A 42914-nucleotide genomic window follows, 5' to 3' on the forward strand; every position below is an offset into this window, starting at 1 on the left:
ATCCACTCCTCCGGTGCCTCCACCGCCACCATCTCCCCCTCCCCGCCCAGCGCCTGCATCAGCCGGCCTCGCTCCGCCACCAGCTTCAGCGCGTCCTCCACTCCCATGACGCCGGCCACCACCGCCGCCACGTACTCCCCCACGCTGTGCCCCAGCACCGCGTCCGCCTCCACTCCCCAACTCCTCCACATCCTCCACAGCGCGTACTCCACCGCGAAGAGCGCCGGCTGCGTGTACCTCGTCTCGTCCAGCTCGCTGCCCTGGCCGAACATCACCTCCAGCAGCGGCTTCTCCAGCACTCCCTCCAGCACCTTCGCGCACTCTTCCAGTGCTTCCTTGAAGGCCGGCTGCGTCCGGTACAGCTCCTCTCCCATCCCCACGTACTGGCTTCCCTGGCCCGTGAAGAGGAAGGCCACCTTCCTCTTCTCCTTCCCCACCGCCTGCCCCTTCACCACTCCGGCCACGGCTTCGCCCGCCACGGTGCGCTCCAGCTTCGTCTTCAGCTCCTCCGCTGAAGCGCCTACCACCGCGAGCCGCTGCTCCAGGTGCGTCCTCCCCACCGACGCCGTGAAGCACACGTCTCCCACCGCAGCCCCACCCAGCGCTCCCGCGTACTGCTTCGCCTGCTCCTCCAGCGCGCTCGCGCTTCGCGCCGAAAGCACCAGCACGTGCTTCGGGCGCTCCTGGAATGCGGGCATCTCGCGCGGCGCGGGGGCCTCCTCGAGGACCACGTGAGCGTTGGTGCCGCTGAAGCCGAACGAGCTGACACCGGCCAGACGACGTCCCTGCTTGGGCTCCCACTGCGTCAGCTTCGTCGGTACCTCCACCGCCATCCGGTCCCAGCCGATGTGCGGGTTCGGCGTCTTGAAGTGCAGGTGCGGCGGCAACTGCTTGTTCTTCAGCGACAGCACCACCTTCATCACCGCCGCCACTCCCGCCGCCGACTCCAGGTGCCCCAGGTTCGTCTTCGCCGAGCCCAGCCACAGCGACTCTCCGCTCCGCCCCTCACCCAGCGCTCCCCACATCGCGTCCACTTCAATCGGGTCTCCCAGCGACGTCCCCGTCCCGTGCGCCTCCAGGTAGCTGACCTCCGTCGCCTTCACCCCTCCGTTCTCCAGCGCCTGGCGTATCACCGCCTGCTGCGCCATCCCGTTCGGCACCGTCAGCCCGCTGCTCGGACCGTCGTGGTTCACCGCCGTCCCGCGAATCACCGCCAGCACTTCGTTCCCGTCCGCAATCGCATCCGACAACCGCTTCAGCACCAGCACGCCGCAGCCCTCGCCGCGCGCGAACCCGTCGGCCGAGGCGTCGAACGTCTTGCACCGACCCTCCGGCGAGAGCATGTGCGCCTTGCAGATGGACAGCGTGGCCTCGGGCGTGAGGATGAGATTCACGCCGCCCGACAGCGCGAGCGTGGACTCACCATTGCGCAGGCTCTGGCAGGCCAGGTGCAGTGCCACCAGCGACGACGAGCACGCCGTGTCCACCGCCATGCTCGGACCGTGCAGCCCGAGCGCGAACGACAGGCGACCGGCGACCACGTTCAGCGAGGTGCCCGAGGCGAAGTACGCATCCACCGCCGCCGCGTCCTGATTGAGGATGACGCGCGAGTAGTCCGACGCGGTGACGCCCACGAAGACGCCCGTGTTCGTCTCTCGCAGTGAATCCGCGTTGATGCCCGAGCGCTCCAGCGCCTCCCAGCCGACCTCCAGCAGCAGGCGCTGCTGCGGGTCCATGCTCTCGGCCTCGCGCGGGGAGATGCCGAAGAACTGCGGCTCGAAGCCCGCCACGTCGCGCAGGAAGCCGCCCTTGCGCATGTACATCTTCCCCGGCGCCTCCGGGTCCGAGTCGAACAGCGCCTCCACATCCCAGCGGTCCGCCGGCACCTCCACCGTAGCATCCACGCCGTCGCGCAACAGGCGCCAGTACGCCTCGGGCGTGTTCGCGTCCCCCGGGAAGCGGCAAGCCATGCCGATGATGGCGATGGGCTCGTCCGTGCGAGCGACGGCCTTGGGGGCCTCCGCGCGAGGCTTCTTCTCCTCCACGAGGCTCAGCAGGTGCTCGGTGAGCGCCTGCACATTGGGATGATTGAAGGCCAGCGTCGCCGGCAACGACTGCCCCACCACGCGCTGGAGCCGCTCCTTCAGCTCCACCGCCATCAGCGAGTCCATCCCCAGGTCCGCGAAGCCGCGTCCCGCGGGAATCGGCCGCTTCGGGTCCAGCCCGAGCACCCCCGCGACCTGCTGGCGCACCGCCGCCTCCAGCTCGTCCCGCCCCAGCACGGGCGCGGCGCTCGCCGTCGGCGCAGCCGAGGTCTCCACGGCCTTCGTCCCCATCGCCACAAGGAACGGCCGAGGACCACGGGCTTCATAGATGGGCTTGAAGCGCTCCCACCGCACGCGCGCCACCGTGGCCTGCGTGACGTCCGCGCCGAGCAGCCGCTCGAACCACGCGACCCCCTCCTGGGTCTCCAGGGAGTCCACGCCCATGTTCGCGAGCCACCGCTGCGCATCCGGCGACGCCATACCCCGGCCCGCCCACGGGCCCCAGTTGATGCTCGTCGCGACAAGCCCCTGTGCGCGCCGGTGCTGCGCGAGCGCATCCAGGAACGCGTTGCCCGCCGCGTAGTGTCCGGAGCCCACCGAGCCCCAGACCGCCGAGATGGACGAGAAGAGGACGAAGAAGTCCAGCGAGTCCCCTTGCGTCAGCGCATGCAGGTGCCACGCGCCCTCGACCTTCGGCGCCAGCACGGCGTCGAGCGCGGAGGCATCCAGCTCCCGCAGTCGCGCGTGCGTGGAGACACCCGCCGCGTGGACCACGCCCTTGAGCGCGGGCATCGTCGCGCGCACGTTCTCCAGCAACGCCACCATCTGCTCACGACGGGAGACGTCCGCGCGCGCGAGCACCACCGTCGCTCCCGCGGCCTCCATCTCCTTCACCGCCGCGATGCGCACGGCCACGTCACCACCGCGCGCCTCCAGGGCCTCCCACTCGGAGCGCTCGGGGAAGGCGCTGCGCGCCGTGAGCACCAGGTGCCGCGCACCCTGCTTCACCATCCAGCACGCCACCTGCAGTCCGAGCTCTCCCTGGCCGCCCGTGACGAGGTACGTCGCCGCCGAGGCCAGCGTCGTGGCCTTCGCCGTGGGGAGCGGCTTCGACTCCAGCCGGGGGACGAACCGACGCCCGTTCCGGAGCGCGACCTGCTCCTCGCCCTCACCCGCGCCGTGCATGAGGGCATCCGCCAGCGGCTCGCCCTCCGCCTTCTCCACGTCCACCAGCCCGCCCCAGCGCTCCGGATGCTCCAGCGCCGCCACGCGGCCCAGGCCCCACAAGAGCGCCTGCGACGGGTCGACCGCCGAGGACTCCACCGCGCAGGCCCCGCGCGTCACCACCCACAGTCGGCCGGTCAGCTCCGACGAGGACTCGAGCGCTCGCAGCGCGGAGACCACGCTGATGCAGCGCTCCCGGGAGCTGGTCCGCAGCGCTCCGGGCGACTCCACGCCCGACGCATCCAGACCCCACAGGTGCACCACGCCCGCGCGCGGCAGGTTCGCCGGGAAGGCCTCCCTCCACAGCTTCGCCAGCGCCACGCCGTCCGCCGGGTCCACGGCCAGGGCCCCCGGAGCGGAGGCGGCCCCCGCGTAGACCTTCACGTGCGGAACGCCCTGCTGCTCGAAGCGCGCGGCCAGCGCCTCACCCACGCCGCCCTGGTCGCACAGCAGCATCCAGGCACCCGGGACGCCCTGCCCGCTCGCCGTCGACTCCTCCCAACGCACCTGGAAGAGCGAGCCCGCGTCCAGCTCCGTCACCGCGCCGTGCACCGTGGCGCTTTCCGAGCGCCCCGCCGCGAGACGAGGAGACTCCGACGGCCAGTGACGCTGACGGCGCCACGGGTAGGTGGGCAGGGCCACCTTCTGTCGCGAGGGCTCCGCGTCCACCGCGCGCCAGTTCACATCCTGGCCCCGGAGGAACAGCCGCCCCAGGGCGCCAAGCAACTGCTCCGCGTCGGGACGCCCCTTGCGCAGCGAGGCAATCCACGCCGGCTGCTCTCCCAGGCACGCGCGGCCCAGGCCCAGCAGCGTGGCCGTGGGTCCCACCTCGACGAACACGTCGATGCCCAGCTCGCGCAGCGACTCCATGCCCTCCTGGAAGCGCACGGCCTCACGCGCATGACGACGCCAGTACCCTGGCGCGCCCAGCTCGCCAGCGCCCACGGGCCGGCCCGTCACGTTCGACACGAGGGGAATCGTCCCCGGCAGCACCTTGACGCGAGCCGCCTGGGACTCCAGCGCCTCCAGCATCGGGTCCATCAGCGGCGAGTGGAACGCGTGCGAGACGACGAGCGCCTTGGTGCGCACGCCCTTCGCCTGGAGTTCCTGGTCCAGCCGCGCAATCACCTCTCCCGCACCGGACAACACCACCTGGCCAGGAGCGTTGAGGCAGGCCAGCGACACCTGGCTCCGGTGCGGCTCCAGCAGCGGCTGCACCTGGGCCTCGGTGGCGAAGACGCTGAGCATCGCGCCTCCCGAGGGCAGCGCCTGCATCAGCCGGCCGCGCTCCGCGATGAGCGCGAGGCCATCCTCCAGGGACAGGTGGCCCGCGACGACGGCGGCGGCGAACTCGCCCACGCTGTGGCCCATCACCGCGTGCGGCACCACGCCCCAACTCTTCCACACCTGCGCCAGCGCGTACTCCAGCGCGAACAGCGCCGGCTGGCTGTACTCCGTCTGGTCGATGGGCGACGTCGCGCCCTCCGCCGGGAAGAGCACCGACAGCAGCTCCATGCGGGGCTTCAGCAGCGCGGCGCACCGGTCCAGCGCCTCACGGAACACGGGCGAGGTCGCGTACAGCTCACGGCCCATGCCCACGTACTGGCTGCCCTGCCCCGTGAACAGGAAGGCCACCCGCGGGGCCTGGGGCGCGGCCTCCGCCGAGGCCACGGCGTCCGAGACGTCCCCCTTCGCGAAGCCCTGCAGCGCCTCCGCCAGCGCCTGCGTCGAGCCGCCCACCACCGCCAGACGGTGAGCAAAGCGCGCTCGCGTGGTGTTCGCGGTGAAGCACACGTCCGCCGCGTCCAGCTCCGGGTGCGCGGACAGGTGGCTCGCGTACTGACGGACCTGCTCGGCGAGCGCGTCCTCCGACTTCGCCGTCAGGAGCAGCAGGTTCGAGGGGGGCCGGCTCGGCGCCGCCGAAGGCACCGCGCGCACGGGCGCCTCCTCCAGCACGACGTGCGCGTTGGTCCCGCTCATGCCGAACGAGCTGACGCCCGCGAGCCTCGGCTTCTGCGAGCGGGCCCACGGCAGCGCGCTCTCCGCCGGGATGACGAAGGCCGTACCGTCCATGCGGATGCGCGGGTTGAGCCGGGTGAAGTTCAGGTGCTTGGGGATGCGCTCGTTGCGCATCGACAGCACCACCTTCATCAGGCCCGCGATGCCCGCCGCGGACTCCAGGTGGCCCAGGTTCGTCTTCACGGACGCCAGCGCGCACTGGCTCCCATCCGCCCTCGGCGCGCCCACCACGTCGGCCAGGGCCTCCACCTCGATGGGGTCACCCAGCGATGTGCCCGTGCCGTGCGCCTCGATGTAGCCGATGGCCGAGGGCTCCACGCGCGCGTTCGCCAGCGCCTGGCGCAGGAGCGCCTGCTGCGCGAGCACGTTCGGCGCCGTCAGCCCCGTCGAGCGGCCGTCCTGATTGATGGCCGAGCCCCGCACCACGGCGAGGATGGTATCCCCGTCCGCCTGCGCGTCCGACAGGCGCTTGAGCACGATGACGCCGCAGCCCTCACCGCGCACGAAGCCGTTGGCCCACGCATCGAAGGTGCTGCACCGCCCGTTCGGAGACAGCGACTGCGTGCGGGCAATCATCTCCGTGCTCAGCGAGTCCAGGATGAGGTTGACGCCGCCCGCGAGCGCCAGGTTGCACTCGCCCAGCCGCAGGCTCTGACAGGCCAGGTGCACCGCGACGAGCGACGACGAGCACGCCGTGTCCACCGCGAGGCTCGGCCCCTGGAGGCCCAGCACGTAGGAGATGCGACCGGGCGGGAAGCAGTGGCCGTTGCCCGTGATGTAGTACGCGTCGAGCTGGTCCGCGCCCATGGGCAGCACGCGCTCGTAGTCGTTGCCGGTGATGCCCACGAAGACGCCCGTGGACGAGCCCAGGAGCTTCTCCGGGTTCTGCCCCGCGTCCTCCAGCGCCTCCCAGCTCACCTCCAGCAGCAGCCGCTGCTGCGGGTCCAGGCTCGCCGCCTCGCGCGGGGAGATGCCGAAGAAGTCCGCGTCGAAGCCGTCCACCTCGTCCAGGTACCCGCCCCAGCGCGGCGTGCCCGTGTCGGCGCCCGTGCGGCGCGACGCCGGCTCACGGCGCACGGCGTCCCGGCCCTCGTCGAGCAGCTTCCAGTAGGCCTCGGGCGAGTCCGCCCCACCCGGGAAGCGGCACCCCATGCCGACGATGGCGATGGGCTCGGTGCGCGCCTTCTCGAGCGTGTCGAGCTTCGCCTGCACCTTCTGCATCGCGAGCACGGCGCGAGCCATGCGCTGCTTCAGTTCGTTCTCCTTGGTCGCGTCACTCACGATTCGTTCTCCAGCGCGGTCAGCGCATCGTCGAAGAGGTCCAGCAGGTGCTCATCCGAGAGGGCCGCGAGCTCCGCGGCGGACTCGTCGGCTGGACGCTCCTGGTTCGCCTTCGACGGCGAAGGGGTTGAGGGCTCGCGCACCGGCGCGAGCTCGAGTCTTTCGAGCAGGTGGACGCTCAGCGCGCCGAGCGTGGAGTGCGTCCACAGGAGCGTCGCGGAGAGCTTGAGCCCCAGGGATGCCTCGACACGGTTGCGAAGCTCCAGGCTCATCAGCGAGTCCAGGCCCAGCGCCCGGAACGGGTCCGCCCGGCCCACGCGCGAGGGCTCCAGCCGCAGCACCTGGGCAATCCGCTCGCGCAGGTGTGATTCCAGCATCTCCAGGCGCGCGCCCGGCTCCGCCTGCTTCAGCGTGCCCAGGAAGTCCGAGCCGGGACGGGCCACCTCGCCGCGTCCCTCCGCGCTCAGCTCGGACCAGACGCGCAGCGGCGCCACGGAGGGGAAGAACTCCAGCCACTGGCGCACGTCCAGGCGCACCGCGGCGGCCTGCGTGGCGCCCTCGTCGAGCAGCCGCTGGAGCAGCTCCTCTCCTTCACGCGCGACGAAGCTCGCCATGCCCTGGTACGCCAGGCGCTCGCCACGGTTGGACTGCGCGGCGGCCAGGCCCACGTCGGAGAACGGCCCCCAGTTGACGCTCGTCGCGGGCAGCCCCACCGCGCGCCGGTGGTGCGCCAGCGAGTCCATCGCCGCGTTCGCCGCCGCGTAGTTGCCCTGGCCCGGCAGGCCCAGCAGCGACGCCACGGACGAATAGAGGACGAAGAAGTCCAGGACCTCGCCTCGCGTCAGCTCGTGCAGGTTCCACGCGCCGCGCACCTTTGGCGCCATCACCGTGCGCAGGTGCGACGGCGTCAGTCGCGCCAGGGTGGCGTCCTCCAGCACGCCCGCGCAGTGCAGCACGCCGCGCAGGGGCGGCAGCGCTCCGTCACGCGTCCTGGCCAGCGCGGCGCGCAGTTGCTCCGCGTCCGCGACGTCGGCCTGGGCCACGACGACTCGCGCGCCCTGCGTCTCCAGCTCCGTCAGCGTCTTGCGCGCGGTCTCCGACGGAGACGAGCGACCCATCAGGAGCAGGTTCCGCGCGCCGTGCTCCACCAGCCACTTCGCCGCGGAGAGGCCCAGTCCACCCAGACCACCCGTCACCAGATACGTGCCGTCCGCTCGCACGCGGAAGCCCGAGCGCGCGGGGGCCACCTTCAGCGAGGGGTCCTCCATGCCGATGACGAGCTTGCCGGTGTGCCGACCCTGCGCCATCTCACGGAAGGCGTCCGCCACCCGCGAGACGGGGAAGCGCTGGTACGGCAGCGGTCGCAGCGCGCCCGACTCCACCTGCTCCATCACCTCCTGGAGCAGCCGCGCGAACAACACGGGCTTGCGCTCCTGGAGTCCCGCCAGGTCGATGGCCGTGTACGAGATGCTCTTGCGGAACGGCGTGAGCTCCAGCGCGCGGCCGTCGTAGATGTCGCGCTTGCCGACCTCCAGGAAGCGCCCCTCCGGACCGAGCAGCTCCAGGCCGCGCGGAATCGCGTCACCGGAGAGCGAGTTGAGCACCACGTCCACGCCCTCGCCGTTCGTCAGGCGCTTCACCTCGTCGGCGAAGGCCAGCGTGCGCGAGTCCATGACATGGGCGATGCCGAGGGTGCGCAGGAACTCGCGCTTCTCGGGCGTGCCCGCGGTGGCGAAGATTTCAGCGCCCCGGGCCTGGGCCACCTGCACCGCCGCGAGTCCCAGTCCGCCCGCCGCGGAGTGGATGAGGACTCGCTCCCCCTTCTGGAGCCGCCCCAGGTGCTCCAGCGCGTACCACGCCGTCATGAAGACGAGCGGCACGGTGGACACGTCCTCGGCGCTCATGCCCTCGGGGCACGGGCGCACGAAGCGCGCGTCCGCGATGACGTGCGAGCCCAGGCTGCCTCCGGCCACCGCCACCACGCGCTGTCCGACAGAGAGCCCCGTGACGCCCTCACCCACGGACACCACGCGGCCCGCGCACTCACCGCCCAGCGAGACGGGCCCGGGAGGCAGGCCCGGGTAGATGCCCATCGCCTTCATCACGTCGATGAAGTTGAGGGCCGCCGCCTCCACCTGGACCTCCACCTCGCCACGCCCCGGAAGACGTCGCTCGGCCACCCGCGCCACCAACCGGTCCAGCACACCGGGCGTGGGAATCTCCACCCGGAAGGCGCGCCCCTCGACGGGGAGCCTCGGCTCGGTGGACTCGCGCGACGCATCCACCGGGAGACGCCGCGCCAGTCGCGCCGCGTGCCGTCCCTGGGTGCGCAGCGCGACCTGCTCGTCCTTCGCGCCCGCGAGCAGCTCCGCCGCCAGCAGCGAGGCCGCCGCGTCCGGGGACAGCGCCTCGACATCGACACAGGTGCACCGCAGCTCCGGGTGCTCGTGCGACACCACGCGGCCCAGGCCCCACAGCGAGCCCTGCACCGCGTTCACCCGGGGCTCTCCGCCCACGGCCTGCGCGCCCTTCGTCACCAGCCACAGCCGGGGCGCGGTCCGCCACCCCGCGCGGGTCAACTCCTGCACCAGGTGCAGCGCGCCGCCGCACAGCCGCTCGGCCTCGTCGCTCGCGCGGGCTCCGGACACCTCCACCTCGGAGGCCTCGAGCGCCCACAGGTACACCACGCCTCCGCACGACTCGCCCTCGGAGAAGGCCTCGGTCAGCAGTCGTTGGAAGTGCTCGCGCGAACCGGGGGCCACCGCGAAGTGCCGGGCGCCGAGCTTGCGGAACTCCGCCCCCACCTCGACCTTCACGCACGTGCCGCCCCGCGCTTCGAGCTGGCTCACGAGCGCGGCGCCATGCCCCTGGCCATCCATCAGCACGAGCCAAGGCGCCTCCGCGGACGGCGACGTCGCGGGCGCGTCCACGCGGTGCCACGCCATCTCGAACAGCGCCCGGTCCTGGGCCACCAGACGCGCGTCCCGCTGTCCCGCCAGGGGCGCCAGCACCATGCCGCGCACCTCGGCGACCGGCAGGCCCTCCGCATCGAGGAGCCACACGTCTCCCTGCCGAGTCGTCTCCCCTGCCGCGGGCTCCGACAGGCGAGCGTGTGCCCAACGCACCGGCGTGCCCGCGCGACTCACCGCGAAGCGGCGCACGCGCACCGGGACGTGGGTGCCACCGCCCGACGGGAACGCCTCCAGGAGCACCTGCAGGCTCGCGTCGAGCATCGCCGGGTGCAGCCCTCGCACGGCGCCCAGCGCCTCGGGCACCTCCAGCCGCCCCAGCGCCTCACCGTCGCGACGCCACACCTCGCGCAGCCCCTGGAACGTCGGGCCGTAGCTCAGGCCGCGCTCCTCCATCTCGCCGTAGTGCGCGGAGCCCTCGCGGACCTGCGTGCACCGACGTCTCACCTCGTCCAACGACACAGCGGACGGCGTGGGCTCCGTGGCCAGCGGTCTCACGGTGCCGGACGCGTGCACCGTCCACACCTCCGCGCTCTCGCCCGACACGGGCACGAAGCTGGAGACCTTGAACGACGCGCCCTGCGCCGACTCCGACGTCAGCACGAGCTGCGTCGGCCGCGAGCCCTCCTCGGGCAGCGCCAGCGCCTCGTCGATGCGCACGTCCTCCAGGGCCCACGTCCCCTCGCCCAGCCCCTCGCGCGCCGCGGCCAGCGCCCAGTCCAGATAGGCCGCCGCCGGGAGCACCACCGTGCCCTGCACGCGGTGGTCCTTCAGGTACGGCAGCTTCTCCACCGCCACATCCACGTCCCAGAACCGCGCCCCCGGCCGGAGCGAGGAGCGGCGCGACACCCCGAGCACCGCGTGTCCCTGTCCCGCGCTCCGCGAAGCCCCCGCCGCGCCCGGCTGGAACCAGTACCGGTCCCGCTGCCACGGGTACGTGGGCAGCGACACCTGACGGCCCTCCGCGGGTGTCACCGCGCGCCAGGAGACCTCGCGCCCCTCGGTGTAGAGGCGGCCGAGCGACTCCAGCATCACCACCCGCTCGGGCTGCTCGCGCCGCAAGGACGGCAGCACCGTGCCCGGCTTGCCCAGATGCGCGAGCGTCTGCTCGATGGAGGGCAGCAGCACCGGGTGCGCGCTCACCTCGACGAACAGCCCGTGGCCCGTGGCCACCAGGGACTCCACCACCTGCGACAGCAGCACCGGCTCTCTCAGGTTGCGCACCCAGTACGCGGGCGTCAGCTCCGTCCCCTCCGCCACGCGCCCGAGCACCGTCGAGTGCAGCGCCACCTCGCTCGCGCGAGGGGAGAGCCCGTCGAGCAGCTCCAACAGCTCCGCGCGCAGCGGCTCCATCTGCGGGCTGTGCGAGGCCACGTTGACCTTCACCGGCCGGCAGAAGACCTGACGCTGCGTCAGCGTCTCCAACACCTGCTGGAGCGCCTGGGGGTCTCCGGAGAGCACCGTGGAGCGAGGGCTGTTGCTCGCGGCCACCGAGAGCCGGTCCTCCACGCCACGCAGCACCTCGCGCGCCTCGTCGAGCGACAGCTCCGTCACCGCCATGGCGCCCTGGCCGCTGGTGCGAAGGAGCAGCCGGCTGCGGCGGCAGATGATGCGCGCCGCGTCCTCCAGCGTCAGGGCGCCAGCCACGTGCGCCGCGGCCACCTCGCCCATGCTGTGCCCCACCACCGCGTCCGGGGTGATGCCCCACGAGCGCCACAGCCGCGCGAGCCCCACCTGCATGGAGAAGAGCGCGGGCTGCACCACGTCGATGCGCTCCAGCCAGCCCGCATCACTCGACGCCAGCACCTCGAGCAGCGACCAGTCCACGAAGGCCTTCAGCGCCGCGTCGCAGTCCTCCATCGCCGCGCGGAAGACGGGCTCGCTCCGGAGCAGCTCACGCCCCATGCCCACCCACTGGGAGCCCTGGCCGGGGAACACGAACACCACGGGCGTCCGCGAGGACGCGGGCCCCTGTCCCACCACGAGCCCCGGACGCGGCTCCTGCCGCAGGAAGGCCTCCAGCCCCTCGCGCGCGCCCGCCAGGTCCCTGGCCACGAGCGCCAGTCGCTGGTCCAGCGGGGAGCGGTGCAGCGCCAGCGTCGCGGCGATATCCGCGAGCGACGTCGACGACGCGGGGTCGCAATGCGGCACCAGCGAGCGCGCCAGGTCCGTCAGCGCCCGCGGCGTCCGGGCGGACAGCGGCAGCAGCACCGCGCCGTCCACCGTCGGAGTCCCCGGCCAGCAGACCGACACGCCCCAGGCGTACAGCGCGCCCAGCGCATCCAGCAGGCCCCCGCGCGCGTCGTCGCGCCGCATCGAGGCCACCGTCAGCGCCTTCCGCTCCGTCCGGGCCAGCGCCTGCTCGAGCGAGCGACGCATCACCGGGTGCGCGCTCAGCTCCACGAAGGTGTCGATGCCCTCCGCCGCCAGCTTCTCCACCGCCTGCGTGAAGCGCACCGGCTGGCGGAGGTTGCGGCTCCAGTAGGACGCCTCCAGCGACGCGCCCTCCAGGTCCTCTCCCGTCACCGTGGACACCCAGCGCGGAGCGCTCATCCGGGGCTTCATCCGCGCGAAGGCCGCGTCCAGGTCCTCGCGGATGGCGTCCATCTCCGGGCTGTGCGCGGCCACGTTGACGGGGATGCGCGAGCAGAACACGCCGTGCGAGGACAGGTCCGCGAGCAGCGCGTCGAGCGCCCCCGCCTCACCGGACACCACCGTCGTCGACGGGTCGTTGAAGCCCGCCACCACCACCCGCCCCTCCAGGGGCGTCAGCAGCACCTCCACCTCGACGCCCGGCAGGCCCACCAGCGCCATGCCGCTGCGGCCCGCGGTGCGCTGCTGCAACCGGCTGTAGTGGTGCACCAGCCAGACGGAGTCCTCGGTGCCGAGCGCGCCGGTGATGCAGGCGGCCACCACCTCGCCCAGGCTGTGGCCCACCACCACCTCCGGCTCCACGCCCCACGAGCGCCACAAGGCCGCGAGCCCCACCTGCACCGCGAAGAGCAGCGGCTGCACCACGTCCGCGTCCTCGGCGCGCGGATGCGGCGTCACCAGCGCCTCCACCAGCGACCAGCCCGCCAGGGGCCGGAAGGCCGCGTCCAGCGCCTCCACCTTCGCGCGGAACACCGGCTCGCGGTGCAGCAGCTCGCGTCCCATGCCGTCCCACTGGGAGCCCTGGGGCGTGCACACGAAGGCGATGCGCGGAGCGGGCCGCTCGCCCTTGCCCACCACCAGCCCGACGCGCTCCTGCCCCGCCAGGAAGGCCCGGGCCTGTTCCGCCAGCTCCGCGCGCGAGCGGGCCGTGAAGGCCACCCGGTGCGAGCCCTCGCCCACGTCGCGCGCCCACGGCTGGCACAGCTCCGCCAGCGTCTCGAGGGACGCGGCGTCAGACGCGCGGGCCCCCACCTTCTCGACCTCGGCGCGCAGGCTCGCCGCATCCGACGCCGCCAGCGGCAGGAGCTCCGCGCGCGAGCCCGGGGCCTCCTCCAGCACCAGGTGACAGTTCGTCCCGCCCCACCCGAAGGCGCTCACGCCCGCGAGCGCCCTCTCGTCCTCCGCGGGCCAGGGCGACAGCCGCTCGGGGACCTTCAGGCGCAGCGTCCCGAAGTCGATGAGCGGATTGGGCGCGTCGAAGTGCAGGTTGGGCGGCACGCGGCGGTGCGACAGCGCCAGCACCACCTTGAGCAGACCGGCGATGCCCGCCGCGCCCTCCAGGTGACCGATGTTCGTCTTCACCGAGCCGATGAGCAGCGCGCGCTCCGCGTCCCGCCCCTCGCCCAGCACCGTGCCCAGGGCCCCCGCCTCGATGGGGTCGCCCAGGGCCGTGCCAGGGCCGTGCGTCTCCACGTAGTGCACACGGCTGGGCGTCACCCCGGCGCGCGCGTACGCGTCACGCAGCAGCGACTCCTGGGCCGCCGCGCTGGGCGCCGTCAGGCCGTTGCCGAAGCCGTTGTTGTTCACCGCGCCACCGCGGATGACGCAGTAGACGGGAACACCGGCCGCCTGCGCCGCCGACAGCGGCATCAGCGCCACCATGCCCGCGCCCTCGCCGCGCGCGAAGCCGTTGGCGTCCGCGGCGAAGGCCTTGCTCGCGCCATCCGGCGACAGCCCACCGAACTTGGTGAGCGCCACGCTGGTCTCCGGCGCGAGCAGCAGGTTGACGCCGCCCACCAGCGCCAGCCGGCACTCCCCCGCGCGCAGGCTCTGACAGGCCAGGTGCGCGGCCACCAGCGACGACGAGCACGCCGTGTCCAGCGTGACGCTCGGCCCGCGCAGGCCCAGCGCGTAGGAGATGCGGTTGGCCACGATGTTGAGCGCCTGTCCCGTCGCGGTGTGCGGCGTGACGGCCGCGCACGCGTTCTGGTGCAGCACCGCGTAGTCGTGCCAGATGGCGCCCACGAAGACGCCGGTGCTCGAGTCACGCAGCCCCGTCGCCGGCACGCCCGCGTCCTCCAGCACCTCCCACGCCAGCTCCAGCATCAGCCGCTGCTGCGGGTCCATCTCCGCCGCCTCGCGCGGGGAGATGCCGAAGAAGAGCGGGTCGAAGCCCTGCACGCCGTCCACGAAGGACGCCCGGCGCGCCACCATCTTCCCCGGGGCCTGGAGCTCGGTGTCGTGGTACGCGTCGATGTCCCAGCGCTCCGCCGGCACCTCGCGCATGGCGTCGTAGCCCTCGCACAGCCGTCGCCAGAACGAGGCCACGTCCGGCGCCCCCGGCATGCGGCACGCCAGGCCCACGACCGCGATGGGCTCATCCACCGGGCGCGAGGCCGACGTCGTCGCCACCGGCCGGGCCTCCGGCTCCACGCGGCCCGACAGCGCCGCCGCCAGCGCGTGAATCGACGGGTGCCGCCAGAACAGCAGGGGCGACACGGGGCGGCCCAGCACGCCGGACAGCTCCGTCATCAAGGCCACGACCTTCACGGAGTCCAGCCCGTAGCGGCTCAGCCGCTCCTGGGGGTCCAGCGTCTCCAGGCCCAACAGCGCGGTGACTCGCGCGACGAGCCACGCCTGAATGGCCTGCTCCGACATCGAACTTTCAGCCGTCATCTCCACGCCTCTTCCGCCCACGCCGGGGCCATGAACCTTCACGTCGGGCCTCGTCGGCCCGTGCCTCGGGGTGACTCAGCTCCGACGCGCCTTGCGCGCCCGGAAGAACTGCTCCTGCTTGCGCAGGCGCTCGGCCCGCTCGTCGTTCGACGGCTCGGCCTGCTTCTCGGGACCCCGGTCCAGGTACTCGGCCAGCGCGCGGATGGTCGGGAAGCGGTACAGCTCCGTCATCGGCATCTTCCGGCCCAGCCGCCGCTGCAACGACATGTGGATCTGCGTCAGGTGCAGCGAGCTGCCGCCCACGTCGAAGAAGTTGTCGTCGATGCCGAAGTGCGCGCCGCGCAGCGCGTGCCCCCACAGCTCGTGCAGTGCGCGCTCCAGCTCGCTGCGAGGCGCGACGGGAGGCATCGCGCTCCGGGAGGCCGCGGCCACCGGCGCCGCCAGCGCCTTCTTGTCGATCTTCCCGTTCGGCGTGAGCGGGAACGCGTCCAGGAACACGAAGTGCCCCGGCACCATGAAGCGCGGCAGGCGCTGCTCCAGGAACGCCCGCAGCTCGCGCGGCTCCACCTTCTCCGAGCACACCAGCCACGCCACCAGCTCCATGTCCCGCGAGGGCCCGGGCCTGGCCAGCACCAGCACCTCGCGCGTGGCGGGGTGCTTCGACAGCGCCACCTCGATTTCGCCCAGCTCGATGCGGTAGCCGTTGAGCTTCACCTGGTCATCGCGCCGGCCCAGGTAGTCGAGGTTCCCATCCGCGCGCCACTGCGCCACGTCACCCGTGCGGTACATGCGCCGGCCGGGCATGAACGGGTCCGGCACGAAGCGCTCGGCCGTCAGGTCCGGCCGGTCCAGGTACCCACGCGCCAGGCCGTCCCCCGACAGGCACAGCTCGCCGGGCACGCCCCGGGGCACCAGCCGCAGGTCCTTGTCGAGGATGTAGACGCGCGTGTTCGCCAGCGGCTTGCCGATGAGCACCTTCGGGTCGTCGCCCGGGAAGCGGTAGCAGGTGCTGTACGTCGTGTCCTCGCTGGGGCCGTACAGGTTGCGCACCTGGATGGGCAGGCCCTCCAGCTGGGACATCACGCTCTGCGGGATGGGCTCGCCCGCCATGTTCAGCACGGTGACGTTGCCCAGGTCCGCGCCCGCCGCGAGCAGCTCCTTCACCACGGAGGGCACCGTGTTCACGAGGATGCGCGACTCGCTGTCCAGGTACTCGGAGATCTGCAGGCTGTTGCGCAGCAGGCGGACCCGCCGCCCCACCGACAGCGTGTAGAACATCTCGAAGATGGACAGGTCGAAGCAGTACGACGTGCCGAAGAAAGTGACGTCGAAGTCCGTCGCGCGGAACTCCGTCTGGCACCAGCGCAGGAAGGACACCGCGCTGTGGTGCTCGATGAGCGTCCCCTTGGGCCGGCCCGTGGAACCGGACGTGTAGATGACGTACGCCAGGTCCTCGCAGCCGGGACGGTGCGCCACGTCCTCGTCCGAGTCCCCCCCGCGCGGTGGTGATGTCCACGCACCCCGCGGGCGAGCCCTGGCGCGCCGTCTCCAGGAGCTGCGGCTCGGTGAGCAGGACGCGGCTGCTGCTGTCCTGCAGCAGGTAGCGCACGCGCTCAGGCGGGTACGCCGGGTCGATGGGCACGTAGGCCGCGCCGGACTTGAGGATGCCGAGCGTGCCGATGAGCAGCCACTCGGTGCGGTCCACCATCAGCCCCACCAGCACGTCCGGGCCGGCCCCATGGTGCGCGCGCAGGTAGTGCGCCAGGCGGTTGGCCCGCGCGTTCAGCTCGCGGTACGTCAGGTGCGTGTCCCCCACCGACAGCGCCACGGCGTCCGGCGTGCGGCGCACCTGCTCCTCCACCAGGTCCACCATGGAAGGCCCGTCCACCCAGTCCATGGGCCGGGGGTTCAAGCCCAGCAGCAGCTCCTCGCGCTCGGACGCGGACACCACCTCCAGAGCGTCACACGTGGCCGACGGGCGCTCCACCGCGTCCGCCAGCAGGCACTCGAAGCGCTCCAGCAGCCGCCGCGCGGTCCGCGCCAGGAAGAGGTCCGCGTTGTAGTGCAGCGCCAGCACCAGCCGCTCGCCCAGCTTCAGGCACTCCATGCCCACGTCGAACTGGGCCTCCTGCTGCGGCAGCACGTACGGCGACAGCGTCAGCCCGTGCACCTGGAACGTGCGGCCCTCGTCCACGGACAGGCCGAGCATCGCCAGCGGGTCGCGGTCGCTGACCGGCAGGTAGTTGAACATCACCTGGAAGACCGGCGGGCGCGACGCGTCCCGGGGCCCGCCCAGCTTCGCCACCAGCTGCGGGAACGGGTACGCCTGGTGCTCCAGCGCCTCCAGCACCCGCTTCTGCAGCTCGCGCGCGAAGGCGCCGAAGCCCAGCCCCTCGTCCACCGAGGAGCGCACCACCACGGGGTTGACGGCGTAGCCGACGACCTCCTGCAGCGCCACGTCCTCCGCGGACATGAGCGTGTTGGTGGGCGTCCCCACCAGCACGTCGCGCTGGCCGGTGTGCCGCGACAGCAGCACGTGGAAGCACGCGAGCAGGAAGGTGTACAGCGTCACGCCCTGCTCACGCGCCCGGGCCTCCGCGCGGCGCACCAGCCCCCGGTCCAGCTCGTGGATGACGGTGTCACCGTGGCAGCCCTGCTCCGCGGGCCGGGGCTTGTCCGTGGGCAGCTCCAGCGCGGGAGGCGCTCCCGCCAGGCGCTCCTTCCAGTAGCGCTCCAGCACCTCGCCCCGAGGACCGCCGAGCAGCGCCTGCTCCCACTCCACGAACTGGCGGTACTGCGCGCGAGGCGCCGGCAGGCTCGCCGTGCCCCCGGTGACGAGCTGACCGTAAAGCTCGAGCAGCTCCCGCTGGAGCACCTGCAGCGCCCGCGCGTCGTTGGAGACGTGGTGCTGGGTGAAGACCACCAGGTGCTCGCCGCCGTCCACGCGGGTGACGCTCAGCCGGGCCACCGGCCCCGTCGTCAGGTCGAAGGGCTTGCGCACCTCCTCGATGAGGCGGCGGCGCACCTCCGCCGGGGACACGCCGCGCGAGTCATTCAGGGTGAAGGGGAGCGTGCCCTTCTCCTGGACGCGCTGGAGCAGCCGCCCGTCATCGCTGACGCCGTAGGTGGTGCGCAGCACCTCGTGCCGCTCCACCAGCACCTCGGCCGCGCGGCGCAGGGCCTCCACGTCCAGCGGGCCGTGCACGCGGAAGGAGAACAGCGTGTGGTACGCGTGGTTGTCCGGGTCGGACTGGTGCAGGTGGAACAGCGCGGCCTGGCCGTAGGAGAGGGCGAAGGGCTCCTGCACCGCCGCCACCCGCGGGGCCGCGTCCTGTCGCGCCAAGAGGCGCTTCAGCAGCTGCTTCTTCTCCTCCAGGGACATCGATTCGGTGTCTCGAGACATGACTCGGCTCTCCTCGCCGACGGCGAGCAATGGATTCGGGAGGCTGTGGACGCTCAGGACGCGAGGCGCTCGCGAAGCAGCGAGGCGAGTCTCGCGACGTGAGGCTCCAGACTCATGGTGAGGTGATTGCCTTCCACCTCGTGGATTTCGATGCCGCCTCGGGCCTTCCCAATCCAGCCGTACTCCGGATGGTGGGGGATGAGGTGGTCCCGGACACTGGCCCGGAAGTAGAGGATGCGGGTGTCGACCGGCTGGGCCGCGTAGCGCAGCAGGGCCTCGTTGTGCGCGCGCCACAGGCGCAGGAAGCTGCCGCCGTTCTCCTGGTTCATCCGGACGAAGGCGTCGGACATCTCCGGCGAGAGCTTCTTCACGTAGTCGAGGACGAAGTCGTCCGTCACCGGCTCCGAGTGGCGCACCGTGCCCCCATCATCCGAGGGCGTGTCGAGCATCGCCAGGAGGTCCACGCGCTGGCCCAGCGCCGTCAGCCTGCGGGCCATGTCGAAGGCCACGGTGCCGCCCATGGAGGAGCCGCAGAACAGGTAGGGGCCCTCGGGCTGGAGGCCGCGCACCAGCTCCAGGTAGTGCAGCGCCATGTCCTCGATGCGGGTGTCGGGCGGCACCTCGCCCTCCACGCCGCGCGCCTGGATGCCGTACACCGGCTGCTCCTTGTCCAGGTGACGCACCAGGGGCAGGAAGCCGAACACCGAGCCGCCCGCGGGGTGGATGCAGAACAGCGGCGTGCGTCCGGGCACGCCCCGCTGCAAGCGCACCACGCCAGCGGGCAGCGAGGGCTCGCTCGGCGCCGCCGGAGCGCAGGTCGACGAGGGCCGGGTGGCGGACACCTGCGCGCCAATCTGCGCCGCGGAGGAGTGCTCCAACAGCGCGTTGAGCGACAGCTGCACGTCGAGCCGCTCCCGCAGCCGCGCGCTCAGCTGCACCATCAGGAGCGAGTTGAGGCCCAGGTCGTAGAAGTTGTCGTGGATGCCCACGGCCTCCACGCCCAACAGCTCCGCCAGCGCCTCGCACACCTGCGTCTCCACCTCGTCGCGCGGCGCCACGTAGGCCGTGCGCTGCGCGGGACGCGGCGCCTTCGCGCCCTGCTTCCGGGAGGCGGTGCTCTCGGGGCGCTGGGCGGCGCGGGCCTGGAGGGGCGCGCGGGACACGTAGACGTGCGCGCCCTCGAAGCCCGCGAGGATGCGCGTGAGGGCCTCCACGCCCTCCTGGTTGCTCAGCGCGCCGGGCAGCGTGAGGCGCCCGGGCGCGGCGCCCCCCGGAGTCCCCTCCGCCGTCGGCGCGGAGAACGTCTGGTGCATGTCGTCGAGCCGCTTGAGGGTGAAGCCCTCCACGTCCACCACCACCCCGCCCTGCTCGTCCATCAGGGTGATGTCGAACACGCGCAGCGACGCCGCGTCCTCGGTGTCATGCCGCCACCGCGTGTGCACCCGCACGCGCGCGGGGACGGGCCCGTGCACGGTCAGCCGGCGGTAGGTCAGCGGCAGGAAGAGCCCCTGGGCCGCCGCGCCCGCCGTGCCCTTCTCGCGCAGCTCCAGGAGCCGCGAGTACCCCGTCACCACGTCGAGCAGCGCGGGGTGGAACCGGTAGACGCCCAGCTCCTCCCGGTACGCCTCCGACAGCGAGAAGGTCGCCAGCAGCTCCCGCCCGCCGAAGAACAGCCGCGAGTCCACCGTCGTCCAGCGCGGGCCGAAGAAGATGTGGTGCTCGTCGGCGTCCCCCATCAGCGACTGCGCGGACTCCAGGGCATCGGTGCACCGAGACTCCGCCTGCGCCAGCGGGTGGGCCCGAGCGGCGCCCTCCGTCCAGCGCGCGGTGCCCAGCACGTGCTCCTGCCACACGTCCTCGCGCGAAGAGGCGGGACGGCTCTGGACGCGGAAGCGAAGGCGCTCGCCCGAAGGACTCAGCACCAGCCGCACCTCGCGGCGCTCTCCCGGCATCACCGTGAGCGGCGTCACGAAGACGACGTCGCTCAGCTCCACCGCCATGCCCGGCCGCTCCGCCGTCAGCGCGGAGACGACCATCTCCAGGTAGCCCGTGCCGGGCATCAATGGCTGACCGAGCACCCGGTGCTCATCGAGCACCCACTGCAGCTCGGGCGCCATCACCTGCGTGTAGACGAGGTCCTCGCCCTCCACGCGGCGCATGCCCAGCAGCGGGTGCCCCGGCAGCAGGCCCCGCGTCGAACGGGCGCCCGCGCCGCGCAGCGCCGCCACGGCCATGCCCGCCTCGCCCCACGTGTCCCAGCCGACGGACACGGCGCGCAGCCCCGTCGAGCGCAGCAGGTGGGCGTAGCCATCCAGGAAGGCGTTCGCGGCCGCGTAGGCCACCTGTCCCGGCTCGCCGCGCAGGCTCGTCACCGAGGAGCACAGGACGAAGGTGTCCGGAGGGTCCGCCGCCAACAGCCGCCCCAGGTGCAGCGCCCCGAGCACCTTCGGCCGGAGCACGGCCTCCACCTGCTCACGCGTCTGGAGCTGGAGCGCGCCGCCCCCCGGCACGCCCGCCGCGTGGAGGACGCCCTCGATGCGACCGAAGCACTCCCGCGCCCTCGCCAGCGCCGAGGCGAGCTGGGCCTCGTCGCCCACGTCCACCGCCAGGGGCAGCACCTCGGCCCCCAGCCGCTCCAGGGCCTCGAGCTTCTCCAGCCGCTCACGGTCCTCACCGTGGAGCTCCCCTGAGTCCCGCCGGGGCACCGAGCGCCCCAGCAGCACCAACCGGGCCTGCCGCGTGCGCGCCAGGTGCTCGGCGAAGACGAGCCCCATGCCGCCGAGCCCACCGGTGATGAGCCACGTGCGCCCGGGGAGCGGCGACTCCGCTCCGGAGACCTCCGTCGCCGGCAACGCCACGGGCGAGACGCGCGGCCCCCAGCGCTGCGCACCACGCAGGGCCACCACGCCCGCCGTCTCCTCGGCGGAGAGCTCGTCCACCAACGCCCGCGCCAGGCCCTCCGAGGGTGTCGCGGGCACATCCACCAGCCGGCACGTCAGCCCCGGCACCTCCAGCGAGATGCCCCGGCACGCGCCCAGCAGCGTCGCCTTCTCCGGCCGCTCGCGCTCACCCTCCACCACCGCGTGGACCCCGTCGGCCACGGCCACCAACGCCACGGGCCGTCCACCGCCGCGCTCACCGAGCGCCTGCGCCAGCCACAACAGGCTGTAGAGCCCCCGCTCCTGTGCGTGCCCCAGCGTCGAGGGCGTGAGGGAGGCCTCCGAGGGCCCCGTCACGCTCCAGGCATGCACCACGCGGTCCGGGAGCCGGCCTTCCTTCGCCAGCGCCTCCACCAAGCGCTGGTGGTCCTCGCGGCTGCCGGGGCGCAGGCGATAGAGCCCATCCTCCCGCCGCTCGAACACGTCCCCCGACTCCACGCGCGTGACGAGGGCCGCCGCGACGCCCAGCTTCGCGAGCGCCTCCCGCGCCAGCTCCGAGTCGTCCAGGAACCAGAGCCACCGCTCCCCCTCGACGCGAGCGCGCGGCGACGGACGCGGCAGCGGGGCCCACGTGGTGACGTGGAACAGGCCCTCGTGCGCATCGCGCGCGGCGGCGACGGGCGCCTCGGTGGGAGCCTCCACCCAGTGGCGCTGACGCTCGAAGGGATAGGTCGGCAGGTGGACGCGGCGACGAGGCGCCTCGCGCCACAGGGCCGCGAGGTCCAGCGCGCCACCGGCCTCCCACAGCCGCCCCAGCGTCTCCAGCAGCACCCGGCCGTCATGGGCCGCGGCCTTCGGGTGGCGCATCGTCGACAGGATGGTGGCCGTGGCGCCCTTCTCGGGGAGCATCCGCGCCAGCGCGCCGAGCCCGTTGCCCGGCCCCACCTCCAGCAACACGCGCTCCTCGCGCAAGAGCGTGCCCACGCCCCGGGCGAACTCCACCGCCTCGCGCATGTGGCGCACCCAGTAGTCGGGCGACGTGGCCTCCGCGGGGGTGATGAAGCGCCCGGTGAGGTTGGAGACGAACGGGATGCGCGGCGCGGACAGCGTCACCTGCTCCACCACCCGGCGGAACGCCCCCAGCGCGTCATCCACCATGTACGAGTGGAACGCGTGCGAGGTGCGCAGCGCGCGCGCCTGGACGCCCCGGCCCGACAGCGTCGCCGCCAGCGCGTCCACCGCCTCGGGATGACCCGCCACCACGCAGGAGGCCGGGCCGTTCACCGCGGCCAGCGACAGCCGCTCGTTCAGCAGGCTCCGCACCTCCTCGCGAGGCAGCGGCACCGAGAGCATCTTCCCCGGCGGCAGCGCCTGCATCAGCTTGCCGCGCAGCGCGATGAGCCGCAGCCCGTCCTCCAGCGGGAAGACGCCCGCGAGGCACGCGGCCACCCACTCCCCCACGCTGTGGCCGAGCATCGCCGAGGGCTCCACGCCCCGGGACATGAGCAGCCGCGCCAGCGCGTACTCGACGACGAAGAGCGAGGGCTGCGTCAGCTCCGTGCGCGCCAGCCGCTCCGTCGCCGCGTCGCTGGCCTCCGCGTGGAGCACCTCGCGCAGATCCAGCCCCAGGTGCGGCCGGAGCAGCGCCGCGCAGCGGTCCACCGTGTCGCGGTACTCGGGCTCCGTCTCGTACAGCCCGCGCCCCATGGACGCGTACTGCGAGCCCTGCCCCGGGAACAGGAACGCCACCGGCGTCTGTCGGGCCGCCACCGGCTCCACCGGCGGCCTCGCCTCCAGCGCCCCGGCCGCCTGGGCCACGTCCGCCGCGACCAGCGAGGCGCGGTACGGCAGGAGCTTGCGTCCCATCGCCAGCGTGAAGGCCACGTCCCCCAGGTCCACCGAGGGCTCCCGACGCAGGTGCCCGGCCAGCCGCAGCCGGGCGCGCTCCAGCGCCTCGGGCGTCCGCGCGGACAACACCAGCAACTGCTCGCCCTGGCTCGCCGGCAGGGACTCCTGCGCCGGAGCCTCCTCCAGCACCACGTGGGCGTTGGTGCCGCCAATGCCGAACGCGCTCACGCCGGCGCGCCGGGGCGCGCCCAGCTCGGGCCAGGGCGTGGGCTGGGTGACGACGCGGAAGTTGCCCGACTCCAGGTCCAGGTGCGGGTTGGGCTTCTCGAAGTGCAGCGACGGAGGGATGGCGCCGTGGCGCAGCGAGAGCGCCACCTTCATCAACCCGGCGACCCCCGCCGCCGCGTCGGTGTGGCCCAGGTTCGACTTCACCGAGCCCAACAGGAACGGCGTCTCTCGGGGCCCCTCCGGGGCGAAGGCCCGCGTCAGCGCGGCGACCTCGATGGGGTCCCCCATGGGCGTGGCGGTGCCGTGCGCCTCCACGTACGCCACGCTCGCGGGGTCCACGTCCGCCAGCGTGTACGCGGTGCGAATCACCTCCGCCTGCGAGTCCACGCTCGGCGCGGTGTAGCCCACCTTCGAGGCGCCATCGTTGTTGACGGCGCTGCCCTTGATGACCGCGTAGATGGCGTCGCCGTCCCGCACGGCGTCCTCCAGCCGCTTGAGCACCACACAGCCCACGCCGTGGCTGAAGACGGTGCCGCCCGCCCGCGCGTCGAACGTCCGCGTGGCGCCGTCCTTGGACAGGATGAAGTTCGGGTTGTGCAGGTAGCCGGTGCGCAAGGGCAGCGTGACGGCCGCCCCGCCCGCGAGCGCCATGTCCGACTCGAAGCTCAACAGGCTCTGACACGCCAGGTGCACGGCCACCAGCGACGTGGAGCACGCCGTCTGCACCGTGAGGCTCGGACCCCGCAGGTTCAACTTGTAGGAGACCCGCGTGGACAGGAAGTCCTTGTCGTTGGAGATGAAGGCCGCGAAGAACTCCTCGAGAGGCACCGGCACGCCAGGACGCGCCAGGTGCGTATAGAGGTAGCTGTTGAGCCCCACCCCACCGAAGACGCCCACCGGCATCCCCGTCAGACGGGTCGGGTCATAGCCCGCGTCCTCGAACGCGGCCCAGGCGCTCTCCAGGAACACCCGCTGCTGCGGGTCCAGCAGCTGCGCCTCCCTCGGGCTGAAGTCGAAGAAGCCCGCGTCGAAGCAGTCCGCGTCCGCGATGACGCCCTTGGCGCGCACGTAGGCCGGATTGCGCAACACCTCCGCCGGCACGCCCGCGGCCAACAACTCCTCATCGCGAAACCGCGAGATGGAGTCGACTCCACCGATGAGATTCTCCCACAGTTGAAGAGCGCTCTCTGCCCCCGGAAAGCGCCCTGCCATGCCAATCAAGGCAATGCCTTGCAACTCCTGGCCCCCTGTATCCATCGACTTCAGCCCCTGATGAAGCGCGTGTTCCCCAAACACACAGTAGCATGTCCTATTCGGATTCAAATCATGCTTTCAGATCTTCCAGTGACAGCGGATTGGGCGAATCTTCCGAAGGAATCAGGGAGTCCTCGTTGCGAGAAATTCACGCATGAATTCCGCGCCACCCTGAACGCACGAGGGCCCTTTTCTTCCTCAGGACCCCCTGAGATTTCCCGCGAGCACCCGCTCGCCCCCCTCGAGGGCGACACCATGCAACGCCCCTCTGACAAGCCCCCGTGGACGGGACGCTCCAGGTGGGTCCGGCGAGCCATCCCGGAGGGCTCGAACCGAGCCATTCTGGAGCAGCTCCAGCGCTGTAGCCTCGCAAGCTACAACTGACTCTCGACCTCCGATTGGATGTGATTGCGCATGAGCAGTATTTGGCGGGCAGGCAACAAGGCGCCGCGAAAGGCCACGTCTGTTCCTGACCTGGAGTCATGACTCAGGCCGAGCGAGGCCGCGCTCGAGGGGGGAAGCGCTTGTGGACGACGGGCGTGTTCATCTCTTCCTCCGGGGTGGGGTGGGGGCTGCGTTCTCTTCGGGCTCCTCCAGCAGTGCTCCCAGGGCGTCCAGGCGCTGCTCCCAGCGGGAGCGGTGGCTCTTGAACCAGTCCTCCGCGGAGGCCAGCGCCGAGGGCACCAGCTCCACGGAGCGGACCCGGCCCACCTTGGCGGTACGCACCAGCCCGCTCGACTCCAACAACTGGATGTGCTGGCCGACGGCCGACAACGACATGGCGAACGGCGCCGCCAGCTCGCTGACCGACACCGGCCCCGACGTGAGGCGCTCGACCATCGCGCGCCGTGTCGGGTCCGCCAGCGCGTGGAAGACCTGGTCCAGGGACGAATGCTGAAGCATTTACTTTACCATCAAGCCCGCCGGCCGGGACAGTCAAGCAACTGCTTCAGTATCCTGAAGAGGGCGTCCCGCGGGAGCCGGCTGCCGGCGGGTGCCCAGGCGGGCTGGAAAAGTCCGCGCGCGGGCCGTCCCCTCCCCTGTCCACGGGCGTGCTGATGAACACTGGTTGCGATGAGGGCACGGCCGCTCGCGGGGCTTTGCGACACTCGTCCGATGACCGCCTGGCCCGACGAGGAACGCTGCGCCCGGGTGCTCCACGAGCACCACGGCCTGGAAATCTCGGCGCTCGAGCCGCTCACGGCGGGCCTGGATTCGGACGCGCGGGTGCTGAAGGTCACCACCCGGCGGGGCGCGCCCTGGCTCCTCAAGCTGCGGCGGAGGTGGTCGGACGCGCGGCTCCGACTGGCGTGGCATCTGCACCATCGGGAAGGCGTGCGGGAGGTCTCCGCCCCCATGTCCTCGCTGAGCGGGGAGCTCGCGCCGCGCGCCGAGGACGTGGCCTGGACGCTCTACCCCTTCATCGACGCGCCGAGCGGCTTCGAGCGGCCGCCCACCACCAAGCACTGGGAGCGCCTGGGCCAGGCCCTGCGGCGCGTCCACGAGGCGCGCCTGCCGCCGGAGCTGCTCGCGGCGCTCCCGGAGCCGGACGCCCCGCCGCTCGAGGCCGCGCGGGCCCGGCACGAGGCGATGCTCCGCGGTGCGCTCACCACGGCCACCACGGCGCCCCTGGTCGACGCGTGGACCCGACACGCGGGCCGCATCACGACGGTGCTCCAGCGCGCGGCCGTGCTCGCGGGGAGTGTCCGCGGCTCCGCGGAGCAGGCCGTGCCGTGCCACGCGGACCTGCACGCGGGCAACCTGCTCGTGGGCGATGACGCGCTCACCGTCGTCGACTGGGACTCCGCGACGCGAGGGCCCCGGGAGGTGGACCTCATGTTCATCGGCGCGGGTGTGGGAGGGATTGGCACCCGCGACGAGGAGGTGGCCGCGTTCATGGCCGGCTACGGGGACGTCCCGGTGGACCGGCGGCGGCTGTGTGCCTGTCGCCACGAGCGAATCGTCGTCGACCTGCTGGAGCTGAGCGACCTGCTCCTCGGCGAAGGCGGCGACGCGTCCGAGCGGGCGCGCTGGCTGGGGTACTTCACCGCGCAGTTCGACGAGGGCAACGTCGTCGCCAGGGCCGAGCGGTCCTGGGCGACGCTGTGAATCAGAGCGGCGCGGCGGCGCCCGCGGTGTCCGCGGCGGGGCTCGAGTCCTCGGTCACCGCCGAGTTCAACACCCAGTTGACGCCGTATGTCCTTCCCAGGGCCCTGTAGGTGGCGCGCTTGCCACAGCCCGTGACGCCCGCGGTGACGTCGTCGATTCTCGTGGCGCTGAGCTGCGAGCGGGGACAGCCCAGGTCGAACTCCGCGCGGGCCCGCACGTCGGGAACCCAGCCGCACTGCCCGACGCGGCAGCGCAGCTCGTAGACGCCCTCCGCGTTGCAGCCGGACATCTGGTACTGGTTCTCCCCGAGGTAGGTGGGCGTGAGCTCCTCGGCGCACTTCAGGTCCTTCGCCGCGAGCTTCTCCAGGTTCGCGTAGCGCTTCGCGTTCAGGGACGGCCCCATCTGGGCGAAGTCCACCTTGGGGTGGCTGCGACGCCCGCCGCAGCCGGACGCCAGGACCGCCATGCCCATACCCGCCAACAACCACCGTGAGAGGTTCATGGCGCAATGACATACCACGCCGTCAACGCCCCAGCGCGGCCGCCGCCAGCGCCGCGACGCGCAGGTCCACGGTCGCGTCCGCTCCCTCCTCCACCAGCCAGGCCGCGGACAGCCCCGTCCACGCGAGCACCCAGCGCAGCAGGAGCCCGCGCTCCATCCCCGAGGCCTCGGACACCACCTGGACGCGGCGCTGGAAGACCTCCGGGCGCACCGCCAGGGGCAGCTCGGGGTTGGCCATGTCCGGGTTGGTGAAGATGTTGGCGAAGTCGAAGCCCGGCGCGCCCACCAGCCGCTTCGGGTCGATGGCCAGCCACCCTCGCGCGCCGAAGTCCAGGACGTTGTCGTGGTGCAGGTCCCCGTGCAGCACGACGGCGGGCGCCGGTGTCGCGAGCACCTCGCGCGCGGCCTGGGCCGAGCGGGTGAACACGCCCCCGTGCGTGGCGGCGGCGAGCGCCAGGGGCTCGAACCAGCGCGGCAGCGAAATCAGGTCCTCGGGCGGCGGCGCCGGGCGCGGCGCGTGCAGCCTGTCCGCGACGGCGCAGAGGATGCGGCACGCCTCGTCATCCTGACCTCCCCGCGCCATCTCGGTGAGAGAGCGGGTGCCCTCCGCGCGCTCCAGCAGCAGGGCGTGGTCCTCCGCCGCGAGCACGCGCGCGGCGCCGTCTCCCGCCCACCACGTCATCACCCGGGCGCCCTGCTGCTCCTCTGCGTCCAGCGCGAGCTTGAGCATCGCGGGCGCGTCCTGTCGGCGTACCGGGAGCAGCCGCGCACCCGGGGTGATGATGGGCGCGCCATCCGGTGTCAGGGACCAGCGGCTCAGGAATTCGTCGAACATGGGGCAAGCATAAGGCCCCGTGCGGCACGCGCCGTGCGTCCACGTCAGCACCGCTACTTCCGCGCGCGGGTTTCGCTCACACTCGCGACATGGCGACCCTGCGTGAGCTGTCGGACTTCATCACCGCCGAATTCCCCCAGACGCGCGTGCGAATCCTGGAAGTGGGCCACCGGAGCGCCACCGTCGCGCACGAGGTGGGCCCCGGAGAGCTGCGGCCCGGCGGCACGGTGTCGGGCCCGGTGCTGATGGCCACCGCGGACGTGGCGCTCTACGTGGCCCTGCTGGGCGAGATTGGCCTCGTCCCGCTCGCGGTGACGACGAGCCTGAGCTTCAACTTCATGCGCAAGCCGTCCGCGGACCGCCGCATCATCGGCGTGTGCACGTTGCTCAAGGTGGGGCGGAGCCTCGCGGTGGGCGAGGTGTCGCTGTACTCGGAGGGCCTCCCGGAGCCCGTGGCCCACGCGGTGGGGACGTATGCCATTCCCCCCGGCGCGCACGGTGGCTCAAGGCCCTGAGGGGCGCAGGCGCGCGTAGAGCGCCTGGTCGTGCACGACGCCGTCCTTGACGGCGCCGCGCCGCAGCACGCCCTCGCGCTGGAAGCCCGCCTTCTCCAGCACCCGGCAGGACGCCGCGTTGTCGGCGAAGGGCAGCGCGAAGAGGCGAAGGAGGTCCGTGTTCGCGAAGGTCCAGGCGCAGAAGGCGTCGAGCCCCGCGCTGACGATTCCCCGGCCCCACAGCGAGCGGCCGAGCCAGTACCCCACCTCCGCGGAATGGCGCTGGATGTCGGTGCCGGGAATCATCCCCATGGAGCCCACGGCCTCTCCGGCCACCTCGATGGCGAAGTCACGAGGCGGGGACACCGCGCCCGCGTAGCCCACCCAGCGCGCCGCGTCCTGGGCGGTGTAGGGGTGGGGAAACCGGTCGCGCAGGTTGCGCCACACCTCGCGGTCGTTGGCGTGATGGACCAGGGAGGCCTCGTCCCCGCGCCGCCAGGGACGCAGGACACAGGGGCCACAGTCGATGCGGAATGGAGGGGTCATCGGACGGAGCATGCCACGCGGCCGATGTCCGAATCGTTCAAGACGCGCGGCGGATAGGTGCCCATCTTCAGCCCATGAACCTCACCGCCAAGGACGCCGCGCGCAGGCTCTATCGCCGACTCGAAGAGGCCATCCACTCCGGCGACTTCGACGTCGTCGATGACGTCATCCAGCAGGACGCCGTCGACCACCATCCGGACCCGGACATGGCGCCGGGGCGCGAGGGCATCAAGCAGGGCTTCGCCGGCCTGCGGGCCGCGTTCCCGGACATCCGCTTCGAGCTCGAGGACCTGGTCGCCGAGGGGGACAAGGTCGCCTGTCGAATCACCGCCCGGGCCACCCACCGGGGGCCTTTCATGGGCTTCGCCGCGACAGGGCTGCCGGTGAGCTACACGCTGCTGGACCTGCTGCGCTTCTCCCCCGAGGGGAGGTTGGTCGAGCGCTGGGGGCTGATGGAGGAGGGGCACCTGCGCCAGCAACTCGCCCGTCCTCCGCGCTGAAGTCGCCGCGCTGCGAAGGTGGCGGAGCCGCCAGGTTCACGAGCTTCGAGCCCCCGCATCGCGGCCCGCGGACATCGAGGCCGCGATGGGACGAAAATCCCTCTCCGGAACTGACACCCTGGCGCCGCGACGGCGGGCGCCCTGGGACCTCACGCCGCGTCGCGCTCGGCGCTCTGTTGGTGGTCCTTGCTGGCGCGGTGGCGGCCCAGGTAGTGACCGAACGCGGCGAGCAGGGCCTCCGAGTCCTTCAGCTTGTTCAAGCAGATGGACACCTTGCCCTGCGTGGCCCCCGTCCCGTTTAGGAGCAGGTCCAGGTACTTCTTGAACATGCGGTCCTCGGTGGTCGCCGTCGTCACCTCGTTCAGGTGCACCGGCGCCGCCCACTCCTCGCAGTACACCTCCGCGAACGTCAGCCGGACCTCGTGGCCCTCCTCCTTCGCCTCGAACGTCATCGGCGGGAAGTACCGCTCCACGTGCTCCCGCTCCTCGTCGTTGGACGGCGCGTACCGGTACGCCAGCGCCACGTCATGCGCCTTCGAGAAGCGCGACTCGTACGCCCGCCACAGCCGCGCCTCGATGCCGTCCGCGTCCTCGAACGCCTCCGCCCACGAGGACGTCACCGGCTCCACCAGCATCTGCCCCATGTCCTCCGGCGACAGCTTCACGCCCACGTTCTCCAGCCGCGCCGACAGCGGCGGATGCGAGTCGAACGGGTGCGGCGTCACCGAGCCATTCAAATCGCCCTGCAGCGCCTCCGACTGCGCGTACTCCGCGAAGCCATGCGCCACCCGCTGCGCGATGGCCACACTCTGGTGCTGCTCGTCACGGTTGAACAGCGCCGCCTCCACGCGGTCCCGGAAGTTGGCGTACGCGACCACCTTCACCAGCGAGTGCGCCACGTCCCGCCCCGAGGTGACGCTCGCCGCGAGCCGGTCCGCCGCGAACTCACTGGCGCGCCGGCTGCGCCCCAACGACAGCTCGAACAGCCCCCGATAGGACAGCATGAAGTAGTAGACCGGCTTGGTCAGCCCACCCTCGTGGAGCGCCTCCAGGTACTGGCCGAACCGCGCCAGCATCGGCGCCAGCCGCTTGCCGTGGCCCGTGTCTCCGCCCAGCAGGTGCCCCATCTCGTGCGCCAGCACCGCCTCCGCCTCGCGCCGCTCCAGCTGCCGCAGCAGCGACAGGCTCACGAACAGCGTGCGCCCACGCAGCGTCCGCTCTCCCACGCGGATGTCGCCCTCGGTGACGAAGAAGTTCGCGTCGATGCCCGCCAGCAGGTGGTCCGGCGGCGGCGTCTGCAGCCGCTGACACAGCTTGCGCACGTGCGCCCAGAGCTCCGGCGCCTTCGACTCCTCGACGACCTCCGCCTCCACCTCGAAGTCCATCGGCGGACGCTTGAAGATGGCCACCACCACCAGGAACGCCGCACCCGCCGCCATCAGCCCCACCGCCAGGATGAGCTTCACCGAGTAGCGCTGCGTCAGCACCGCCGTCACCCAGTACGACAGCCACACCGCCAGCGCCCCCTGGCCGATGACCTGGAGCGCGGTCGCGATGCGCAGCAGGTTCCAGCCCACCACGAAGCTCAGGTACTGGATGGGCCGGGAGATGAACGCCGCCAGCCCGCACATCAGCGCAATCAACGCGGAGGCGAGCCCCAACAACACCAGCCCCAACGCCCCGCGGTACGCCCAGCCGAACTGCATCGCGTCCGCGCAACCGTCACCGAAGCTCGCGCGAAACCCCGCCCGCTCCTCGTCCGTGCTCATGCACGCCTCCACCGCGGAGAAGGTGCTGTACGCCTCCAACACCTCCTTGCGCTGGACCTCGTCGAGCTCCCGGTCCTGCATCACCTGCTGCGAGATGGCGGAGCGGATGCGCTCGTCGAACCAGTTGCTGGCGTAGCCCGTGAACCAGAGCCCGAACACGGGAAGGGCGAACAACAGGAGCGCGGGCAATACATAACCGCGCAGGACACCGGAGGCGGAAGAGGTCGTGGCCATGGTCTGTGGGAATCACGGCCCTTATCCCACGGATGGGTTCCCGCAAACCATGGCCCCCCGGGGCCCCGGAAGACAGCCACCGGGGATTCCCGAGGAAATCCCTTCCTGCGGGACCTCCGGGTCAACGCTTCTCGAGAATCGAGCGTGGATCAAACGTGACGCGGATGTGGGTGATGCGTCCCTCCTCCACGTGGCACCAGTTGGCCACGGGCGTGGGCGCTCCGTCGTACGGATGAATCTCGAACCAGGTCAGCACCTCCGGGCCGTCCACGAAGCGGTGCAGCACGCGCATGCGGGGGGACACCTTCCACATGCCGTTGACGAGCCCCTTCACACAGGCCTCGGCGCCCTCCGCCGTGCCGAGCGCGCCGACGAAGCGCACCTCGGAGGCGAGCGTCCCACGCAGCTTCGCCTCGTCCTTCGTCGTCCAGGCCTCGAAGTACGCCTCCACCACCTCCACGGGACTCTCCACGCTCCACCTCCTGGAATGGCCGACACGTCGATGTGTCGGAGTCACCGTATTCATGGTCCTCGGCGCCGACAGCCCTGTGTCAGGTTTCCGCGGCCCCCCGCGCGGAGCGGCGCGCTACCGCCGCCATTCCGCGGGCACGTTCTTCTCGGTGGCGTAGCGCTCCAGCTCGGAGAGCTGCTGGCTCGCCAGCTTCAGCTCCGCCTCCACCTCCTGCTGGCGCCGGGCCACGGGCTTGCCCGAGGCCTCGTCCCGCCGCAGGCGCGTGCGCTCCTCCTCGAAGCGGGCGACGCGCGCCCGGGCCTTGCCGAAGGACGTGCGCCACCGCTCCTCCTCCTCGCGCGACTGCGTCCCCACCAGCCGCTGCTTGAAGCGCTCGCGCTCCCAGCGCTGGATGCCCGTGGGGTTGCGGTTCCACGTGTCGCGGGCGTCCCGCACGTCCTTGAGCGACACCTCGATGCGCTCCAGGTTCTCACCGCTGCCCTGCCCCGCCTTCAGCGACGCCGTGCCCGTCGCGGGCAGCGCGCACGTCTCCACGGGCAGCCGCGCGCCTCCGACGTGGATGCCCCGGGTGAGCCCCTTCGAGAGGAACCAGCGCAACCGCCGCGAGTCCTCCTGCGCCGCCAGGGACTGGCTCAGCGGCCGCCAGTCCTCGAACTCCAGGTCCAACGTGCACGTCTTCCCCTCCGCCTCCAGCTCCATGCGGCGCTTGAGCGACGTGGGCGGCGAGTCGAACCGCTCGAGCACCAGCACCACGAGCCCCAGCCCGTCGACCCGCTGCACGGAGAGGAGCACCTGCTGCTCGGTGTCCAGCTGGAAGCGCTGCGCCTCGCGCGCCTCGTCGCGAGCGACCCGCTCGAGCAACTGCTTCCAGCGCTCCGTGGACTCGGGCGTGGTGGGCACCGGGACGAGCTTGCTCGCGTAGGCGATGGGCAGCGCCAGCCCCAGGCCATCCGAGTTCTCGATCTTCATCGAGACGACGCCCACCACCTCGCCCTGTCCGTTCAGCAGCGGCCCACCGCTGTTGCCCGGGTTCACCGAGGCGTTGAACTGCACGTAGCCCGTCCCCAGGTAATGGCGGCCCACGTAGCCCACCTTCCCCTCGTGCACGGTGAAGTCCAGCCCCTGGGGGCTGCCGATGAAGACGAGCGGGTCTCCTGGCTCCAGGCGCGTGACGTCGCCCAGCGGCAGCGGCGTGGCCTTCGCGCCCACGACCCGGACGGTGGCGAGGTCCAGGTCCACGTCGCTGGCCACCGTCTCGCCGAGCAGCTCGCGCCCATCCGCGAGCACCGCCGTCATCATCTTGCCCGGCGGGCACACCACGTGCTCGTTGGTCAGCACCAGCTCCGGCTCCACGAAGAAGCCGGAGCCCGTCTTGCTCCCACACCGCAAGGTCAGGGTGCTCGGCCCCGCGCGGCGGGAGATCTCCGCGGTGGAGAGGGCCACGGGTCCAGGGGCCTTGTCGCCCGGAGGCGCTTCACCCGAGGCGAGGGACAGGACCTCCGAGCGCGCCTGCGCGAAGCGTGGAGAGCGAGCCACCCACACGCCCACCGCGACTGCGACCAGGAGCAGCACGCCGAGGAGCGCTCGGCGACCGCCCCTCGCGGGCTCCTCGGAGAGGACCGCCACCTCCACGAAGGGGCGCAGCTCCGCGCGGGCGCCCTGGGCGCGAAGCACCGTCAGGAGCTTCTCCGCGAAGGCGCGGAAGACACCGTGGGCCAGGGGCGCGCCCGCCCTGGCGAGCAGGCTTCGCGCCTCGGAGAACGAGGGAGCAGGCGGGCCCAGTTGCGAGATGGCCCGGGCCAGCGCGAAGCGCGTCCGTTCGTCCACCACCGCGTCCCGCAACACCACATCGACCCGGAGGCTGGCGCCGCACACACATCGCGCCACGTTCCCCGCATCCGGCGCACCACACCGGAGGCACCTCAACTCGACCGACTCCGACATTCCCGCGCTCCCCCAGCCACAGCCCGTGGCTCCTGGCGCGCGTGCGTCCTCCGCGAGGTCGACGGCGCTCGTCCATCATGCCTCCGAACGCGCGCGACGTCGCGTCCATGCGCGTCCTCGCCGGAGGCCCCTCGCATGCTCGAGAAACCTGGGCTCGTGTGGGGACAGGGCTTCAGGAAGCTTCCGTTCGTGGCGAGCCTCCCGCCCGCTCGAACCCTGGAGGGACACAGCGTGATTGACCCCACGGGAATCGGCGTCGCGGATGTCGAACTCTCGGCCTGCGGCGGGTCGAACAGCTCGCGGAGGACGGACAGACCGTCGGCGTGGGCTACGGCATCACGTATCCCATCTTCTGGATCGACCGCTTCCACCCGCACGGCGTGCGACAGCACACCGCCTTCGCGGCGCGCAGTCGCGCGGAGGTGGACGCCTTCCACGCGGCGGCCGTGCGAGCGGGCGGCATCGACAACGGCCCGCCGGGGCTGCGCGACTCCGCCCAGGGCCATCCCGCGGGCGACTACGCGGCCTTCGTGTTGGACCCCGATGGCAACAACATGGAACCCCTCTATCAGGAACGCTGAGCGCGCCTCGGCATCAGCGCGCGAAGCCGTGGGAGCCGAGCTTCACCCAGGGCTGGGGCGTCGGGGCGTCTCCGAGCGCATGTTTCGCCACGGTGGCCTGCAGGGCGCGGGCCTCCGGGACGCCGAACAGGGGGTTCTCGGCGCCCTCTTCCAGTTCCAGCAGCGCGAAGAACTCGCGGCCCTCGGGATGATGGAAGTACGCGTACCGCAGCCCCGGAAGCCGCTTCGCCTCCAGGGCCGCGAAGGCCGCCTGGACCGCGGCCAGCACCTCGGAGACACCTTCCTCCTTCACCTTGTATCGGACCATCAGCGTCGGCATATTCAGCTCCTCGTCGCGTTCGTGCCGTTCATCGCTTCCACCGTGTTGATGAACCACGACCTCGAAAGGTGACCGGTGGGAATTTCCGCTGAATTTTCCGCGACCTTCGAGCGCGCCCGGAGTCGTCTGCGCGCGGTGGCCTTCCGCATGCTCGGCACCGCGGAGGAGGCGGATGATGCCGTGCAGGAGTGCTGGCTGCGCGCCAGCCGGGTCGACACGCGCGCGATCGCCAATCCCGATGGATGGTGGACCACGGTCCTCAGTCGCGTCTGTCTGGAGATGCTGCGCGCGCGCCAGCACCGAGGCGAGACGCCAGCGGACACGGAGCTGCTCGAGGAGTCCTTCGCCCAGGGCGAGACGCCGAGCCTGGAGGACGAGGCGGTGCGAGCCGAGTCCGTGGGGCTCGCGCTCCTGGTGGTGCTCGAGACGCTGGGCCCCGCCGAGCGCATCGCCTTCGTGCTGCATGACCTGTTCGGCCTGCCCTTCGAGGACATCGCCACCATCGTGGAGCGCTCGCCCGTCGCCGCGAAGAAGCTGGCGAGCCGTGCCCGGCACCGCGTGCGAGGCAGGGCCCTGGGCTCCCCAGCGGAGCTCGACCATCACCGTCAGGTCATCGAGGCGTTCCTCGCCGCCTCGCGCGCCGGTGACCTGGACGCGCTCCTCGCGGTGCTGGCACCCGACGTCGTCCGTCGCGCGGATGCGGGAGCGCTACGGCCCGCGACACCGACCGAGGTGCGCGGTGCCCGCCGCGTGGCCGAGGAGACCCTCACCAACACGGGTCGGGCGCGCTTCGCCCGGGTCGCGCTCATCGATGGCAAGCCCGGCATCGTCGTCGCTCCACGGGGACGGCTGCGGCTGGTCCTCGAAGTCGACATCGCGGGAGACCGCGTCGCCGCGTTCAACGTCATCAGCGAGCAGGCGCACCTGCGCAGGTTGCACATCACCCTGCTCGCGCCTGGTTCCTGAGATGCCGCGTTGGAGGTCGGCTGAAGCTGTGCACGCGAGAGTCGCACATGCGGCCCGGCTCCTCGCGCCGACTCCGCGCCCACGATGAGGCCTCGCAGGAGCCTCACTCACGCCGAAGCCCCTCACGGGCCCAGGCGCCTCGCGCCAACGCCCACGGCGCGTCCTCGCGGAAGCCACGCACACCAGCGCTCGCGAGGTCCTCGGCCCCTCGTTGAACACTCACACGCGGGCCCGTGCCTCAAACACACACGTCTGGCATAGACTGCGCGCCGTGCTCGAGCCCTCGCAGTCCGACCTCACCGCGATGGAAGTGGCGACGCTGCGCGGCCTCGCCGAGCAGGCCGTGCTCGCCCAGCAGGGCGAGACCACGCTCGACGTGGAGACCCTGAGCGCCCGCCTGCGCGACGTGGCCCAGCGAGGCGGGCCGCCCGAGCTGGGCGCTGTCCTGTGGGAACTGCTGAGCTCCGGCACCCTGACGACCGTGCGCGACCGGAAGGGACGCTCCTGCCGGACGCTCGCGGTGAAGGCGCTGCTCAAGCTCGATGGCCCCGAGGCACGGCGCCTGACACCCGAGGACCTCACCTTCGGGCGCACCCCCACCCTCGCACCGCCGCGATGGGTCCTCGTCATCTCGGCCGCGCTCACCACACTGGGGGGCCTGGGCACCGTGGTCGTGAGCCTGGTCGGACACACCATGATGAGCCTCGCCTTCCACGGCTCCCCCATCCCTCCCTTCTACCAGTTCGTGGCCGCACTCACCGGGGGCCTGACAGCCTGGCGGGCCCTCAAGCTGGTCATCGCCCCAGAAGCGCGCCCATCGGACCTCCGGGCGCTGCTGCTGCTCGCCGCCGCGGGCGTGCTGCTCGTCACCCTGGAGATACCCGCCAGGATGAATGGCGGGCCCGACGGCCTGCTCTCCCCCCTGCTCGCCGCGCTCCCAGCGGCCCTGACGGCCGTCTTCTTCCGCGCCTCGGGCATCCCCTTGCGAGGCAACACGTGAGCCCCCCACGCGCCGGTATTCGTCGACCCACGAAGCCGCCTGTGAGAAGGTGCCCGGGCCTCACACAACGCAAGGGTGCAGCACACCGCTGCAGGACAGTGGATGGTCGGGCCGCCATCCGAGCCGGTTGAACCGCCGGCGAGGATGCGCCATGTCGCCCCCCGTTCCTTCCCGTCCCACATCTCCGCCGGAGGCCTGGGAGCCCCTGCTGCGCATCGTGCGCCTGGCGAGCCGCCCCCTCGAGCGCTTCCTGCACATCCAGGCCGCGAGCGGAATCCTCCTGCTGGTGGCCGCGGCCGTCGCGCTCGCCTGGGCCAACTCCCCGTGGGCGGAGAGCTACACGCGCCTCTGGCACACGCCCGTCGGCTTCCGGCTCGGCGCGTTCAGCTTCGAGCGCTCGCTGGAGTGGGTCGTCAACGACGGGTTGATGGTCATCTTCTTCTTCGTCGTCGGCATGGAGATCCGCCGCGAGGTCCACCACGGCGAGCTGTCGGAGTGGCGTCGGGCGGCGCTCCCCATCGCGGCGGCGCTCGGCGGGATGCTCGCGCCGGCGCTGCTCTACCTCGCCTTCGCGGGGGCTCCCGAGACGAAGAGCGGCTGGGGCGTCCCGATGGCGACCGACATCGCCTTCGCGCTCGGCATCCTGACGCTGCTCGGCCAGCGCGTGCCGCCCGCCCTGCGCGTGCTGCTGCTGGCCCTGGCCGTCATCGACGACCTGGGCGCCATCGTCGTCATCGCGCTCTTCTACTCCTCGGGTGTCTCGCTCGTCGGGCTGCAGACGGCCGCGCTCGGCTTCGTCGGCGTGCTCGCGATGCAGCGGGTGGGCGTGCGCTCGAAGTGGGCCTACGTCGTCCCCGCGCTCGTCGCGTGGGCGGGCATCTACGCCGCGGGCATCCACCCGACCATCGCCGGCGTCATCGTGGGACTCATGACGCCCGTGCGCGCGTGGCTCGGCCCCCAGGGGCTCCTCGTCGACGTGCGCCAGAAGCTCGAGACGCTCGGGCAACAGGCCACGGACGCGCACTCGCCCGAGGACCTCTCGCGGGTGCTCCGGCACGTGGACGTCGCGCGGCGCGAGGCCCTGTCCCCCGCCGAGAGCCTCATCGAGTCCCTCCACCCCTGGGTGGCCTACGGCATCATGCCGGTGTTCGCGCTCGCCAACGCGGGCGTCCAGCTCTCGGGCGGGACGCTCGGCGCCTCCGCCTGGAGCGTGGCGACGGCCGTGGCCGTGGGCCTCGTCGTCGGCAAGCCCGTGGGGGTGCTGCTCGCCATCGGCGCGACGCTGCGGCTGCGCATCGGCACGCTGCCGGCGGGACTCACCGTGCGCCACCTCGTGGTGCTCGGCCTGGTCGCCGGCGTGGGCTTCACCATGGCGCTGTTCATCGCGCAGCTCGCCTTCACGGACCCAGGCCTGCTCGCGGGCGCGAAGCTGGGCGTGCTGGCCGCGAGCGCCTGCGCGGCGGTGCTCGCGCTGGTGCTCGGCCGGCTCCTGCTCTCGCCCGTCACCCCGGGCAACGCGGCGAGGAGCGCGGACGAGGCGGAGAGCTCCACCGAGCTGTGAGGCTCAGCCCGGCTGGAGGAAGCGCCCCTCCACCAGGTGGTCGATGACCTCCCGCGCGGAGTGGGGGTCCAGCCGGGCCTTGCTGCCCAGATGGGACACCGCGCTGGACACCGTGGTGGGGCGCTCGAACGCGGCGAGGGCCGCCAGCAGGATGGCCCCGTCGTCCCCCTGGACCAGCGTGGGGTCGGAGAACCTGCGCGGGTTGACGGTGGGCGCGCAGCTCAAGGTGATGCCGTCGACGGAGCGCAGGACGGTCACCTCCTCCCGCGCGACCTTCACCGGAGCCCGGTGGCTGCCCAGCCAGTCCCCCAGCGAGAAGCGCCGGGGTGTGGACGCGGTGTTGACCAGCCGCGTGCGCCCGTTGACGTCGAGGTTGCGTTGGGCGTCCCGGTGCTTCCACGCCAGCGCATCCACCTGCTCGGAGGTGCGCTGCACCGCCGCCTCCAGCTTCGCGTCGCGGAAGCGAATCATCGGGACGGACACGTCCCCCGGCTCGCGGCGCTCGAAGAAGTCGAGGAACTCGTTGAACGTGCGCGCCTCGCTCACCATGTCGAACCGCGCGGGGTGCTCGGTGACGAGCGCGCCGGGCTGTGACTCCAGCCGCTGGTAGCCCACCACGCAGTCCTGGTCGATGATGCGTTGGACCAGCGCGAGCTCCTCGACGAGCGTGGCCTCGCTGGCGAACGGCAGCCCGCCGATGCCGGAGATTTCGACGCCCAGGTTCTTGTAGCGGCGGCACCCCTCGATGAGCTCGAGCAGCTCCCGGTCCTTCGCGCACGGCTTGAGCAGCCCGCGACCCATCTGCTCCAGGCGCTGCTTCTCGGAGAAGCAGCCGATGTCCACCACCATGTAGACGCGCTCGAAGGTGTTCGACAGCGCCTCGACGAGCTCCAGGCGCGGCACGCCCCACAGGAAGTACGTGCAGCAGTGGCGCGACAGGTCCACGCCCGCCCAGGTGCTGCCCAGGAACTCCGCCGAGCTCCCCGCGAAGTCGTAGCGCATCTGCCACGTCTTGCCGGCGATCTCCTGATGGTCCCTCCGCACGCTCTCCTCGGAGCGCAGGAAGGGCTTCGCCCGACCGAAGGCGGCCTTCTGGTTCCCGCGCGCGCCGCCGCAGTACAGGCAGTTCTCGCCGCAGCCCTTGCCCGGCGCCACCCAGCCGGAGAAGGAGCTCAGGTCGAGCTGACTCAGGAACATCTCGTCGAAGTGCGAGTAGAAGACGTCCTCGGTGTTGGTGGCGCCCTGCACGTACTCGAGCGGCAGCCGGCGCGCCCGGCCGTCCGGGTCCCGCCTCACGCAGTTGGGCGGCGAGTCCTCCCCCTGGCACAGGGCCAGCAGCGGCCGCTCACCGTCCCCCAGCACCACGTGGTCGATGCAGTCGAACGCGTGCAGCTCCCGCCACCAGAAGGAGGCGGAGTTGCCGCCCACGACGACGCGGATGGACGGGTCGATCTTCCGCAGCGTCCGCGCGATGAGCAGCGCGCGGTCCACGTGGTGGAACCACTTGAGGCTGATGCCCACCAGCTTGGGGCGCACGCGTCGCACCAGGGCCTCGAACGAGCGGATGACCTCGGCCTCCGTCTCATCGCCGTCGTACAGCCGCACGAAGGCCTCGATGCCGCCGCGTCGCAGGTAGCTCGCCAGGTAGAGGATGCCGCACGTGGCCTCCCCCAATCCGGCACCGACGAGGAGCACTGGCGAGAGCACACGACCACCACCCATGGGACACGCACCGACCTTTCCGACGAAGGCCGCCCAGCGTAGTCCATCCCGGGGCGGTGGACGTGCTCCAGGTTCGAGCGTCGGAGCGGGCCTCAGTGGCTCGGCGTGCCCGCCCGGCCGCTCAGCCTGCGCCAGGTCAGCACCATCACCCCGCTGCCCCCCGCGAAGGGCATGGGGTCGGTCCGGAGCGAGAGCTTCTCGCCCTCCACGAGGACATGCCGCCGTTGCACCACCCCCAGCCAGTTCGGGAAGAGGCTCCCCTCGATGGCGTGGGACACGACGCGCGCGTCCTCGTCGACGCAGTAGGTGCCGAAGTAGAAGGCGGCCCCGTCCATCGCCGCCTTCGCCTCCTGGGGCTTGCTGGCCAGCGGGTCCGGGGACTCGAAGAAGGCCCTGTCTCCGCGCATGAGCTGGACGGACATGTTCCCGTGCGCGTCGTACATCAGGCAGCCCAGCAGGTGGATTCCGAAGGGGTGGCTGCGCCGGCCCTCCGGCTGCACGTACTCCATGGACACGAGCTTCCAGGTCCCCACCAGTTCATCCTTGAGCATCACGTCACCTCCATGTGGAACGTCGGGAATCACGTCGCGGGTCTCAGGCGGACACGACCTCGAGCTTGAAACGGCCCAGCCGCTGGCCCGCGTCGCTCTCCACGGTGATGACGAACCGCCCCGCCCCGTCGGAGACACACGTGAGCCGCTGCGCCTGGCCAGGGTCCACCACGTCCTTGCAGGAGATGGCACAGCGGCTGACCCAGAACCTCCCGTGCCCGGGGAAGTGCGCCACCAGCGAGCACGCATTCGCCAGGGTCAGGGTCAGGGGACAGAGCGGACGGAGGTCGAAGTGGCCCGCGAAGTCCTCGCGAGGCAACCCCGGCAGTGACGCCCGGAGCATCCTCCCGGGCTCCATCCACTCCAGCGTCATGGGCCGGATGGGGTCCGCATACGGGCTCGGCTGCCCGGGGGACCACGAGGGCCGCGCCGACGCATCAGCGCCCTTGAGCCCCACGAACTCCTCCTCCGTCAGGACCAGCAGGGCTCCGTCCAGCTCCGCGTAGCGCTCGCCCCTGTCTGTCAGACAGGTCCCGCTGACCCGATAGAGGGGGAACAGGTTCGAGCGGTCGATGCCCTCCAGGCGTCCCACGCACTGGAAGACCTCCGATTCGGTGGCCTCCACCGGGAACACCCGGAGTTCGGCGCGGCTGCCCAGGTAGTAGTGACGGGCCTTCACCGGGTTCGCCGCGGCGCCAATCAGGGCGCCGTGGAGGGCCATGGAGCGCAGCATCTCGGAGAGGCTCAACAACGTCGTCTCGGAGTGACGCCGCTGCTCGGGCTTGAACCAGCCGAGCACGACATCATCCTTGACCGTCACGTCGAACGCCCTGGCGTACGGCGCGGTCTCTCCAATGAGTTCAAGCAGAGGCTTCATTGCACGCTTCCCTTCCTGTCCACGCCTGACGACAGCGCGGAGCGAGCCACTCGGGCAGGTGATGAATCACGCCCGGTCGGAAACCCGATGTCTCCCTGGATGAGCACGGCACGATTCACGACCGGGCGGCTCATACATCACCACGCCCGTCCCTGACGTCAACCCGAAACACAGACGTACTCCAGGGCAACAATCACAGACAATGCGGGCGCCGACACACCCCGCATCACGCACCCCGCCTGTGTTTCACCCGCGCCCCGCACCCGCGCCCGGGGCTCGCCCGCCAGGGCCAGTGCCCACCGGTCGACGCCGGGCCTCATCGGGCCTCCAGGCGCGCCAGCACGGCTCGCGGGAAGGCGCGGGCACCCGAGCACGTCGACCTTCGAGGAGCGTCACCTCGGCGCCGGAGCGACCAGGCCTCGCGGGAGCATTCCACGAGGCGGCCACGTCACGGCGAATCCGGCGCGGGGCGGTGATACGGGCCGCCCCGGCAAGCCGTCACATCCCCGCGAGCGTCTCAGCCGCGGTGCTTCGCGATGAGGGCACCCGCCGCCTTGGGGTTGCCCTGGCACTCGAGCAGCGCGCGGAGCATCAGCGGGACGACGATGGTGGCGTCCGACTCGATGACGAACATCGGCGTCGTCTCCGTCAGCTTGTCCCAGGTAATCTTCTCGTTGGGCGTGGCGCCCGAGTACGAGCCGTAGGACGTCGTCGAGTCGCTGATCTGGCAGAAGTACGCCCACGGCTTCACGGGCTTCTGCAGGTCGTACTTGATGGACGGGACGACGCAGATGGGGAAGTCCCCGGCGATGCCGCCGCCAATCTGGAAGAAGCCCACGCCCTGGCCCGCGGACAGCTCCTCGTAGCGGTCATAGAAGTCCGCCATGTACTCGATGCCGGACTTGACGATGCTCGCGCTGCACTCGCCCGACTTCACGTAGGACGCGAAGATGTTGCCGAACGTCGAGTCCTCGTAGCCCGGGACGACGATGGGCAGCTTGCGCCGCGCCGCCTCAAGCAGCCAGCAGGCCTCCGGATCTCCCTCGTACGCCGAGGGGTCCAGCATCTGGATGACCTCGTAGAAGTACTCGTGCCAGAAGCGGCGCTGGCCCTTCTCCGTCGCCGTCTTCCACATCGGGACGATGAACTTCTCCACCGCGCGGAACGCCTCGTCCTCCGGGATGCTCGTGTCCGTCACCCGGCGCATCCGCTGCTCGAGGATCTTCGTGTCGTCCTGCTTGGTGAAGTAGCGGTACTCCGGGAAGTCCTTGTACGCGGCGTGCGCGACGAGCCGGAACAGCGACTCCTCCAGGTTGGCGCCCGTGACGGACAGGCCGTGAATCAGGCCCGAGCGGATGGCCGGCGCCAGGGTGATGCCCAGCTGCGCCGACGACATCGCGCCCGCGACGCTCCAGAACATCCGCCCCCCCGTGGAGACGTGGTCCCAGTAGGACAAGAGCGAGTCGCGCGTCGCCCGCGCGTTGAAGTTCTTGTAGTTCGCGAGGATGAACTCGAGGACGGGCAGTTCGGACGTCGACATGTAGGCCTCCAGCAACAACGGGGTCGATGCTCGGGAGGCGCCAGCCGAAGAAATGCCACCCGAGGACACCCTACGGTCGCGACGAGATGCCGCGCCGCCATCGGAGCGTCGAGTGGCTGGGCGCTAGCTAGCACAGCGGGAGCGGGCCGGCCAACTTCGTTCAACCCCGCCCCCAGGCGGGGATGAACGAAGT

The 42914-nt window shown here is 71.8% G+C and carries 23 protein-coding genes and 1 pseudogene; 7 read left to right on the forward strand and 17 right to left on the reverse strand.

Going from position 1 to position 42914, the window contains the following annotated elements:
• The 6 genes and pseudogenes from FL311_RS10550 to FL311_RS10575 form a co-directional block, all read right to left on the reverse strand.
• A partial coding sequence (locus FL311_RS10550) for a type I polyketide synthase (RefSeq protein ID WP_141324820.1) occupies nucleotides 1-6569 on the reverse strand: 6569 nt, incomplete at its 3' end.
• Nucleotides 6566-14587, reverse strand: a complete 8022-nt coding sequence (locus FL311_RS10555; RefSeq protein ID WP_141324821.1) for a type I polyketide synthase — start codon at nucleotides 14585-14587, stop codon at nucleotides 6566-6568. The genes FL311_RS10555 and FL311_RS10550, both read right to left, overlap by 4 nt.
• A gap of 75 nt (nucleotides 14588-14662) precedes the next feature.
• The gene (locus FL311_RS45905) at nucleotides 14663-16063 is read right to left on the reverse strand and encodes an AMP-binding protein (RefSeq protein WP_194869148.1); all 1401 of its coding nucleotides are present in this window, start codon (nucleotides 16061-16063) and stop codon (nucleotides 14663-14665) included.
• A gap of 76 nt (nucleotides 16064-16139) precedes the next feature.
• Nucleotides 16140-17990: pseudogene (locus FL311_RS45910) on the reverse strand (condensation domain-containing protein); the annotation flags it as partial.
• Between the two features lie 53 nt (nucleotides 17991-18043).
• Entirely contained in the window at nucleotides 18044-24166 is a 6123-nt protein-coding gene (locus tag FL311_RS10570) for a type I polyketide synthase (RefSeq protein WP_194869149.1), read from the reverse strand.
• Nucleotides 24167-24742: 576 nt separating this feature from the next.
• Nucleotides 24743-25102: a helix-turn-helix transcriptional regulator gene (locus FL311_RS10575; protein WP_141324828.1), complete on the reverse strand. Its 360-nt coding sequence runs from the start codon at nucleotides 25100-25102 to the stop codon at nucleotides 24743-24745.
• A gap of 213 nt (nucleotides 25103-25315) precedes the next feature.
• Here FL311_RS10575 and FL311_RS10580 point away from each other — a divergent pair, with 213 nt between their 5' ends.
• On the forward strand, nucleotides 25316-26308 hold the full coding sequence (locus FL311_RS10580; protein WP_194869150.1) for a phosphotransferase enzyme family protein: 993 nt from the start codon (nucleotides 25316-25318) through the stop codon (nucleotides 26306-26308).
• A gap of 1 nt (nucleotide 26309) precedes the next feature.
• Here the strand turns inward: FL311_RS10580 and FL311_RS10585 are convergent, their stop codons facing one another.
• Together FL311_RS10585 and FL311_RS10590 are read right to left on the reverse strand one after the other, a co-directional pair.
• Entirely contained in the window at nucleotides 26310-26774 is a 465-nt protein-coding gene (locus FL311_RS10585; RefSeq protein ID WP_141324832.1) for a hypothetical protein, read from the reverse strand.
• Nucleotides 26775-26832: 58 nt separating this feature from the next.
• Complete coding sequence (locus FL311_RS10590) at nucleotides 26833-27645, reverse strand: aminoglycoside phosphotransferase family protein (protein WP_141324834.1); 813 nt, start codon at nucleotides 27643-27645, stop codon at nucleotides 26833-26835.
• Nucleotides 27646-27734: 89 nt separating this feature from the next.
• On the opposite strand from FL311_RS10590, the gene FL311_RS10595 reads away from it, so the two are divergent.
• Complete coding sequence (locus tag FL311_RS10595; protein ID WP_141324836.1) at nucleotides 27735-28160, forward strand: PaaI family thioesterase; 426 nt, start codon at nucleotides 27735-27737, stop codon at nucleotides 28158-28160.
• Here the strand turns inward: FL311_RS10595 and FL311_RS10600 are convergent.
• Complete coding sequence (locus FL311_RS10600; RefSeq protein ID WP_141324838.1) at nucleotides 28149-28685, reverse strand: GNAT family N-acetyltransferase; 537 nt, start codon at nucleotides 28683-28685, stop codon at nucleotides 28149-28151. The two genes, FL311_RS10595 and FL311_RS10600, sit on opposite strands and share 12 nt — an antisense overlap.
• A gap of 74 nt (nucleotides 28686-28759) precedes the next feature.
• Here FL311_RS10600 and FL311_RS10605 point away from each other — a divergent pair, with 74 nt between their 5' ends.
• The gene (locus FL311_RS10605; protein ID WP_194869151.1) at nucleotides 28760-29185 is read left to right on the forward strand and encodes an ester cyclase; all 426 of its coding nucleotides are present in this window, start codon (nucleotides 28760-28762) and stop codon (nucleotides 29183-29185) included.
• Nucleotides 29186-29334: 149 nt separating this feature from the next.
• Here FL311_RS10605 and FL311_RS10610 read toward each other — a convergent pair whose 3' ends face one another.
• From FL311_RS10610 to FL311_RS10620, 3 genes are all read right to left on the reverse strand, one after another.
• Nucleotides 29335-31188, reverse strand: coding sequence for a M48 family metallopeptidase (locus FL311_RS10610; protein WP_141324842.1), 1854 nt, complete (start codon nucleotides 31186-31188; stop codon nucleotides 29335-29337).
• A 121-nt stretch (nucleotides 31189-31309) separates the two neighbouring features.
• A complete protein-coding gene (locus FL311_RS10615) occupies nucleotides 31310-31660 on the reverse strand; it encodes a nuclear transport factor 2 family protein (protein ID WP_194869152.1) in 351 nt (116 codons plus the stop codon).
• A gap of 114 nt (nucleotides 31661-31774) precedes the next feature.
• The gene (locus FL311_RS10620) at nucleotides 31775-33547 is read right to left on the reverse strand and encodes a S1C family serine protease (protein ID WP_141324846.1); all 1773 of its coding nucleotides are present in this window, start codon (nucleotides 33545-33547) and stop codon (nucleotides 31775-31777) included.
• A gap of 380 nt (nucleotides 33548-33927) precedes the next feature.
• On the opposite strand from FL311_RS10620, the gene FL311_RS10625 reads away from it, so the two are divergent.
• Nucleotides 33928-34185, forward strand: a complete 258-nt coding sequence (locus tag FL311_RS10625; protein WP_228556803.1) for a hypothetical protein — start codon at nucleotides 33928-33930, stop codon at nucleotides 34183-34185.
• A gap of 13 nt (nucleotides 34186-34198) precedes the next feature.
• On the opposite strand, the gene FL311_RS10630 is transcribed toward FL311_RS10625, so the two are convergent.
• Nucleotides 34199-34504, reverse strand: a complete 306-nt coding sequence (locus FL311_RS10630) for a hypothetical protein (RefSeq protein WP_141324848.1) — start codon at nucleotides 34502-34504, stop codon at nucleotides 34199-34201.
• Nucleotides 34505-34579: 75 nt separating this feature from the next.
• Here FL311_RS10630 and FL311_RS10635 point away from each other — a divergent pair, with 75 nt between their 5' ends.
• The 3 genes from FL311_RS10635 to nhaA all read left to right on the forward strand — a co-directional run bounded on the left by FL311_RS10635 (nucleotide 34580) and on the right by nhaA (nucleotide 38031).
• On the forward strand, nucleotides 34580-35470 hold the full coding sequence (locus FL311_RS10635) for a sigma-70 family RNA polymerase sigma factor (RefSeq protein ID WP_141324850.1): 891 nt from the start codon (nucleotides 34580-34582) through the stop codon (nucleotides 35468-35470).
• A gap of 271 nt (nucleotides 35471-35741) precedes the next feature.
• On the forward strand, nucleotides 35742-36470 hold the full coding sequence (locus FL311_RS10640) for a hypothetical protein (RefSeq protein ID WP_141324852.1): 729 nt from the start codon (nucleotides 35742-35744) through the stop codon (nucleotides 36468-36470).
• Between the two features lie 151 nt (nucleotides 36471-36621).
• A complete protein-coding gene (nhaA, locus tag FL311_RS10645; protein WP_141324853.1) occupies nucleotides 36622-38031 on the forward strand; it encodes a Na+/H+ antiporter NhaA in 1410 nt (469 codons plus the stop codon).
• A gap of 3 nt (nucleotides 38032-38034) precedes the next feature.
• Here nhaA and FL311_RS10650 read toward each other — a convergent pair whose 3' ends face one another.
• The 4 genes from FL311_RS10650 to FL311_RS10660 all read right to left on the reverse strand — a co-directional run bounded on the left by FL311_RS10650 (nucleotide 38035) and on the right by FL311_RS10660 (nucleotide 42721).
• Entirely contained in the window at nucleotides 38035-39753 is a 1719-nt protein-coding gene (locus FL311_RS10650) for a radical SAM protein (RefSeq protein ID WP_141324855.1), read from the reverse strand.
• Between the two features lie 92 nt (nucleotides 39754-39845).
• Nucleotides 39846-40304, reverse strand: a complete 459-nt coding sequence (locus FL311_RS44015; RefSeq protein ID WP_194869153.1) for a lipocalin-like domain-containing protein — start codon at nucleotides 40302-40304, stop codon at nucleotides 39846-39848.
• Nucleotides 40305-40347: 43 nt separating this feature from the next.
• Nucleotides 40348-41181 carry a hypothetical protein gene (locus FL311_RS44020; protein WP_194869154.1) on the reverse strand — a complete coding sequence of 278 codons (834 nt, stop codon included), beginning with the start codon at nucleotides 41179-41181 and terminating at the stop codon, nucleotides 40348-40350.
• 517 nt (nucleotides 41182-41698) lie between these two features.
• Complete coding sequence (locus tag FL311_RS10660; RefSeq protein ID WP_046711849.1) at nucleotides 41699-42721, reverse strand: deoxyhypusine synthase family protein; 1023 nt, start codon at nucleotides 42719-42721, stop codon at nucleotides 41699-41701.
• Nucleotides 42722-42914 lie beyond the last annotated feature (193 nt).

Origin of the sequence: Myxococcus sp. AB025B (genome assembly GCF_006518215.1) — a bacterium.
Classification (GTDB): domain Bacteria; phylum Myxococcota; class Myxococcia; order Myxococcales; family Myxococcaceae; genus Myxococcus; species Myxococcus fulvus.

Bases quoted from the DNA above. Each gene is read 5' to 3' on its own strand.
- FL311_RS10555 (WP_141324821.1), bottom strand. From the start codon at position 14,587: ATGACGGCTGAAAGTTCGATGTCGGAGCAGGCCATTCAGGCGTGGCTC.
- FL311_RS10575 (WP_141324828.1), bottom strand. From the start codon at position 25,102: ATGCTTCAGCATTCGTCCCTGGACCAGGTCTTCCACGCGCTGGCGGAC.
- FL311_RS10580 (WP_194869150.1), top strand. From the start codon at position 25,316: ATGACCGCCTGGCCCGACGAGGAACGCTGCGCCCGGGTGCTCCACGAG.
- FL311_RS10585 (WP_141324832.1), bottom strand. From the start codon at position 26,774: ATGGCGGTCCTGGCGTCCGGCTGCGGCGGGCGTCGCAGCCACCCCAAG.
- FL311_RS10590 (WP_141324834.1), bottom strand. From the start codon at position 27,645: ATGTTCGACGAATTCCTGAGCCGCTGGTCCCTGACACCGGATGGCGCG.
- FL311_RS10595 (WP_141324836.1), top strand. From the start codon at position 27,735: ATGGCGACCCTGCGTGAGCTGTCGGACTTCATCACCGCCGAATTCCCC.
- FL311_RS10600 (WP_141324838.1), bottom strand. From the start codon at position 28,685: ATGACCCCTCCATTCCGCATCGACTGTGGCCCCTGTGTCCTGCGTCCC.
- FL311_RS10605 (WP_194869151.1), top strand. From the start codon at position 28,760: ATGAACCTCACCGCCAAGGACGCCGCGCGCAGGCTCTATCGCCGACTC.
- FL311_RS10610 (WP_141324842.1), bottom strand. From the start codon at position 31,188: ATGGCCACGACCTCTTCCGCCTCCGGTGTCCTGCGCGGTTATGTATTG.
- FL311_RS10630 (WP_141324848.1), bottom strand. From the start codon at position 34,504: ATGCCGACGCTGATGGTCCGATACAAGGTGAAGGAGGAAGGTGTCTCC.
- nhaA (WP_141324853.1), top strand. From the start codon at position 36,622: ATGTCGCCCCCCGTTCCTTCCCGTCCCACATCTCCGCCGGAGGCCTGG.
- FL311_RS10650 (WP_141324855.1), bottom strand. From the start codon at position 39,753: ATGGGTGGTGGTCGTGTGCTCTCGCCAGTGCTCCTCGTCGGTGCCGGA.
- FL311_RS44015 (WP_194869153.1), bottom strand. From the start codon at position 40,304: ATGCTCAAGGATGAACTGGTGGGGACCTGGAAGCTCGTGTCCATGGAG.
- FL311_RS44020 (WP_194869154.1), bottom strand. From the start codon at position 41,181: ATGAAGCCTCTGCTTGAACTCATTGGAGAGACCGCGCCGTACGCCAGG.
- FL311_RS10660 (WP_046711849.1), bottom strand. From the start codon at position 42,721: ATGTCGACGTCCGAACTGCCCGTCCTCGAGTTCATCCTCGCGAACTAC.